Source organism: Pseudomonas sp. FW305-25, from assembly GCF_017351415.1.
Lineage (GTDB): Bacteria > Pseudomonadota > Gammaproteobacteria > Pseudomonadales > Pseudomonadaceae > Aquipseudomonas > Aquipseudomonas chlororaphis.
Window position 1 is genome coordinate 57,672 of record NZ_JACNDE010000021.1, and the last position, 52,485, is coordinate 110,156.

At 55.7% G+C, this 52,485-nt stretch carries 59 protein-coding genes and 4 pseudogenes (1 of these 63 cut by a window edge); 45 read left to right on the forward strand and 18 right to left on the reverse strand.

The annotated features are described in order from the left end of the window. Nucleotides 1-365, reverse strand: partial view of a transporter substrate-binding domain-containing protein gene (locus J4E58_RS19580; protein WP_087092640.1) — the 5' end (the start) only. It extends 3,298 nt beyond the left edge of the window; only the first 365 of its 3,663 coding nucleotides appear in the window; it begins with the start codon at nucleotides 363-365; the stop codon falls past the left edge of the window. Beyond that, entirely contained in the window at nucleotides 362-979 is a 618-nt protein-coding gene (locus tag J4E58_RS19585) for a response regulator transcription factor (RefSeq protein WP_087092721.1), read from the reverse strand. Before J4E58_RS19585 ends, J4E58_RS19580 begins: the two co-directional genes overlap by 4 nt. A 627-nt stretch (nucleotides 980-1,606) precedes the next feature. On the opposite strand from J4E58_RS19585, the gene J4E58_RS19590 reads away from it, so the two are divergent. The 5 genes from J4E58_RS19590 (at nucleotide 1,607) to J4E58_RS19610 (ending at nucleotide 7,636) form a co-directional block, all read left to right on the forward strand. Next, on the forward strand, nucleotides 1,607-2,155 hold the full coding sequence (locus tag J4E58_RS19590) for a fimbrial protein (protein ID WP_087092639.1): 549 nt from the start codon (nucleotides 1,607-1,609) through the stop codon (nucleotides 2,153-2,155). An 84-nt stretch (nucleotides 2,156-2,239) separates the two neighbouring features. Continuing rightward, nucleotides 2,240-2,980 (forward strand): molecular chaperone, encoded by a 741-nt coding sequence (locus tag J4E58_RS19595; RefSeq protein ID WP_087092638.1) that lies wholly within the window; start codon nucleotides 2,240-2,242, stop codon nucleotides 2,978-2,980. A 33-nt stretch (nucleotides 2,981-3,013) separates the two neighbouring features. Next, nucleotides 3,014-5,569: a fimbria/pilus outer membrane usher protein gene (locus J4E58_RS19600; protein WP_256583191.1), complete on the forward strand. Its 2,556-nt coding sequence runs from the start codon at nucleotides 3,014-3,016 to the stop codon at nucleotides 5,567-5,569. 151 nt (nucleotides 5,570-5,720) lie between these two features. Beyond that, nucleotides 5,721-6,794: a fimbrial protein gene (locus tag J4E58_RS19605; RefSeq protein WP_087092636.1), complete on the forward strand. Its 1,074-nt coding sequence runs from the start codon at nucleotides 5,721-5,723 to the stop codon at nucleotides 6,792-6,794. A gap of 11 nt (nucleotides 6,795-6,805) precedes the next feature. Next, nucleotides 6,806-7,636 carry a putative adhesin gene (locus J4E58_RS19610; RefSeq protein ID WP_143481923.1) on the forward strand — a complete coding sequence of 277 codons (831 nt, stop codon included), beginning with the start codon at nucleotides 6,806-6,808 and terminating at the stop codon, nucleotides 7,634-7,636. A gap of 259 nt (nucleotides 7,637-7,895) precedes the next feature. On the opposite strand, the gene J4E58_RS19615 is transcribed toward J4E58_RS19610, so the two are convergent. The 7 genes from J4E58_RS19615 to J4E58_RS32325 form a co-directional block, all read right to left on the reverse strand. Next, a complete protein-coding gene (locus J4E58_RS19615; protein WP_087092635.1) occupies nucleotides 7,896-8,495 on the reverse strand; it encodes a disulfide bond formation protein B in 600 nt (199 codons plus the stop codon). A gap of 11 nt (nucleotides 8,496-8,506) precedes the next feature. Next, complete coding sequence (locus tag J4E58_RS32320) at nucleotides 8,507-8,665, reverse strand: DUF5993 family protein (RefSeq protein ID WP_219735174.1); 159 nt, start codon at nucleotides 8,663-8,665, stop codon at nucleotides 8,507-8,509. Between the two features lie 477 nt (nucleotides 8,666-9,142). Continuing rightward, entirely contained in the window at nucleotides 9,143-9,304 is a 162-nt protein-coding gene (locus J4E58_RS19620) for a DUF2474 domain-containing protein (RefSeq protein WP_087092634.1), read from the reverse strand. A gap of 15 nt (nucleotides 9,305-9,319) precedes the next feature. After that, a complete protein-coding gene (gene cydB, locus J4E58_RS19625; protein WP_087092633.1) occupies nucleotides 9,320-10,327 on the reverse strand; it encodes a cytochrome d ubiquinol oxidase subunit II in 1,008 nt (335 codons plus the stop codon). A 3-nt stretch (nucleotides 10,328-10,330) separates the two neighbouring features. Beyond that, nucleotides 10,331-11,770, reverse strand: coding sequence for a cytochrome ubiquinol oxidase subunit I (locus J4E58_RS19630; RefSeq protein WP_087092632.1), 1,440 nt, complete (start codon nucleotides 11,768-11,770; stop codon nucleotides 10,331-10,333). A 267-nt stretch (nucleotides 11,771-12,037) separates the two neighbouring features. Beyond that, entirely contained in the window at nucleotides 12,038-12,634 is a 597-nt protein-coding gene (locus tag J4E58_RS19635) for a disulfide bond formation protein B (RefSeq protein WP_207255324.1), read from the reverse strand. 13 nt (nucleotides 12,635-12,647) lie between these two features. Continuing rightward, a complete protein-coding gene (locus J4E58_RS32325) occupies nucleotides 12,648-12,806 on the reverse strand; it encodes a DUF5993 family protein (protein WP_219735175.1) in 159 nt (52 codons plus the stop codon). A 1,055-nt stretch (nucleotides 12,807-13,861) separates the two neighbouring features. Between J4E58_RS32325 and J4E58_RS19640 the strand changes: the two genes are divergently transcribed. The 11 genes and pseudogenes from J4E58_RS19640 to J4E58_RS19685 all read left to right on the forward strand — a co-directional run. Next, entirely contained in the window at nucleotides 13,862-14,617 is a 756-nt protein-coding gene (locus tag J4E58_RS19640; protein WP_087092629.1) for a hypothetical protein, read from the forward strand. Between the two features lie 108 nt (nucleotides 14,618-14,725). After that, complete coding sequence (locus tag J4E58_RS19645) at nucleotides 14,726-14,956, forward strand: AlpA family transcriptional regulator (protein ID WP_087092628.1); 231 nt, start codon at nucleotides 14,726-14,728, stop codon at nucleotides 14,954-14,956. A gap of 4 nt (nucleotides 14,957-14,960) precedes the next feature. Then, complete coding sequence (locus J4E58_RS19650) at nucleotides 14,961-15,803, forward strand: ParA family protein (RefSeq protein ID WP_087092627.1); 843 nt, start codon at nucleotides 14,961-14,963, stop codon at nucleotides 15,801-15,803. A gap of 308 nt (nucleotides 15,804-16,111) precedes the next feature. Then, a complete protein-coding gene (locus J4E58_RS19655) occupies nucleotides 16,112-17,677 on the forward strand; it encodes a ParB family protein (RefSeq protein WP_087092625.1) in 1,566 nt (521 codons plus the stop codon). Then, a complete protein-coding gene (locus J4E58_RS19660; RefSeq protein ID WP_087092624.1) occupies nucleotides 17,674-18,222 on the forward strand; it encodes a DUF2857 domain-containing protein in 549 nt (182 codons plus the stop codon). The genes J4E58_RS19655 and J4E58_RS19660 overlap by 4 nt, the downstream gene beginning before the upstream one ends. Then, on the forward strand, nucleotides 18,219-19,409 hold the full coding sequence (locus tag J4E58_RS19665; protein WP_087092623.1) for an STY4528 family pathogenicity island replication protein: 1,191 nt from the start codon (nucleotides 18,219-18,221) through the stop codon (nucleotides 19,407-19,409). The genes J4E58_RS19660 and J4E58_RS19665 overlap by 4 nt, the downstream gene beginning before the upstream one ends. Nucleotides 19,410-19,641: 232 nt before the next feature. Further along, nucleotides 19,642-20,397 (forward strand): PFL_4669 family integrating conjugative element protein, encoded by a 756-nt coding sequence (locus J4E58_RS19670; protein ID WP_087092622.1) that lies wholly within the window; start codon nucleotides 19,642-19,644, stop codon nucleotides 20,395-20,397. Continuing rightward, a complete protein-coding gene (locus J4E58_RS19675; protein WP_087092621.1) occupies nucleotides 20,394-20,912 on the forward strand; it encodes a DUF3158 family protein in 519 nt (172 codons plus the stop codon). The genes J4E58_RS19670 and J4E58_RS19675 overlap by 4 nt, the downstream gene beginning before the upstream one ends. After that, complete coding sequence (locus J4E58_RS19680) at nucleotides 20,909-21,358, forward strand: single-stranded DNA-binding protein (RefSeq protein WP_087092620.1); 450 nt, start codon at nucleotides 20,909-20,911, stop codon at nucleotides 21,356-21,358. The genes J4E58_RS19675 and J4E58_RS19680 overlap by 4 nt, the downstream gene beginning before the upstream one ends. A gap of 164 nt (nucleotides 21,359-21,522) precedes the next feature. Next, a pseudogene (locus J4E58_RS32330) lies at nucleotides 21,523-21,684 on the forward strand (DNA topoisomerase); the annotation flags it as partial. Nucleotides 21,685-21,687: 3 nt separating this feature from the next. After that, nucleotides 21,688-21,918: pseudogene (locus J4E58_RS19685) on the forward strand (topoisomerase DNA-binding C4 zinc finger domain-containing protein); the annotation flags it as partial. 44 nt (nucleotides 21,919-21,962) lie between these two features. Here the strand turns inward: J4E58_RS19685 and J4E58_RS19690 are convergent. After that, entirely contained in the window at nucleotides 21,963-22,220 is a 258-nt protein-coding gene (locus tag J4E58_RS19690) for a hypothetical protein (protein ID WP_087092619.1), read from the reverse strand. 209 nt (nucleotides 22,221-22,429) lie between these two features. Between J4E58_RS19690 and J4E58_RS19695 the strand changes: the two genes are divergently transcribed. The 12 genes from J4E58_RS19695 (at nucleotide 22,430) to J4E58_RS19750 (ending at nucleotide 31,992) form a co-directional block, all read left to right on the forward strand. Next, nucleotides 22,430-22,771, forward strand: a complete 342-nt coding sequence (locus J4E58_RS19695) for a helix-turn-helix domain-containing protein (protein WP_087092618.1) — start codon at nucleotides 22,430-22,432, stop codon at nucleotides 22,769-22,771. A gap of 898 nt (nucleotides 22,772-23,669) precedes the next feature. Continuing rightward, nucleotides 23,670-24,251 (forward strand): STY4534 family ICE replication protein, encoded by a 582-nt coding sequence (locus J4E58_RS19700; RefSeq protein WP_087092617.1) that lies wholly within the window; start codon nucleotides 23,670-23,672, stop codon nucleotides 24,249-24,251. Nucleotides 24,252-24,321: 70 nt separating this feature from the next. Further along, a complete protein-coding gene (locus tag J4E58_RS19705) occupies nucleotides 24,322-24,579 on the forward strand; it encodes a hypothetical protein (protein ID WP_087092718.1) in 258 nt (85 codons plus the stop codon). 100 nt (nucleotides 24,580-24,679) lie between these two features. Then, on the forward strand, nucleotides 24,680-25,174 hold the full coding sequence (gene radC, locus J4E58_RS19710) for a DNA repair protein RadC (RefSeq protein ID WP_087092616.1): 495 nt from the start codon (nucleotides 24,680-24,682) through the stop codon (nucleotides 25,172-25,174). 52 nt (nucleotides 25,175-25,226) lie between these two features. Continuing rightward, nucleotides 25,227-25,973 carry an ABC transporter substrate-binding protein gene (locus J4E58_RS19715; protein ID WP_087092615.1) on the forward strand — a complete coding sequence of 249 codons (747 nt, stop codon included), beginning with the start codon at nucleotides 25,227-25,229 and terminating at the stop codon, nucleotides 25,971-25,973. A 106-nt stretch (nucleotides 25,974-26,079) separates the two neighbouring features. Further along, nucleotides 26,080-26,622: a PilL N-terminal domain-containing protein gene (locus tag J4E58_RS19720; protein ID WP_087092614.1), complete on the forward strand. Its 543-nt coding sequence runs from the start codon at nucleotides 26,080-26,082 to the stop codon at nucleotides 26,620-26,622. Continuing rightward, nucleotides 26,619-27,290, forward strand: a complete 672-nt coding sequence (locus J4E58_RS19725) for a chemotaxis protein (RefSeq protein WP_087092613.1) — start codon at nucleotides 26,619-26,621, stop codon at nucleotides 27,288-27,290. Before J4E58_RS19720 ends, J4E58_RS19725 begins: the two co-directional genes overlap by 4 nt. 9 nt (nucleotides 27,291-27,299) lie before the next feature. Next, nucleotides 27,300-28,019: a TIGR03759 family integrating conjugative element protein gene (locus J4E58_RS19730; protein WP_087092612.1), complete on the forward strand. Its 720-nt coding sequence runs from the start codon at nucleotides 27,300-27,302 to the stop codon at nucleotides 28,017-28,019. Then, nucleotides 28,001-28,546 carry a lytic transglycosylase gene (locus J4E58_RS19735; RefSeq protein ID WP_087092611.1) on the forward strand — a complete coding sequence of 182 codons (546 nt, stop codon included), beginning with the start codon at nucleotides 28,001-28,003 and terminating at the stop codon, nucleotides 28,544-28,546. Before J4E58_RS19730 ends, J4E58_RS19735 begins: the two co-directional genes overlap by 19 nt. Beyond that, the gene (locus tag J4E58_RS19740) at nucleotides 28,543-29,058 is read left to right on the forward strand and encodes an integrating conjugative element protein (protein WP_087092610.1); all 516 of its coding nucleotides are present in this window, start codon (nucleotides 28,543-28,545) and stop codon (nucleotides 29,056-29,058) included. The genes J4E58_RS19735 and J4E58_RS19740 overlap by 4 nt, the downstream gene beginning before the upstream one ends. 9 nt (nucleotides 29,059-29,067) lie before the next feature. Next, nucleotides 29,068-31,173 (forward strand): type IV conjugative transfer system coupling protein TraD, encoded by a 2,106-nt coding sequence (traD, locus tag J4E58_RS19745; RefSeq protein ID WP_087092609.1) that lies wholly within the window; start codon nucleotides 29,068-29,070, stop codon nucleotides 31,171-31,173. An 87-nt stretch (nucleotides 31,174-31,260) separates the two neighbouring features. After that, on the forward strand, nucleotides 31,261-31,992 hold the full coding sequence (locus J4E58_RS19750; protein ID WP_087092608.1) for a TIGR03747 family integrating conjugative element membrane protein: 732 nt from the start codon (nucleotides 31,261-31,263) through the stop codon (nucleotides 31,990-31,992). A 268-nt stretch (nucleotides 31,993-32,260) separates the two neighbouring features. On the opposite strand, the gene J4E58_RS19755 is transcribed toward J4E58_RS19750, so the two are convergent. Beyond that, on the reverse strand, nucleotides 32,261-32,629 hold the full coding sequence (locus J4E58_RS19755) for a histone-like nucleoid-structuring protein, MvaT/MvaU family (RefSeq protein ID WP_087092607.1): 369 nt from the start codon (nucleotides 32,627-32,629) through the stop codon (nucleotides 32,261-32,263). Nucleotides 32,630-32,885: 256 nt separating this feature from the next. Between J4E58_RS19755 and J4E58_RS19760 the strand changes: the two genes are divergently transcribed. The 9 genes from J4E58_RS19760 to J4E58_RS19800 are packed head-to-tail and all read left to right on the forward strand — an operon-like array spanning nucleotide 32,886 to nucleotide 40,338. After that, the gene (locus J4E58_RS19760; RefSeq protein WP_087092606.1) at nucleotides 32,886-33,221 is read left to right on the forward strand and encodes an RAQPRD family integrative conjugative element protein; all 336 of its coding nucleotides are present in this window, start codon (nucleotides 32,886-32,888) and stop codon (nucleotides 33,219-33,221) included. Continuing rightward, complete coding sequence (locus J4E58_RS19765; protein ID WP_087092605.1) at nucleotides 33,218-33,457, forward strand: TIGR03758 family integrating conjugative element protein; 240 nt, start codon at nucleotides 33,218-33,220, stop codon at nucleotides 33,455-33,457. Before J4E58_RS19760 ends, J4E58_RS19765 begins: the two co-directional genes overlap by 4 nt. Before the next feature lie 17 nt (nucleotides 33,458-33,474). Then, the gene (locus J4E58_RS19770) at nucleotides 33,475-33,846 is read left to right on the forward strand and encodes a TIGR03745 family integrating conjugative element membrane protein (protein WP_087092604.1); all 372 of its coding nucleotides are present in this window, start codon (nucleotides 33,475-33,477) and stop codon (nucleotides 33,844-33,846) included. 7 nt (nucleotides 33,847-33,853) lie between these two features. After that, nucleotides 33,854-34,267, forward strand: coding sequence for a TIGR03750 family conjugal transfer protein (locus J4E58_RS19775; protein ID WP_087092603.1), 414 nt, complete (start codon nucleotides 33,854-33,856; stop codon nucleotides 34,265-34,267). Next, a complete protein-coding gene (locus tag J4E58_RS19780; protein ID WP_016978885.1) occupies nucleotides 34,264-34,905 on the forward strand; it encodes a PFL_4703 family integrating conjugative element protein in 642 nt (213 codons plus the stop codon). The genes J4E58_RS19775 and J4E58_RS19780 overlap by 4 nt, the downstream gene beginning before the upstream one ends. Then, nucleotides 34,902-35,714, forward strand: a complete 813-nt coding sequence (locus tag J4E58_RS19785; protein ID WP_087092602.1) for a TIGR03749 family integrating conjugative element protein — start codon at nucleotides 34,902-34,904, stop codon at nucleotides 35,712-35,714. The genes J4E58_RS19780 and J4E58_RS19785 overlap by 4 nt, the downstream gene beginning before the upstream one ends. Next, nucleotides 35,704-37,221: a TIGR03752 family integrating conjugative element protein gene (locus tag J4E58_RS19790; protein WP_087092601.1), complete on the forward strand. Its 1,518-nt coding sequence runs from the start codon at nucleotides 35,704-35,706 to the stop codon at nucleotides 37,219-37,221. Before J4E58_RS19785 ends, J4E58_RS19790 begins: the two co-directional genes overlap by 11 nt. Continuing rightward, nucleotides 37,184-37,600: a TIGR03751 family conjugal transfer lipoprotein gene (locus J4E58_RS19795; RefSeq protein WP_087092600.1), complete on the forward strand. Its 417-nt coding sequence runs from the start codon at nucleotides 37,184-37,186 to the stop codon at nucleotides 37,598-37,600. The genes J4E58_RS19790 and J4E58_RS19795 overlap by 38 nt, the downstream gene beginning before the upstream one ends. Then, a complete protein-coding gene (locus J4E58_RS19800; protein ID WP_087092599.1) occupies nucleotides 37,600-40,338 on the forward strand; it encodes a conjugative transfer ATPase in 2,739 nt (912 codons plus the stop codon). The genes J4E58_RS19795 and J4E58_RS19800 overlap by 1 nt, the downstream gene beginning before the upstream one ends. Nucleotides 40,339-40,379: 41 nt before the next feature. On the opposite strand, the gene J4E58_RS19805 is transcribed toward J4E58_RS19800, so the two are convergent. Further along, nucleotides 40,380-40,637: a LasR-specific antiactivator QslA gene (locus J4E58_RS19805; protein ID WP_087092598.1), complete on the reverse strand. Its 258-nt coding sequence runs from the start codon at nucleotides 40,635-40,637 to the stop codon at nucleotides 40,380-40,382. A 169-nt stretch (nucleotides 40,638-40,806) separates the two neighbouring features. Between J4E58_RS19805 and J4E58_RS19810 the strand changes: the two genes are divergently transcribed. The 5 genes from J4E58_RS19810 (at nucleotide 40,807) to J4E58_RS19830 (ending at nucleotide 45,375) form a co-directional block, all read left to right on the forward strand. Continuing rightward, complete coding sequence (locus J4E58_RS19810; RefSeq protein WP_087092597.1) at nucleotides 40,807-41,061, forward strand: helix-turn-helix domain-containing protein; 255 nt, start codon at nucleotides 40,807-40,809, stop codon at nucleotides 41,059-41,061. Between the two features lie 117 nt (nucleotides 41,062-41,178). Further along, nucleotides 41,179-42,135 carry a TIGR03756 family integrating conjugative element protein gene (locus J4E58_RS19815; protein WP_087092596.1) on the forward strand — a complete coding sequence of 319 codons (957 nt, stop codon included), beginning with the start codon at nucleotides 41,179-41,181 and terminating at the stop codon, nucleotides 42,133-42,135. Then, nucleotides 42,132-43,514, forward strand: a complete 1,383-nt coding sequence (locus J4E58_RS19820) for an integrating conjugative element protein (RefSeq protein WP_087092595.1) — start codon at nucleotides 42,132-42,134, stop codon at nucleotides 43,512-43,514. Before J4E58_RS19815 ends, J4E58_RS19820 begins: the two co-directional genes overlap by 4 nt. Before the next feature lie 3 nt (nucleotides 43,515-43,517). Then, on the forward strand, nucleotides 43,518-43,826 hold the full coding sequence (locus J4E58_RS19825; protein WP_087092594.1) for a hypothetical protein: 309 nt from the start codon (nucleotides 43,518-43,520) through the stop codon (nucleotides 43,824-43,826). A 10-nt stretch (nucleotides 43,827-43,836) separates the two neighbouring features. Further along, nucleotides 43,837-45,375 carry a conjugal transfer protein TraG N-terminal domain-containing protein gene (locus J4E58_RS19830; protein WP_087092593.1) on the forward strand — a complete coding sequence of 513 codons (1,539 nt, stop codon included), beginning with the start codon at nucleotides 43,837-43,839 and terminating at the stop codon, nucleotides 45,373-45,375. Here the strand turns inward: J4E58_RS19830 and J4E58_RS19835 are convergent. Further along, a complete protein-coding gene (locus J4E58_RS19835) occupies nucleotides 45,368-45,775 on the reverse strand; it encodes a DUF3742 family protein (protein WP_087092592.1) in 408 nt (135 codons plus the stop codon). The two genes, J4E58_RS19830 and J4E58_RS19835, sit on opposite strands and share 8 nt — an antisense overlap. A gap of 451 nt (nucleotides 45,776-46,226) precedes the next feature. Here J4E58_RS19835 and J4E58_RS19840 point away from each other — a divergent pair, with 451 nt between their 5' ends. Both J4E58_RS19840 and J4E58_RS19845 read left to right on the forward strand, forming a co-directional pair. Next, nucleotides 46,227-46,556 carry a hypothetical protein gene (locus tag J4E58_RS19840; RefSeq protein ID WP_087092591.1) on the forward strand — a complete coding sequence of 110 codons (330 nt, stop codon included), beginning with the start codon at nucleotides 46,227-46,229 and terminating at the stop codon, nucleotides 46,554-46,556. Nucleotides 46,557-46,686: 130 nt separating this feature from the next. Further along, nucleotides 46,687-47,592 carry an ArdC family protein gene (locus J4E58_RS19845; RefSeq protein WP_087092590.1) on the forward strand — a complete coding sequence of 302 codons (906 nt, stop codon included), beginning with the start codon at nucleotides 46,687-46,689 and terminating at the stop codon, nucleotides 47,590-47,592. A 189-nt stretch (nucleotides 47,593-47,781) separates the two neighbouring features. Here J4E58_RS19845 and J4E58_RS19850 read toward each other — a convergent pair whose 3' ends face one another. Beyond that, the gene (locus J4E58_RS19850; RefSeq protein WP_007901093.1) at nucleotides 47,782-47,979 is read right to left on the reverse strand and encodes a hypothetical protein; all 198 of its coding nucleotides are present in this window, start codon (nucleotides 47,977-47,979) and stop codon (nucleotides 47,782-47,784) included. A 222-nt stretch (nucleotides 47,980-48,201) separates the two neighbouring features. On the opposite strand from J4E58_RS19850, the gene mobH reads away from it, so the two are divergent. Then, on the forward strand, nucleotides 48,202-49,926 hold the full coding sequence (gene mobH, locus J4E58_RS19855; protein ID WP_087092589.1) for a MobH family relaxase: 1,725 nt from the start codon (nucleotides 48,202-48,204) through the stop codon (nucleotides 49,924-49,926). 153 nt (nucleotides 49,927-50,079) lie between these two features. Here mobH and J4E58_RS19860 read toward each other — a convergent pair whose 3' ends face one another. From J4E58_RS19860 to J4E58_RS32000, 4 genes and pseudogenes are all read right to left on the reverse strand, one after another. Then, entirely contained in the window at nucleotides 50,080-51,063 is a 984-nt protein-coding gene (locus J4E58_RS19860) for an IS5 family transposase (RefSeq protein ID WP_087092588.1), read from the reverse strand. 100 nt (nucleotides 51,064-51,163) lie between these two features. Next, nucleotides 51,164-51,868, reverse strand: a complete 705-nt coding sequence (locus J4E58_RS19865) for a response regulator (RefSeq protein ID WP_087092587.1) — start codon at nucleotides 51,866-51,868, stop codon at nucleotides 51,164-51,166. Between the two features lie 175 nt (nucleotides 51,869-52,043). Then, nucleotides 52,044-52,331: pseudogene (locus J4E58_RS19870) on the reverse strand (histidine kinase); the annotation flags it as partial. Between the two features lie 52 nt (nucleotides 52,332-52,383). Beyond that, a pseudogene (locus J4E58_RS32000) lies at nucleotides 52,384-52,485 on the reverse strand (potassium-transporting ATPase subunit C); the annotation flags it as partial.

Below are 52,485 nucleotides of genomic sequence, written 5' to 3' on the forward strand. Positions count from 1 at the left end.
ACCTCACCCAACTTGAGAGCTTGTATTGCTGCATCACGAGACCGATACTGTCGAACGACAATATCCACATTTAACATCTTTGCTATGAGCACTGCATAATCAGCGGTGATCCCCTCGTATAAAACCCCATTAACGCTCATATTCAACGGAGGATAGTCCGGGTATGAAGTACCCAAAACAATTCTCTTCTTACGGCTTAGCCAGAGCCTATCACTAGCTGACAAATCAACTTCAATCTTCGCTGAAGATCTTCCCGATACCTGCAACTCCTTATAACTTAATCCCTCAGCCTTTGAATGACTCACAACACACGACAACGACAACGACAACGACAAGATGCTATTCCGTAAGCGCTTGTTGTTCATATTATACCATCTCGCTTTGCGACCTCGACCAAGTCAATCAGGTTATTCACTTTTAGTTTATCCATAATCCGAAACTTATAGCTACTGATAGTTTTATTGCTCAAACTCATGGCTTCGGCTATTTCCTTGTTCGAGGTTCCAGAAGCCAACTGCCGGAGAACTTCAATTTCTCGATCAGTGAGCCTATTGCAGGCGCCACTATTAGCACTATTATCAAGTACATTTTCAAATGGCAGATCTGGAAAGCAAGTATACCCTGCTTTCATCGCAGCCAATGCGCCGACCAACTCATGCATACCCCCGGTTTTACAAACAAACCCTGCAGCACCGACCCGGATACAACGTGGTAGAAAAATAGCTGCGGGCTGAGCGGTCAATACCAAAATTTTGACGTTTGCGCCTTGAGCTTTCACCCTTTCAATAACAGCCAGGCCATCCAGATTTGGAATGCCTATATCTAGAATCATCAGCTGAGGAACTAGCTCGCGATTCATTCTGAGGGCATCAACACCATTATCTGTTTCGCCAACAACCAAATACCCATTCTGCTCCAATACCATCCTAACCGCCATTCGTATGGCTGGATGATCATCAACAATCAATACATCTCTCATTTTGCGCTCCCATACAACTGACACGCACAGCTCTGGCGCCCAATTGAAAGTGTTACTGATTTTCCTAAGGGGGGGGCAGATCGACATCTTCCAGCCTTTCTTTGAACTGACAAGCCCTAAAATTAAAACCTTACTTCATTGACTAATAAAAATCTCTTTCTCTCCATCTTAATTCATGCACGGCTCCGCTCACGCTTAATAATACTCCACCGTATAGTCAGTTAACACCTTCATATACCGCAAGAACATTCACTCTGCTTCTTGTAGCGTACCTCGCCATCTCGACACTCACTAGGAGGCGATTCTTTTTCAATATACACCCCCTGACTCGGCCCGACAAAAACTTATAACTTATCAGCACATAAACTCCAAACCAGAGACTTTCTTACCTACTAAAACTCTGCCCCCTAAGCAAGAAGTATTTTTCCAGGCCATTTTTTGTTGAGGAAATTTCTGCAACTATCTATAGAGCATTCCTCAGCTAGACAGAGAAAAGCCCCACTGAATCTATTCGAGCTCCTTACGACAATTACCCCTCCTTGAAACATGCGGTCCTATGCGGAATGCAATTTATCAAGCGATTAAAGCCCAACAGATTTCAGAACATTTCACAATTTGGATAACGTTATGAGAAAAAACTCTCTCAAGCCCCTATGTACCGCACTTATTCTTGCCGCGAGCTCCGAAGCGGCCATAGCCGCTGATGGCCAAATCAATTTCATCGGGAGTGTTTCCGACAACACTTGCCCAGTGGTTGTCAAAGACCTGAACGGTAGTGTGGCTGGTGATGTAGGCCTTGGCACTGTGCCCGCCACCTCCTTGGCCAATTCTGGCGATATTGCAGGCGGTGGTGCATTCACGATGACCATCGACACAACAGCACCAGGGTGCAGCGTGACCGGTAAGAAGGCAGTGGTTAGATTCCAGAGCCTAAGCGGTAGCGCCGGCTCCAGCGGTCAATGGATCGGCATCACTAAGGATGGTGGCAAAGAAGCCAACAACGTTGCCTTGCAGATTAAAGACGCTACCGGTAAGGACGTTCAACTGGGCCTGGCCTCCGAGCCATATTTGGATCTGACCCAACCTCTGCGCTTCACCACCAACTACATTGCCACCGGCACAGCTACAGCAGGGTCTGCCAACGCCAAAGCTTCGTTCACCGTCGACTACCAGTAACCCTTTAAGTCTTGTTGATGGCAGCACTCAGACTGCCATCACATTACCTTCGGCGTTACGCCGAGAGCGACAGAGAATAGTCAAATGAAACTTACCACCCTATTTTCCTTAGGCAGGCCAGCGTTGGTATTGCTGCTAAGTACGTCGTTGTTCAGCAGTCTCAGTCAAGCCGGCGTCATGCTCGGTGGTACACGAATAGTGTATGACGGTAGTAAGCGTGATGCGTCTATCACTGTCAGTAATACCACTGGACAGCCTTATGCGGTGCAGGCCTGGGTTAACACCGAAACCGATGACAACAGTACTCCGACACCGTTCATGGCCACACCACCACTGTTCCGCCTAGACCCACGCAAAGAGCAAATCGTACGCATCCGTAAAGTACCAGGTGCCTTACCAGAAGATCGAGAGTCAGTATTTTATTTCAATGCCCAGGAAATTCCCGTTGCCGGTACAGAACACGGGAACACCTTGAAAGTCGCTTTGCGTACGCGAATCAAACTCTTCTATCGCCCCCCAAAGCTCCAGGGCTCGTCCATGGATGCGCTTCCAGAGTTGCGCTGGAGCCTGGTTTATAAGCAAGGCAAAACCTTCCTTCAGGTGAATAATCCTTCACCGTTCCATGTGTCATTCATAGGCGTGCAAGTCGTTGCCGGCCAGCAGAAGATCGAAGTGCTCGAACCCAAGATGGTCGCCCCGATGAAAAGCCAAAGCTACCCATTGCCTGGCTTCAAGAACAATAAGGGTGAAGTGATCTTTTCCGCGATCAACGACTACGGCGGTTATAGCAAACCACTGCATGTACCGCTTACTTCCGCTCCGTAAAGCACCTTCTACTACGCCATTTCGACCTTCTCAGTGAATCAGCTCACCGCGTTCAAGGTGGGCTTCGTTTTGAGTATTGTTATGCGAGTCGTTGTTTCGGTAATCAGGCTCACGACACCCTCTTTTACCCCGACCCACCTGTGTGCCAGCGTCATAACGGCACTACTTGCTACGGGAGCATATGCGAGAGAACCAGCCAAGTTCGATTCGGACTTCATGCAATCACTTGGCGCAACTTCCACTAGTCCCAAGCTGGACCTGGATGCCATCGCCAACAGCAGCATTGCTCCCGGCACCTACTCTGTCACGATTCGCTTGAACCAGAGTTTTTTCGACCGTCGAGACATGACGCTAGCCAAAGACCCGAAAAGCGGCGATGTGCGGCCATGTTTGTCGCCAGCACTCCTCAAAGAACTCGGGGTCAAGCTAGAGGCCTTCATCAAGCCAGGTGAATTTCTGCCTGAATGCGTCGACCTCGAAGCCCTGATCAAAGACGCCTCAGTGAGTTTTGACCCTCACCGCCTGGCGCTGGATATCAGCGTGCCGCAAATCGCTTTGCGTCGGGACGCCGCCGGTTATGTCTCGCCTGAAGAATGGGATCGCGGTATCAATGCGGGGATACTCAATTACCAGTTCTCTACAGCCCAAACCAGAAGCAACACGCGAGGTAGCAGCAGCCAAACCAGCCTATATGCCAACGGCGGTTTCAATCTTGGGGACTGGCGCTTTCGTTCCAGTTCCTCATTCCGTCAGGACAGCCAAGGTTCAAGCCTCTGGCAACGCAGCAATACTTACGCACAACGGGACCTCACCAGCATCAAGGGTACATTGTCGCTAGGTGAAAGCTTCACTCCCGGCGATATGTTCGACAGCGTGCCGTTTCGCGGGATGCAATTGGCATCGGATATGGCCATGTTGCCGGACTCGATGCAGGGGTATGCGCCAATTATTCGGGGTATCGCTGAGACCCAGGCAAAAGTCGAAGTCAGGCAAAATGGCTATTCGCTATACACCACTTATGTTGCGCCAGGGGCATTCGAAATCAATGACTTAAACACCGCCAGTGGTAGCGGTGATTTGGAGGTGGTGATCACCGAGGCTGATGGTCGTGAGCGGCGTTTCACCCAACCTTACGCCACCCTTGGCAACATGCTGCGGGAAAAGACCTGGCGCTACAGCTTGACCCTTGCTCAATACAACTCGGCCAGTGCCGGCTATCGACCAATGTTCGGTGAGGCTTCGCTGGCCTATGGCCTGCCATACGACCTAACCCTCTACGGCGGCCTGCAGGGCAGTGATTTCTATCGCGCCGGTGTACTCGGTGTTGGTAAAAGCCTCGGTAACCTCGGAGCAATTTCCCTGGACGTTACTCAGGCACAAACCGAGCTCCCAAAAGACGTGGCTACCAGGAACACTACGAAAAACGGGCAGAGTTATACCCTGCGCTACGGCAAGGCATTCGATAGCGGAACCTTTGTGCGTTTCGCCGGATATCGCTACTCCACCGAAGGCTATCGCGACTTCGGCGAAGCGGTGGAGCAACAGCAAATCAATGCTTACACGAATATATCCAAACGCAGCAGGATCGAAGCCAGCATCAACCAAACGCTGGGCAACATTGGCTCCCTGTATCTAAACGTCAGCCAACAGGATTACTGGGGCACCTCCCATGAACAGAAACAGATGCAACTAGGCTTCAACACCCAATACAAAGGCATAACCTTGGGCGCGTATGCCAGCAAAACACTGGTGGACAGTTTTGGTGAGACCAACCAGGTAGTGCTCACCCTGTCGATGCCTTTGGGTCAACGCAATACCGGCACCTTCAGCCTTACCCGCAATACCGATGGTACGCTCGATCAGCGAGCGGGCTTGAGTGGCAACAATGGCAACCTGAGCTACAGCATCGATACCAACCGCGCACGCAGTCGCGGCAACACTGGCTCAGCACAAATCGCCTATCTCGCTCCATTCGCTCAACTGGGTGCCGGGGTCAGTACCGGTCCAGGCTATAAACAAAGCTCGATCAGCACCTCCGGCTCTGTATTGGCCCACAGTGACGGCATTGAGTTTGGCCAAAACCTGGGGGAAACCGTCGCCCTGGTGAATGTCAAGGACACCCCAAATGTCGGCCTGCTCAATGCTCCTGGTACTTTGACCAACAAAAAAGGCTACGCAGTAGTGCCGTACTTGACGCCTTATCGCAGAAACCGGGTAGCGGTGGACACCAGTGAACTGGAAAGCAGTGTCGATATCCTCGAAGGCGTGACGAATGTGGTGCCGCGTCGCGGTGCGGTGGTCAAGGTATCTTTTACGGCCAGCCGATCGGAGAAAGCTCTGCTCAATATACGTTTGCTAGATGGTTCGCTGCTGCCATTCGGCACGACTGTGTATAACGAGAAAGGCATAGATGCAGGGGTTGTCGGGCAGGCCGGACGAGTTCTGCTTTCGGTGGGCAGCGGCAAGACTTTCACCATGAAGTGGGGCAAAGGCCAGAGGCAGCAGTGTGAAGTCCAAGTGGATATCGACAAGACGCCAAGCAAAGACGGCTATCGAGTGATGGATGCTATATGCCGGATAGACCACTGACCTTTTACCCTAATTGCAATTACCGGATGATCGACATTTAACATGAAAGGCTCAACCGAAGCCCATTCAAAATCTTTCAAGCTTATGAAAAGCATATTTCCCCACTTAAAATAATTATATCTACACAGTTTTTATTTGGAGACGACTTCACATGCTGCCATTTAGAATAAAACTCACTCTTATAACCCTACTAAGCAGTAGTTTTTTAGCATTTAATGCTTATGCCAAATGCATCTTGGATGCTGGCTTCACTAGAGGCACAACGACAATAAACTTTGGCAATATATATATTCCACGTGACGCACCGATCGGCTCAGTAATCGGCACTAGAGAATATTATGTTTCACGCGACTGGAAAAATACCTTTGTCTGCAGAGCACCTGGAGATAACATTCAATTCTCAACTGCAAATAAAATAATCAGCGACATCCCTGTTGCCGGCACAACTCTTGCATCAGGCTCGTTAATGGGAACCAACATCTCGGGAATTGGCGTCATTGTTAGAACTGAGGAACCTTCCTATAACTGGGAAATCACCGGAAGCTACCCGTATGTACCTTACACTATAACCCTCGGTCCGACCTCACAAAGAGGCAGGTTCTTCAGATCAGCTTATTGGGTCACGTTAGTAAAGATTGGAGAAATCACCACTGGCAGTCAGGACTTCAGTCATCAACTACTTAGCTCTCTGTACGCCAGCGACATCTCTGGACCAATAGATCAGCTCTTTCTCGACGGCAGCATCACTCGCTCTGAATGCACACTACCTAAGGGTGTCGGCACACAGATCAAAGTATCAATGGGCACTATAGAAAAACGTCATTTTAACGGTAAAGGGAGCACCTCGGACGCTGCAGGATTTAACATTCAATTGACCGACTGCGTGTCAGGGTCTTATCCAACCGACCAGCCATGGAACTTCTTCCAGACCAGCAACGCCAATATTCGATTCGAAGGCGCGAAGGGCTCGACTGTACTGGACGCCGACAAAGGCATACTCAGCCTGAATAGCGACTCAACGGCGACCGGCTTGGCTGTGCAAATTCTACAAGCCGATGGTAAGACTCCAGTAACATTAGGAGTAGACACCCCTATTGTGCGCTTGCAGGACGGCATAACCGATGTACCGCTTAAAGCCCGTTATATCCAAACAAGCAGTTCCGCGGCCGGACCACAGCCAGGCAGTGCAAATGCAACAGCGAACTTTACGTTAACATATAAATAAGGAAACCCAATATGAAACCACTCCCACTTGATATAATTCCACTCGGAGAGCACTTCTATCTCTTTCAAAAAACTCTTGGAAACCCTAGCAAAAAGCTTATCATAACAAGCCACGGGGCCTATGTGCCCGGCATGAATACTCGTGTCCCAGCCAATACCTCACTGTTTTTTTATGGTCCGGACGGCAAGACCCTGCAAGATCCGGGTTTGAGTAGTGTCATGCGCAACGAAGTTACACCCTTTGAGCGGCGAGAACCCGAAAACCCAATACGTAATTACTTATTGTCCAAATACAGTAAAGATTCATATTTTGCAATTAGCTATGGCGTCAAACTAGAGGGCGTAGACGTACTGGCCGTACGCAATCGCAAGGCACCGGGGCTACTGCTGAAAAATAGCTTTCTTTCATTAGAAACCGCGCTTGCCGAATTGGCGAAAGAAGGTATCTACTACGAAGAGGTCCACTGCGTTTTCTGTCGCAATTTCCTGCTCGATTCAAAGCCAGAAACCCATATCGCTCCAGTGGCTTCATCACCACTTCCTATACAGAGGACGCACACGTCGCGACAGCAACTAATGAGTATTTGCACCGTAGCCAAAAGCCCAGCGGCGCTCCATAGGCCCCATTTTCCACGCAGCCTTTCAGCAATCCGCTTTGCCTTTCCTACTAACGAGTGCACCGAAAGCTCGCGCATTACTCTTGAAAGTAAAGCCCAGGGCGAGATTCTTACAAAACTTGATCACTATGATTATTCAGATCGCTTCATCGAGAGCGGTGAATATCTGCCCAAACAAATGCCGAAGCTCCAGCCCCCCCCCCAATTGGGCCGAATTCATAAATGACTACCTGCCGTTAATCAATGGCCAGATCAATACCCAACTATGGAATCAAAGCAGTCAGCACCGACAAGTCGGCATCCGGAATATTTTTAGGGAATGGGATAGTATCGTACCCGGCAGGCTAATTAGAGTCTGTTTTCTATTAGCAGCAAGCCGTTGAGCGCACTCCAGCCATAGTGGCTGGAGTGCAAAGGGGTATTGAAATACATCAATCTCTAAGGCAACGCCCCAAAACTTCGAAAAAATAGTGTCTTTAACAACACTATAAATTCAGTAGCTGATAATAGGTAGGATTAGCCTCGCACTCACCCAAACCACATTCCAACAATGTAGAGACCAGATTTGCAGCGATTAGAAGTATGAATATAACAATCGACAACTTTCCAAGAAAAAGTGTTTGCTGCTTGACAGATGATGGTTGTTCCCAGCTCTTAAGCAGCAAAAGCCCCGAGATGAATACCATGGATGCAAGGGCAGACACCACAGCCCATGTATAGAAATGCAGGCCCATAAGCGTCACCCCATAACCTGGATCCCCCGGGAGGATATGCAGAAATACCTGACGCGAGGCGATAGCTCCAGTCAGCAAGCTGCCTAATAGCGCAATACCGTAGTGAGCACTGCGTATACCAAAACGCACATTCATTAAAAAGCCAAAACCTATGGTAATCATGCCTACGCGTTGCAGGAGACATAAAGGACACGGTAATTCATGCTGAAACAGCTGATAATAGAATGCAATTACCAGCGACACACTTATACCTAAAAGACCAAGAATATTGAGCGTATCGCCAATATTGAGCTTGGAGGATTGGGGAGGATTGTCCCCGCTCAAGGGTTGCGAACGGTTGTTACTTAACATGGCAATGCCTTTCAAAAGGATAAGGTAAGGGGATCAGTTGAGTGGTAGTTAAACCACACCAGACTGACAATTACTAACAGCCCCCACAGACAGAATCCTGCTCGCCTTTTTCCGAAAAAAATAGCAATCGCACTCAGCAAGGCAATTAAGAAGGGTAAAAACATATACATTATGTAGCTTTCCTTTATGAAGACCGATGCAAACTATGTTGATTTAAGCCTGGTCGCAGCACCTGCACTGACTTATGCATGCCAGTTTTTTCATGCACGATCAGTCTTGACGCTCATATCAACTTTTTGATCATATCTGGTCCAACAAGAAAAACGTACAACTTTCATTTGCAAAGCGTAAAGAAACGTGATCGCCGTCACCAAAAACACGATCCAACAAACGTGTACTGAACGTTAAAGCTCAAGATGGAACACGGTTAACCCCCTGCCGCCCTTCATCTGATTCGCATCGATTGGCGTAGGCCTTTTGTGTATATGCGAAAACGAGGACGAAGCTGTGTGAGCCCCAAACACAACTCCCAAAGGAAGGAACGCCGAGCGTGAAGCAGGTGCAATCGTTTTGTATTGATCCCATAGCAAAAACAGCCCCTCGGACATCCATATCCTGAAGAGGCTGTTCCAGCATCGAAAAACCTGTCAGTGCGACTTCATCCCCGCCGCCTGCATGAATAGCCGGATCAGCATGGCAAACACACCTAACGCCGCCACGCTGCCTGCATAAATCACCAGCATCCAGCCCAGTCGCTGCCGTAGTAGTGGCTTATGTTCGGTCGGTTCAACAATTCTCTTGCTGTCCATTGGGGCGCTCCTCTGCTAGTGGTAGCCGTCTTCGTGGGTCACCTTGCCGCGGAACACGTAGTAGCTCCAGAAGGTGTAACCCAGGATGAATGGGATGATGAACAAGGTACCGACCAGGAGGAAACCCTGGCTTTGAGGTGGTGAAGCGGCGTCCCAAATTGAAATGGATGGTGGCACGATGTTCGGCCATAGGCTGATACCCAAGCCGCTGTAGCCGAGGAAGATCAACACCAGGGTCAGCAGGAACGGTGTGTAGTGCGCATTACGCGCCACAGCCTTGAATATGCCCCAGGTTGTTACCAATACCAGGATCGGCACCGGCAGGAACCAGAACACATTCGGCTGGGTGAACCAGCGTGCGGCGATCTCGGGATGGGTTATTGGGGTCCAGATACTGACGATAGCGATTGCCGCCAGCAGCACGAGAGCCAGCGGCCGCGCCAGGTCGTGCATCTGCTCCTGTAACTTGCCTTCGGTTTTCATGATCAACCAGGTGCAACCCAGCAAGGCATACGCGACGATCAGCGCCACGCCACAGAACAGGCTGAAGGGTGTCAACCAGTCCAGCCCGCCGCCAGCGTACTGATGGTTGACCACTGGTATGCCATCAATGAATGCGCCCAGTGCTACACCCTGGAAGAACGTGGCGACCAGTGAACCACCGATGAAGGCCTTGTCCCAGATATGACGCTTGTCTTCCTTGGCCTTGAAGCGAAACTCGAACGCCACGCCACGAAAGATCAGCCCGAATAGCATGAAAATCAGTGGCAGATACAACGCCGACAACACCACCGAGTAAGCCAGCGGGAAAGCACCGAGCAGCGCTGCACCACCCAGCACCAGCCAGGTCTCGTTACCGTCCCAGACGGGGGCGACGGTGTTCATCATGACATCGCGGTCACTCTTGTCCTTGATAAAAGGGAAAAGAATGCCAATCCCCAGGTCGAAGCCGTCCATGACCACGTACATCATGATGCCGAAGATGATGACCACGGCCCAAATTAATGGAAGATCAATACCCATGACTCAATTCCCCTTGCTCAGGCTGTGGCTGTGATCGCCTTCACCGTTATTGTCGGCGGCCGATAGCGGACGGGCCGGCGTACGTTGCTGACCAGGGCCTCCGTGGCTGATCTCTGCGCCTTCATTGGTCTTAGGACCTTTGCGCACCAGACGCATCATGTAGCCGAAACCGGTCCCGAACAGCGCGAAATACACCACGACAAACAGACCCAGGGTAAGGCTCATCTGCGCCACACTGTGGTTCGACGAGGCATCGGTAGTACGCAGCAGGCCATACACCACCCACGGCTGACGGCCGATTTCAGTGGTGAACCAGCCGGCGAGAATCGCGATCAGGCCGGACGGTCCCATGAACATCGCCAAGTACAGAAACGGACGGCACTGGTACAACGTTCCGCGCTTGCGCAACCACAAGCTCCACAGTCCTGTGAAGACCATCAACATGCCGAGGCCGGCCATGACCCGGAACGACCAGAACACAACGGTCGAGTTGGGGCGGTCTTCAGGGGCAAACGACTTCAGCGCGGGTACCTGTTTGTCCAGGCTATGGGTCAGGATCAGGCTGCCCAGGTAGGGAATTTCGACGGCGAACCTGGTCTTCTCGGCTTTCATGTCCGGCCAGCCGAACAAGATCAACGGAGTCGGTTCATTGCCATGATTTTCCCAGTGACCTTCAATCGCGGCGATTTTTGCCGGTTGATGTTCCAGGGTATTCAGGCCGTGCATATCACCGACCATGGCCTGAATAGGCGTGACGATCAGGGCCATCCACATGGCCATCGACAGCATGGTGCGGATCGCCGGGTTATCACGGCCGCGCAACAGGTGCCAGGCAGCCGACGAACCGACGAAGAAGGCGGTGGCGACAAACGCCGCAATCGACATGTGTGCGAGGCGATACGGGAACGAAGGGTTGAAAATCACCGCCAGCCAGTCCGTCGGAATCACCTGGCCGTTAACGATTTCGAAACCCTGAGGGGTCTGCATCCAGCTATTGGACGCCAAGATCCAGAAGGTCGATATCAGCGTTCCCAGAGACACCATGACGGTAGAAAAGAAATGCAGTCCGCGCCCGACCCGGTTCCAGCCGAACAGCATCACTCCCAGAAAGCCCGCCTCAAGGAAGAAGGCTGTGAGTACCTCATAGGTAAGCAGAGTACCGGTGATGGGGCCGGCGAAGTCCGAAAAACGGCTCCAGTTGGTACCGAACTGATAGGCCATAACAAGACCGGACACCACGCCCATGCCGAAGTTGACGGCAAAGATCTTCGACCAGAAGTGGTACAGATCACGGTAGGTATCGTTGCGGGTCTTCAGCCACAACCCCTCAAGAACCGCCAGGTAACCGGCCAAACCGACCGTGATCGCCGGAAACAGAATATGGAACGAGACCGTAAATGCGAACTGCATTCGCGCCAAGTCTAATGCCTGTAGATTAAACATAACTACCCTCTTATATGCAGATAAAGCATGACTGCAACAGTGCGCTCAAGTTAGTTGCTGAGTTCTACATGACCGACATACTTTCTCCGCCGGGATGACATGCAGGATCACGAACGGTAAGCCGGCTCAAGTTTTCTTTCGATCAGCAAAAGACCATGAAGCCAACTTCAACCACCAGAATTGAAATACAAGAAGCGAGTCATTGGATTACGGCGAGCTGTGAGCTCATTACCTCACAGCCCGAAGAAAAGTCATGTCTGAGCAGAACTAGTTTGTCAGTAGCTGATAAACCACGGGGTTAGCCTCACACTCTCCGGTACCACACTCCAGAACTGTAGATGCCAGGTTTGCAGCTATCAGGAAAATAAATACGGCCATGGCCAACTTCCCAAGAGCGTGCGCCTGTTGCCTGATAGGTGTTGGCTGCTCCCAGCTTTTAAGCAGCAGAAGCCCCGAGATGAACACCATGGATGCAAGGGCAGACACCACGGCCCATGTGTAGAAATGCACGCCCAAAAGCGTCACCCCATAGCCCGGATCCCCTGGAAGAATATGCAGAAACATCTGGCGTGAGGCGATAGCTCCGGTTAGCAGACTCCCTAATAGCGCAACACCGTAGTGAGCGCTACGGACACCAAAACGTACATTCATTAAAAAGCCAAAACCTATGGTAATCATACCCACTCGTTGTAGCAGACATAGCGGACATGGCAGTTCATGCTGAAACAGCTGATAATAAAACGCAATTACCAGCGACAAACTGATGCCCAAAAGACCAAGAATATTGAGTGTATCGCCAATACTGAGCTTGGAGAGCTGAGAAGCGCTCTCCCCCATCGAGGGCCGCGAGCTATGGTTACTCATTCTCTAATACCTTTCAAAAGGATAGGTTAAGGAGATCAGTTGAGTGGTAGTTAAACCACACCAGACTGACAATCAGTAACAGCCCCCACAGCCAAAACCCTGTTCGCTTTTTCCCGAAAAATATAGAGATGGCGCTCAGCAGAGCAATTAAGAACGGCAAGAACATATACATTGTGGACCTTCCTTTATAAGAAGTGATACAGCGCTACTTTCATTTAGGATCAGCCAAAGCCCTAAATTAATCAGCCTCGCTAGAGCGCATCCGAAAATCTGCTTGTTCCCATCAAAAACATGACCCACCGAGCTGTGTACAAACACTGCAAGGTGCAAAACAGAACGCTGTTCAACATCCAATACCCTTTAGAAATGGAGCGCAGCCTGGGGAGTCCATGAAAGTCAAGTCAAGATCAGTGAAAAGCTGCTAGCCCATGGTCGCCAGCATAAATTGACGCACCACCCCAATGGTCCGCTCAAATGCCCAAGAGGTTTGAGCGGCAAAATACCTACGCGTCATAGCAATCCTCCTGATGTGTGTGTGGATGACCATGTGTGCAGTCTAGGTTATTTCCTTATCGGTTTTTCACCGTATTATCGGCATGCGTTATCGATTTTACCGATAATGATTTGCCGTGGTGCCAATGTGGAACACATTAGAGGTGCACGGTGGAGCCTATCGCCATCGCTTGTTCCGTTTGCGATGGTGCCCCCCTCCCCAAGGACAGGACAAACGGCCCGCTTTGCCGGAAACGCCAGTGCCCGGTTCTCAACGAGTCCAGGCTCTGGCAGAACATCCAATCTGTCCGGGTGCCGCCGACGAAAAAGATGCCCAATGGGATCGACAGGCCTTGGCCAGCTATCACCTCACACCAGAGCCCCACATCGGGCGGTCAAAAGCCCAAGCATTTCGTGTTCTATCGGGTAACGAGCGACGAGAAGAATCGCGACTATCGGTATGAACGCATCACAAAACAGGTGGTCTTCACCATGGATCCACTGTCATTATCAGCCAAGAAATCACCGTAGATCCCTACGATGAGATTCGCCCACCTACCTTCGGGCGAACGCCTTAACAAAAATAATGGCATTACCTTAGGAAATGGATAGATGGAATGATCTCATCGACCTAAAGATCCATATAACAGCCACTGCCAACAGTGCCAAATAGGTAGGCGATGTAGAGATGCTTCGCGAGAGGCCCATCCATCAGGAATGGAGGCCCGTTCGCGCATGTCTTCAAAGAATTTTAATCCGCAGGCTAAAACCTTCTATCGCCCCATCGACGCAGCGTTGCGCTGGTGCAATCTCATTCGTTTCGAGGCACAAATCTTACAGGCTACCTGGTCTTCCCCAGAGGAACTCAAGCTCCTATTTCCTCAGTGGCCATGCCTACAGTCCAACACCGAACTAATTTATGACGCTATTCGCAATGGCGAATTACCCTATGGCTGTTTCGGCATTTCGGTACCCCTAGGCACTATCGTGGAACCCAATTTATTGACGATTCGGCATTCAAGTCTACGTCAATGGATGCAGGTCTATTATCCTGATCAACGACCCACCTTTCTATTCGAGTCTGGCGACAACGCTCAAGAAAAAATCAGCCTGGGTGTTTACTTTAGCCTCCAGGCCGAGCGTGATGCCTTACTGCGAGAACGGGATACTCTGCAGCACCAGCTCCAAAGTGTCGAAGCAGACCTTCGGACTCTAGGACTTGAACAGGAAAGCCTTAAATCACTGGCGAATGTCCAGGGGCAGCTCAGCGAGCGGAGCGAGAACACCTATCTGAAGATCATCGGTGCCTTGCTCAACACCTTTTTGGACTCATCACCTGCTGGTAAGCCTCTTTCCGTATTCAAGAGTCAAGCTGCAATAGTTGACGCTGTGACTGCTCGCCACAAGGACATTCCCGGTCTCAGCAAACGAACATTGGATGAGAAGTTTGCTGCCGCCAACCGTAGCCTCAAAAAAACACCTGAACCATAGCATTGCACTGCAATCCTCCTGATTGCAGTGCAATGACTTCGCGCCTTTGCTGCCATTTAATTCAAGTCACTTCCCACCACGCGCCAATCGGCGCCAGGAGAGACCAGCATGTCCAGCCAATCCTCCCCCATCACTGAAACACCTCAGCCACAGGTCGGACGGCACATCATGCGCCGCGACGAAGTTGAAAGAAAAACCGGCTTCAAGCGTGCGCACATCTACAACCTGATGAAGGAAGGCAGATTCCCTCAAGCCAAGCGAATTGGCCTGCGCGCGGTTGGCTGGGACTCGCTGGAGATCGAGCAGTGGATCGTTGAACGCTTAGGTCAGCAGGCCTGATGCCATGCGTGTGGTGTCGGTGATTTCCACCAAAGGTGGGGTAGGAAAAACCACAGTAGCCGCCAACCTCGGTGGTCTGCTGGCGGATGCTGGCCTACGCGTTCTGCTGCTCGATCTGGATAGCCAACCCACCCTCTCCAGCTATTACGCATTGAACCGGAAGGCTGACGCAGGCGCGTACGAGTTCATCGCACTCAACCTAACAGCATCAGCACAGATTATTTCCAGGACAGTGATCACGGGACTCGACTTGATCCTCTCCAATGACGATCAAGGCCGATTGAGCACCTTGCTGCTGCATGCCCCCGATGGTCGATTGCGACTGCGCAATTTGCTCAACAATTTCCCCCCCAATTATGACCTGTTATTGATCGACACCCAGGGCGCACGAAGCGTGTTGCTGGAGATGGCTGTCCTGGCCTCCGATCTCGCCGTCTCTCCCATCACCCCAGAAATGCTCGCCGCCCGCGAACTGCAGCGCGGCACCTTGCAGCTGCTCAGCGAACTCGAACCGTTCCGCCACCTGGGCATTCCCCCACCACCCTTGAGATTACTGCTGAACCAGGTGAATACCATTCGGATAGACACCCGGATGATCATCCGCGGACTGCGCGATACCTATGCTGGGGCTACCAACATCTCAATCCTGGAAACCGTAGTTCCAGACCGAGTGGCGTACCTCAATGCCGCATCCCTCGGTCTACCGGTCCATCGAGTCGAGAAACGCCAGTCAGGTGATCGACGCTCTCCATCAGCCCTGGACACCATGCTAGCGCTGGCCATCGAGTTATTTCCAGAATGGCGCGAAGCGATCTCTGCAGTGAATAGATGTCCGGAAGCGCAATGAGGCGAATCGCCAAGCTGACCATTCTCAACAAATCGTTTTATTTACTCGACATTAGGCCAACTGTGTTTGGCGAGGAGTCTCTAGATGTTGGCTCAGCCTCCCATCATCATTCAACCATCCATTCGACCACAGCACCCACCTTGCGAAGAGTACTGCACCGTAGTCTTTCGCCTGCAGGGTGGTCGCTCGGCCATGGGCTGGTTCCTCGCAGAACTCTCTAAACATTTCGAAGGTTCGGGGACTGTCCAGATCGTCAAATTCGAGGTCGGTGACCATTTGCGAAACCGGCGCTAACTGAGGTTATTTAGATGAAGAAGCTCAGTCAGGAGGAGATCACCGACAAGCTGCATCAGGAGCGTTTCTCTCGAGGTCCAGAGCTGGAGCGACTGTCTGATCCAGTCATTGACACACCTATGCTAGTCACTCTGGAGCAGTTGCGGCCCTATGAACACAACCCACGCTTCATCCGTAATCCGCTTTACAACGATATCAAAGCCTCAATCCGTGAGCGCGGACTAGACCAACCACCACCGATTACCCGCCGCCCGGGAGAAACCTATTTCATCATCCGCAACGGTGGTAATACCCGCTTGGCGATTCTTGGCGAGCTGTGGCAGGAAACCCGTGACCAGCGCTTCTTTCGCATTCACTGTCTGTTCCGCCCCTGGAACAGTGAGATCACTGCCCTGCTCGGCCATCTGGCTGAAAGCGATCTGCATGGCCAACTCACCTTCATCGAACGTGCTCTGGCAGTAGCCAAGCTCAAAACCATGCTCGAAGCAGATGGAGTTGTGCTCTCACAACGTGAGCTGGCACGACGCCTTGCCACTGGGGGTTATCCCATTTCGCAGTCACACATCAGCCGGATGCTGGACACCCTCGAACACTTACTGCCCGCTATTCCACAAACCCTGTATGCCGGATTGGGGAAGCCCCAGGTCGAACGCCTGATCGCTCTGCGCAGCCAGGCTGAACGAACCTGGAACCGCTATCCAACCACCACTGTTGTGTTCACCGAGTTCTGGCTCGAAACCCTGAGCGACTTCGATGCCGCCCCAGAGTCCTTCGATCTTGAGCAGCTCCAGGATGAACTGCTCGAGCGCATGAGCCGCTTGCTCGGGCAGTCCTACCGCATGCTGGCCCTGGAGCTGAGCGATACCCAACGGGTGATCTCGACGCCTGACATTGTCGCCACCACGCCCTCGAAAAACAGCCCTCAGCCGGGTATTGATAAGGCCGCGGCAAAACCTCCCTCCTCCAAGCTCCGCCCAGAGGCTGAGACAGCGCAAGGGGAGTTGCTCACGCCGCCTGAAACAAATATCAAATCATCGGTCAGCCGCCCGTCACGTGTTCAACAGATTCGCGAACAGATCGATCGTGAGACCTCCATAGAAGCGTTGCCGACTGTCGAAGCCTGCGCGATGAGCGAGATCTGGGCCATCACCCCTGAATTGGATACCCCCGAACAACTGCGTTTGGCCATTGCCACACTGGCGCGGGAAATGGCGACCTACGCCGGACATCCCGAGAGCATCATCGATCAGCAGCTGGGTTTGGGCTTCGCCCTCAACATCGAGCGGCTTGATCTTGCAGCACCTCGCGCGACCGGCATTCACCTACTGCTCCTAGCCCTGCTGCGCGCTCAAGACGACGTGAACTGGGAGGATCGTCAGCAACTGCCCTCGGCCTTGTTCGGCCAACTGTTGTTGGGGGTCTATCAACTCCCGCTGACAGATCGTCCCGCCGTGGATGTGGGGCTGGAGCGACTGCCCGACAGCTTGCTAATCAAGCTGTATCGCCTGATCCGTCTGGCCCGTCGCTTGATCGATTTAACGCTTGCGCATGAAAATAACTCACCGAAGGAGCTGCCATGAGCCTGTCCTTTAATGTGCTCAACCAAGCCATGTTGACCCAGGTGTTACATGAGCTGCGCCTGGGTAACCCACAGCGCTGCAAAGCCCTCGGACTGAGTGAAGACGACATCTATCTGTTGCAATCCTTACCGCCCACCACACTCTCGCGCCTGGCTCATGCCACCGTCCCCTGGGTTGAGGTCAAGATTGACTCGCCAGTGCTGCACCGGTTGATCGAACAAGCCGAACGCGACGAGCAGAACGAGAGGTTGATCAATCGGGCGCTCAAGCTGGGCGCCAGCAGCACCATCATGTACCAGTGCTTCGGCTTGGCACATTCGGAAACCGCCCTGCGCCGCCGTCTACTCAAGATAGAAACCCGTAAGGGCCGCCCTCAGCATTTGAGCGAAGCGCAGGAACATGCGCTCTGGCAGCGCTGGTGCCAGCTACGCGCGCAGGACAGTACCGAAGATCAGCTCGACGCGATGATGATGCTGGCCGAAGAACAACAGATCAGCTTGACCATCGTTTGGCAGCAGATTGACCAGTACAGCAATGGAACATGAACACACCCCCCTGCAGTCGCTGGCAGCGTGTCCTGCAGCAATGTACCCAGCAACTGAGTGAATGCTGGCCCGCACGTCCGACTACTGAGCGACCCTCCAACCAGGCTCTGCAGGCTGGCTTTCTGTTCAGTGGCCAATCACACGAAATCGTGCCACGTCGATTGCTGCTGGATAATCGGCTAACGCCGTTGGAGCGTAATGCCTGGCAGGTGTTCCGGCTCATGCTGCAAGGCCAGGGTGTGGTCACGCCGCGCTATGAGGATTTGCAGCCTTACCTGTCCAGCGTGCCCTACGGTGCATCTGCCTCCCGTGAAACCATCGCGCGCGTCTTGACGATGCTCAGACTGACGCGCTGGCTCAGTTTGGTGAGTCGTGGACGCGATCAGGTCAGCGGACGCCTTCAAGGTTCTCTGTACGTCCTGCATGATGAACCGTTAACCCCCGCCGAAGCCATGGAGTTGGATCAGGATTACCTGGAGCTGGTCGGACATGCCCTAGGCCATGCGACGAAGGCAGTGCGTATTGTCGCCCAGCACGTCGTAGAGGAAGTCAGCCAGGACACGAATATTGATCGGGATCGGTTACCGACGCGGCTCGACAGCTGGGGCGATCACTGGATGTGGCAAGGGTTGGATCAGGCAAGCAATGCCGTATTGCACGAATCCGAATTGGGGGAAGATAACCCGGTTCGGAATCGTGCAAAGCCTCGTTCGGATTGCGAACCAGGCTTGAATGCCAGTGTTTCCAGCACCGTTCGGAGTCCGAACACCGCCTGTACTGTATTAGAAGAAAGTCTTTGTACTGTACCGCGCGCGACCCCAGCGGTAGATAACTTGCACTGGCCCAATCCACTGCATCTGATCCCAAGCGAACGTCAGGCTGTCACCGTGGCGCTGAACAAGCTCAAGCCAGCGGATCGGCAGGCGGTGCTCAACGAGGCGGGGGCACGCTGTGCGGCAGGAAGTGTCCGCAAGCCAGCAGCCTATCTGATGGGCCTGATCCAGCGTGCGCTGAAAGGCGATTTTCGTCCTTGGGCAGGTCAGGCAGAACCGCCGCCAATTGCAGAACCGTTCCTACCCGTCCCCTCGCGCCCGCCCCGAAAGCAACGCGAACCCGCTTCAGCGCTCGCCCAAGCATGTCTGAATGAGCTACGCCAACTGCGTGGCAAACGTCCTGGACCTCAGTAGATTTGATGCCACTGGCATCAAATCTACTGAGGTCCAATATGGGATCGCGATCTATGTAATGCGAACAACATGGCTATAGATATCCACAGAAATGATGCCACCGGCATCACTCGTAACGCCTCCGAAATTAGCCCTCTCAGACCAAACCGAACAGACCGCTTTCAACTTTTCGGCTGCCCTTACCTCTCATCTATCACAACGTTCTCGCCCAAGCCTATACGAGGACAACACCGTGGCCGATCACTACCAACTCAACCTGGGCTCATTGCGCAGCAGCATCACCCTGACCCTGCACACTCACCACGCAGCCCGTATCTGGCAAGGCCGGACTGCGCGTGAGGGTGTGCACTCGATCATGGGCATGGCCGGCTACATCAGCGTCACCAACCTGATCAAACAAACCGCAGCCCAGGATGATCCGTATGCCGACTGGGCCATCGTGCAACTCGAAGAAAAGCTGATGCAGGCCAAGGCAGGGATGCTGGAACTGACCCAACAGCTGGATCGGATTAGACAGGATTTGCCGACACAGATCGATATGAGCGACAACCTCAACATCCATCCCGTCACCTTGCCGTTGTACATCGGCAGCCAGCTGGGTTTCCTGGCGGTCTACCTGCTGACTGACTACGACACCCTGGTGCGTCATACCCTATTGGCCCATCACACCGCGTTGATCGGCCGTAACGATATGGAAGCCTGGATCGACGACGGTGCCCATCTGTTGCGCAGCCTGTTCGGTCAGGCGCAACGCTATCGGCATGCCGGCGTCACACGCGATGACATGGCAGCGAACAACGCCCGTGCCCTGGCGGCCATCGAAAAATGGGGTTTGCCTCCCACGGACATCCTTGAGGGTCATCGCCGCTCCCAGTTCGCACCACCGATCATTCGTCGTGGTGCTGGGACAGTGGATGACGCTGATGCGTTGGCAGAGGACCTGGGAGAGCCCTCTGCAACGGTGGATAAACCGGAGGACGAAGCATGAGTCCGATGATCCCGGTTCGACCAATACCCTTCGAAGCATTGACACCGAATGCTTATCGAACGTTCGAACACGCGGCCTTCCTAAAAGGCCTTTTAAAGCCTTTTAAGGGTAAGGGGGAGTTGGAACACCTGGCGCAAATAGCGAGGGAAATCGAGGCGCAATTATGTCTCCTGATGGAGGCTGTTGTGCAGCAGGCCGCACAGCCTCCTTACTCACTGCTGGATATTCGATTGGTGCTGCAGAACACCAGCGCGGGCAGCACTTTCTTGCGTTGGCGCACCCGTGACTTCGCCCGCATGGGGGTTTCAGTCTGGGAGTACCAGATCCGTAACCAGGTCCTGCCACAAGCCGTACGCGAGAGATTGCACCGTTTCGAATGCGATCGCATTGCCCTGAACCTACAGATGAGCGTGGTGCATTCGCTCTACCGCCAGGCCACGACCTGCGCGATCAAAATGGACAGCGCCGAACGGCTGCTGCGCCAGTTCACAACCGCAGTGGAGGTATCACGATGAGTACTTTTTTCCTCGGCGAAGGCAACATCGGCAGTGCGCCAGAGTTCCAGGAATTTCCATCAGGCAATGACGAGCCACGGCGCTTGCTACGGCTGAATGTGTACTTCGACAACCCCGTGCCACGCGAGGGTAGCTATGAAGATCGAGGCGGCTATTGGGCACCGGTTGAGCTCTGGCACCGCGAAGCTGAACATTGGAGCACGCTGTACCAGAAAGGCATGCGTGTACTGGTCGAAGGTCGCACCGTGCGCGATGAGTGGGAGGACAGCGAAGACAACGCGCGGGTGACCTTCAAGATAGAGGCCCGCCGAGTCGGCATCCTGCCTCACCGTATGCACAGCGTGGTCATGCGGGAGCGATCCAATAACCCGGCAGCGCCTGCGAAACACGTTGGGCAAAATACAGAGCAGGCCAGTTCACCTTCGTTGAAACCAAAAAAAGCGTAGAGGGGTCACCACCTACGGACTGATCGATTTCAGGCATAAAAAATGCGCCTTTGCGCGAAGTTGCTGGCCTGTTGTTACTTGCTGCTCGTGAAGATCCGTACTGTAGTCCAACTTCAACGGGGGCAGCAGCCTCCGCCCATTCAAGCCTGCCCTCACCGACTAAGCTGAAGTCCGGCCAGGAGACTTTCCTGCTCTACCACTCAGCTCTCGCCCGCAGCCACGCCGACTGGCTGATCGGCATGAAACCTCAGTCGTTTGTTTACCCTTCTTGGCGACGGGCGGGCTACGAAGGCGTCCTGTCAGTGCGACGCGTCCAGACACCCACTTGACGTCTGACCCTGGATGCATTCGTCGCCAGGCAGGCAAACTGGATAGCGCAACTGGTCGCACACTGCGGCTCACTGACTTTAGCTATGCCTGTCGAAGCCAGCCCAGCCTGTCCCACTTGCAACGCCTCAATGCTCAAGCGAAAGGGGAAATCAGGGCCGTTCTGGTCATGCTCCCACTACCCGGACTGCAAGGGCACTGCCCCAATCAGAAAAGATACGCGTCGCCCATGATGCGCCAATGGAGATCAACATGAGCATTGGGGTCAATGTAGTGGTCAGTGCATCATCAACGGCGACTGATCCCTCTCTAAGTCGATTAAGGGCTGTCCAATTTCACGGGCCAAAGCAATGCCTGCTGCCATCCATATCTGCCCCAATTCGTTGAAGGCCTGCAGGTGTGCAGAATCTTCGTTGAGCCAATGGACAAGGCTGTCGAAGTGTTCGGGGTTATCAGGGCAATCATGGATCCTGATGAACAACTCCAGTGTTCGATCCCAGATCAGATCCATGACGTTCTTGCTCACCTCTTCCATGCTCAACCTTTCCTCAGCTTGGCCCTATCAGACCGTTCACTCACACTGGCTACCCTGAACTCTGACTCCTGGAGGAACAGAACTCACGTCGCGCCATACAGCTATTTCAGTCAAAATAACGACTCAATAAGTCGATACTCAACCTTTAAGGATGTTCATGTCAATGGGTCTTTGCTCAACCATTCGGGTTGAACTGGAGAACTCATCACTTGGCACATAAACATCCAACCCAAGCCCAAATCGGGCGCATGATCGCGAAGCACCGCACCGAGCGTAATCTGACTCAGGAAGAGGTGGCTGAACGCTTAGGAATCGGCAGCGAAGCCATCTCGCGCTTGGAACGGGGTATGGTGGAGCTTTCCGTGGTCAAGCTGATGCAACTGGCGGATATCTTCGACTGCCGGATGGATGAACTGCTGACAGCGTCGAGCAATCGCCCCAATGACCAGGGCCAGATGATCGCGGGTCTGCTGAGTGGACTGAAAGAACGCGACCGTGCCTTTATCTTGGCAACCGTCGAACATTTAGCCGCTCATCTCGCCAACAAGTGAGTGCATTCACTCGCATCCGATGCCGGGGTCTTTGAGGAGGCGCACTCTGCCTTGACGTCGTCCCACCCTCTCTGCTGTAGTGCCTCAGGATAATCGCCAACGGCGACCCAAGACCGATTCGCTCCGGGTAGCTTGGTCGGACTCCTAGAGTTCGGAGCCTTCTCTTCTGTGGGATTTCAATCCCGATTTTTACTCGACCTGATCGTGGTGGCGGATGACCACTGTTGCCTCTGCTAGGCAATAACGGTCATCCGCCTCGGCGATCGTATTCAGTCCCGGGGCCCGCCGAGGAAACACTGGGCACCCTTTGTGCGCGGATGCGTGCCAGCATGTTCCGACCCAGGCCACGACAAGGGTCGGTTGACGAATCAAGGCGCAGTTAAACCAAGCTTTGCGAGGAGCTTTTCGACTGCGTATGTCCGTCAAAGGTGGCCTTTCTATTCCTCGCCTAGTGACCCACCAGGCCAGCTCTTCTTTTTCTCATTCCAATGACTGCCAGCGTATTCCGGCCATAAAAAATCGGGTTGCGGCGTCTTGACGCTCCCCTGTGACAGGCTTATACAAAGGGCGTGGTTCGCTGTCGTTGACAGCCCAGCCCAGGTAGCTTGAACCTTCAAGGCTACGCCACGTTCGTGGTGGTTTACCCAAGTGCGATCAGCGTTCGGAAGCTCGCGCGGTTACCGCTTCAGCGGTGATGAATGCCCACTACTCCATGCCTGCGGATCACCACCGCAGACGTTTCTCTGCTGCACCGCTATTCTCCCAGACGCATCGTTCTGATCGTCATAGGCTTGCCGGTGGCGAGTCGTGCATTGCTCATCTTACCCACCCTGACGGGGGCTCACTTCCCCGTCAGGGATTGTGCGCCGCCGTTTTCCCTTGAAACAGGAGAACCACCATGGCCCACGCCAACCATCCCCAAGAAGCAACCACTTACTTCAACCTGCACACCGTCGGTATCGGCTACCTCAACCGTGTTCGTGAAGTACAAGTCCGCCGCGGCCAACCCTTCATGGCGTGCGATATCGCCGCCCTGCACGGTGCCACCGATGCGGTGGAGTACACCCGCTTCGACTGCAAAGTCGCCGGGGGCGAAGCTGAACGCTTGGTTCGTCTCTATATGGACGCCGTCAAAGCCGAGAAAAAGGTCTTGCTGTCGTTCCGTATCGGCGACCTGTGGATCGATCCGTTTCTCTACGAGAAAGGCGCTAAACAAGGCCAGCCAGGCGCCAGCCTGAAAGGTCGTTTGCTGTTCATCGACTGGATCAAGGTCAACGGCACCTTCGAGTACAAAGCGTCCGCCAGGCAGGAAGCAACAGCACCTGCTGAGCAAGCGCCCAACATTGAGCCATCTTCACCATCGACTGATGCCGATGCTGAGGAAAACGGCAAACCAACAGAGGCTCAGGTCGAATCTGAATCTCCATCCACTCCCCCTACGGCCCGCCGTGTTGCCACCCGTACCGTTCAGTCCGCCTGAACAGTCCACGATGTTGCTCATCAAGGCGCTCCCTCGAGCGCCTTTCTTCAATCCGCACAGGGGAACCATCATGGAATCCTTTTGGCTTTGCGACGACTGCCTGTTCGCAGCTGCTTACGAGGACTACGGCATGTTATCGCTCTACTATACGACGGATGAAGTCGAGAAACGCATCGCCGGTATCCATCGTGGACTGACTCGATTAATGCCCATCAGTGCCGACTTCGATCCCGAAGCCGGCTGGGGAATAAAAGCCTTTTCCCCATTGCCCTGCGACTGTTGTGGTTCACACCTACACGGTCAACGCCACCGATTCACTCGGCTGTAAACAGCGCGCCATTTGCTAACACCCGCGACTCTATATCCACCTTGGGGACACCACTCCCCTCGGGCGTGTACCCCTGATTGTTCCCTTCGGAGGTACCACCATGAGCACCCAACTCACACTGATTGAAACCTCGGATTTCGAGGCTGATCGCATTGCCCAAGAAAACCAGCTGATCGACGAAGCGCTGCATATTCTGGATCGTCGGCTGTTCGCCCGTGGCCCTAACCTGACGTCGCCTGACACCGTAGCCTCGTACCTAAAACTGCATCTTGCGCAACAAGAGCATGAAGTCTTCGGTGTGATTTTTCTCGATGCCAAGCACCGCGTGTTGGCGTTCGAGGTGCTCTTTCACGGCAGCATTGATGGAGCCAGCGTTTACCCCCGTCAAGTCGTTAAGCGCTCCCTCGCGCATAACGCTGCAGCCGCCATTTTTGTTCACAACCACCCCTCAGGTTGTACGGAACCCAGCCAGGCGGATCGCCTCTTGACCGCACGGCTGAAGGAGGCCTTGGCATTGATCGAAGTGCGCGTACTGGATCACTTCATCGTGGGTGAAGGTCGCCCGCTCTCCCTTGCCGAATATGACTGGCTTTAACCCTCACAGGTGCCTTCGGACGCCTTGTTCATTTTCATCCTGGAGAATGCTCATGAACCTCGTATCCCAAGCCGCAGCCCTGCTACCAGCCTCAAACCCATTTGCTCGCGGCTACGACAACCTGCATATCGAACGGCTGCTACTGATCACCTACGAAGACGACTGCCCTCCCTGCTTTCGACCTCTGCATGACGTACAAGCCCATCTGCCCGACAATGAGCTGCAACTGTTCCCCTGCCTGTTCAATGACGATTTCGCCTTGATCAGCGAAGGCCAATCCATTCCGGATGATTTGGATGAATGCTGTCAGTCCATCGGACTGGTGCGCCAAGTAATCTATGCCGTGATGGGCGAAATACACAACGAGCGGCATCACCTCGGTGACCTGTACTCCCTGGAAGAGGCTCAAGCCATGGTCCATCGATTGAGCTTCAAAACAGGACACTACAGTCGAGCCTGGGAGATCAGTACCGCACACCTCACTGAAGAAGCATTGCGCTACTTGGAAAGCCGGGCTGGCAATTTCGACTCCAGACCAACAGGTCTGCTGTTCGAACCCTTTGCCTTGACGGACTGCAATGGCGTCGGGTGTAAGTTGATCGGCACGCCCTGGACCGACGATAACCTGTTGAAGATCGAGGGCAGTCCTTACTTATCGCTGAGGCAAGAGCAACTCGATACCGGTACGCCAGTAGCGTTGATCAAGGTGCTATACCTCGCGGCATTGGTGGATGTGCGATTGTTAATCTTCGACCCCGACGCTGCCGTCTTGGAGGGGCTCGCCATTTTTGATGAATAGCAACGTGTTCAGCGTTAACACGACCCATCTTGAATCAACTTTCTCACTGAATCGGCCCGTCACCTCATGCCAGGTTCTGCACTGAATCTGACATGAGGCTTTTTCCATGGAGCGTTTTTTCACGCCTGTCTGCCTGCTGGGTTTGTTGAGCGCCTGCACCGCGCAAATCCCCAACACATTGCCGACCACCTCGACGATCGACAGTGGCTCCAATCGGGCCCAGTTCTCGAGAGATTCAGCCGAAGAAAATCATCCGGCAGAACTTCGCTATGGCCGCTATACGCTGGTCAGCACCGAGCCCACCACGGAACAACGCGATCTTCTCGCTCAAGTCATTGACGTGAGTATCCCGTCCCGCCTGAGCCCTTCGGTGCAGGATGCGTTGCAGTACGTGCTGCTGCGCTCGGGCTATTCGCTCTGCCCCGTTACCGCGTCCGTGAGGGTGCTATTTTCCCGGTCTCTGCCCGCGGCCCATTACCGACTTGGTCCAATCCCTTTGCGCCGCGCGCTGCAGGTGTTGGCTGGCCCCGCCTGGCAGCTCACGACCGACGAAGTTAGCCGTTCGGTCTGCTTTGAACAGCAAAAAACGGAGGCCGGCGTCGCGCTGATCACACCCGTCTCGCCCCATCAGTCGGAGGCACGCCCATGAAGGCCTCGACGTTTCAAACCCTCATTGTTGGGTTGCTTTGCCTGGCGGTCGCCGGCCTCAGCGGTGGTTTGTACAACCAGTATCAACGCGTGGCCGAGCTACAGAGTACAAACACTCAGCACCTACACACTCTGGACACCCTGCAACGTGATGCAAACGCCCTCAAGGACGCACAGGAGAAGCTGCAGTACGCGCTGAAAGACCTGAAGCAGATGGTCGATAGCGGTGAGCAACAGGCCAATACCCTCGATCCGATGCTGGATCAATGGGCGCAAGAAATACAGGAACTGCGTGACGGTCTGGCAGCCCGCGCCACCGCAACGGACATAACAGCGCTACGCACACGCCTTGAGCACGTCGAACAGCAGATCCTTGAGCTCAAGACCCAGCCATCAACTCCACAATCGACGTCTTCCACGGCCAAGCCGAAACAGACCGCTCACCCCAAACCCATCTCGCTCTCGCCGCCGTTTTCAGTATTGAGTGTCGAGTCCCGCGGTGGTGAGCGCTTTCTGGCGGTCACACCTCATGACAGTCGCTCTCTAACGGATGTCCGGCTGCTACATAGCGGTGAGCAGTTCGGGGCCTGGCGCCTGAAAAAGCTAGAGCCGAACTCAGCCATCTTCGCGGTGGCCGCTCAGCCAGACCAGACCGTGCAATTTCCTTGAGAAGCGATCATGAACAGAGCGCTACTGCCCAACGTCGTCTGTCTGGTTTCGCTACTGGCCATGGGCGCTGCGATGGGCAATCCCGCCACGACACAGTCACGGAACCACGACACGCAGGTCGCTCCCCTGGGGCACTCTCACTCTGAACAGGCGGCGAACTGGGGGCTGACGGAGCAGGAGTGGACGCGCTTCAAACAGATCCAAGCCGGCCCACGCGGTTTCTGGAGCCCGAGCCTCGATCCGTTGACCGCACTCGGAGTCGAGGCCGAGACCGACCAACAGCGCCAGCGCTATGCCGAATTACAGGTAGCGCTGGAAGCCAAACGCGCTGAGCGCGAGTTGGCCTACCAAAACGCTTACACCGCGGCCTGGGCCAAGCTGTTTCCCGGGCTGCTGCCGATCCAGGGCATGGCATCCCCGTCCCCTGCCAGCTCAGCGGTCATGCCGCGTCAAGCCTTGTTTGTGGAGGACCACTGCCCAGCGTGCACCGCCGAAGTGCAGCGTCTGCAAAGCAGCGACACGGTGTTCGATATCTACTTGGTGGGCAGCCAAGGCGAGGATGAACGCGTCCGTAGCTGGGCTCGGCAAGCAAACATCGATCCGGCCAAGGTTCAACGCCGGCAGATCACCCTGAACCATGACCGTGGTCGCTGGTTCAACCTGGGTGCTCCGGGGCCATTGCCTGTCACATTTCAACAGGTGAGTGGACAATGGCAACGCCTCGACTGAGTGGTATTGCGCTCATGCTGACGATATTCGTCGTCCAGGCTGACGAACTTCCGCCTCCTGCCTACCAACTGGCAGCGCATGACGCCGACATCCCGTCTACGGTGCTGTTCGCGATTGCCCTGCAGGAGAGTGGTATCCGCGTCCGTGGTCGACTGCTGCCCTGGCCTTGGACCCTGAACATCGCCGGAACCCCCTACCGTTTCGCCACTCGCCAGGCCGCCTGTCACGCCTTGCTTCAGGCGCTCGCTCAACATGACGCCAGGCGGGTCGATGTCGGTCTCGGGCAAACCAACCTGGGTTACCACGGACAACGTTTTTCCAGTCCCTGCGATGCCCTCGACCCCTACCAAAATCTCGCCGTTACGGCCGCGCTGTTGCAGAAGCATCATGCCACCACCGGTGATTGGGTATCGGCGGCCGGACGCTATCACCGCCCGGCGGGAGGAGTGTCGGCCGCGCGTTACCGCGCAGGTTTTTCCCGGCAACTTGCACGGCTGCTGGTTTCCTTCGAACAGGGCACACCATGAAGCGAATCCCCATTGCATGTTATTTCACCCTGCTCTTGGCAGCTTTCGCCCAGTCGGAACTGACCGTTGCAGAGGATCAGCCTAGCGACTTCACCCGCCCCCATTTTCAAGTTTCCTGGCCGCCAATAAACAACAGGACCCAGCCTGATCGGGCCATGCATGCGGACCTGCCCATGTTTGCCGATGAAGCCTGGATACTGCCCGTCCGCAGCTCTCATTTGAGCCCCGGCCAAATCACGCCCCGCGCCCTGAACATGCCGGGCTTGCGGCCATTTTTTCTGGTCGGTGACGATCCCCAGTCGCTGACTTGGCTGCGTCAACGCGCAGCTGAACTGCAGGAAATGGGCGCGGCTGGCCTCGCCGTCGAAGTGGCCAATACTGAAGCCCTGACCCGGATTCGAGCAGCCGCTCCGGGCATCACCATCCTGCCGGTCAATGGCAACGACATCGCCACTCGCCTGCAGATTGAGCACTACCCCGTTTTGATCACTGCCACTTCACTGGAGCAGTGAGCCCAGGTTATGGCCGAGCATGCGATGGAATCCAAGCTCCGGCCAGCAGTGGAGTTATACACCGTAGCGATCTGCATCGCCGCTGCGGTGTTGTGCGTGTACTCGCCCTGGGCTGTGGCCCTGTCACCCGAGATCGGTCTGGTTGCAGCGCTGGCCTATACCCTATTCGGCCTGATCCGCCTGCGACAAGCCTGGGAGGTGCTGCGTTATCGGCGCAATATCCACCGGCTGCCCCGCTACGAGCTGACCAGTCGGCAGATTCCGGTCAGCCGCAAGTGGCTGTTCATGGGGCGAGGCTTTCGCTGGACCCGACTGCACACCCAGCGCTTGGTCGAGGCCCAGGATCCGGCTGTCGCTCACTATGTCGACCAACCGACCCGTTACCGCCTGGCACGTGGACTCGAATGGCGTCTGGAACATGCACCGTTTCCGTTCTCGACACTGGCCCGTGTCACTGCCTGGGACAGTGCCTTCAATCCATTGCGGCCTTTGCCCCCGGTCGGTGGCTCGCCTCTGTTGCATGGAGTCGAGCCCGACGAAACGGAGGTCAGTCTGCCGCTGGGCGAACGGGTCGGACACACCCTGGTGCTGGGCACGACCCGTGTCGGTAAGACGCGGCTCGCCGAGGTGTACATCACCCAGGACATTCATCGCGTCGAACATGAGGTGGTCATCGTCTTCGACCCGAAGGGCGATGCCGACCTGCTCAAGCGCATGTACGTCGAAGCCAAACGCGCCGGTAGGGAGAAAGAGTTTTATGTCTTCCATCTCGGCTGGCCGGAGATCTCCGCTCGCTACAACGCCGTGGGACGTTTCGGACGTATTTCGGAGGTGGCGTCACGCATCGCAGGGCAGCTCAGTGGTGAGGGCAACTCGGCGGCCTTCCGTGAGTTTGCCTGGCGCTTCGTCAACATCATCGCCCGCGCCTTGATCGAGTTAGGCCGGCGTCCGGACTATCTGCAGATCCAACGACATGTGGTCAACATCGACGCACTGTTCATCGAATACGCCCAGCAGTTTTTCGCCAAGACCGATCCGAAAGCCTGGGAAGTGATCGTCCAACTTGAAGGTAAGCTCACCGAGAAGAACATTCCCCGGCATATGGTGGGACGCGAAAAGCGCGTGGTGGCGATCGAGCAGTACCTGGCAGTGAAGCGGGTATTTGATCCGGTAATGGACGGACTGCGTTCAGCGGTGCGGTATGACCGTACTTACTTCGACAAAATCGTTGCCTCGCTACTGCCGCTGCTGGAGAAACTCACCACTGGCAAAACTGCCCAGTTACTGGCCCCCAACTACACCGATTTAGATGACCCGCGGCCAATCTTCGACTGGATGCAGATCATCCGTAAGCGCGGCATCGTCTACGTCGGTCTGGATGCGCTGACCGACGCTGAGGTGGCCGCCGCTGTAGGCAACTCCATGTTCGCCGACTTGGTCTCGGTCGCGGGCCACATCTATAAACATGGTATTGACCATGGCCTGCCCGCATCGGGCAGCCGCAGTGACAAGCTGCCGATCAACCTGCACGCCGATGAGTTCAATGAGTTGATGGGTGATGAGTTCATTCCACTGATCAACAAGGGCGGCGGCGCTGGTATCCAGGTAACCGCCTACACCCAGACCCTCAGCGATATCGAAGCACGTATCGGCAACCGCGCCAAGGCCGGTCAGGTGATCGGCAATTTCAACACCCTGCAAATGCTGCGGGTGCGCGAAACTGCCACCGCAGAGCTGCTTACTCAACAGTTGCCCAAGGTCAACGTGCTGACCAAGACCCTGGTGTCGGGTGCCACCGACACCTCCGATCCTGAGGCCAACACGGACTTCACCTCGTCCTCACAGGACCGTGTCAGCAGCACCAATGTGCCGCTGATCGAGCCTGCTCACATCGTCAGTTTGCCCAAGGGGCAAATGTTTTCCTTCCAGGCCGGTGGCCAGCTCTGGAAAGTCCGCATGCCCTTACCAAAACCCTCCAACGACGACGCCATGCCCAAGGACCTCCAGGAGCTCGCTCAGCGAATGCGGGCGACCTACAACGCACAGGCGGGGCAATGGTGGAGCGCCAGCGGTGGTGGTCCAACAATTAACTTCGATCTGGATCAGGTGGGGTAGCTCTACCCTGACCTAGGTTTCGACTCAGCAGAAAACGATCCAGAAGGCGTAGTCACATCAACTCTGCAGCACACAATGGAGTGAACGATGGTGACCTCCGCCCAGAACACGCCGCCACAACCGATCCAGCGTCCGGGATTGATCATCTCGGCGATCAGTCTGGTCCTGCGCATTATCGGTTTGCTGATCGCCTCGTTGCTGTTCTCGATCCTGATCGAGTTCGCGGGCCTGCTTCTGTTCTGGGGTGATCAGGGTTCGCAACATAGTCAGGCCATGCTAACCAGTGAGTTAGGCTGGCTCAGCGAGCACTTCAAATCTTCACTCATCCTCCAACAGCCTGGTCCAACGATTGTCCAGTGGCTGGATTTCCTCAATCAGTGGTTGCTGGTCAAGACTGGCTTTGCGGATTTTACCCAGCAGGCGCGAGTGTCGAGCCAGGGCAACAGCTTCTGGAGCTGGACCAATCAGCTCTACGTGAGCATTGAGAATTTCGTGCTGGCGGCAGTGTATGTGACCTTTACCTTCGTGGTGCGCCTGACCATTTTGGTTCTGGCCACACCACTATTTTTGTTGGCCATGTTCACTGGTTTTGTCGATGGACTGGTCCGCCGTGACCTACGTAAATTCGGAGCAGGACGAGAAAGTAGCTTCGTCTATCACCGCGCCAAACGAGCAGTGATTCCAATGCTGATCGTGCCTTGGGTCATTTACCTGTCCCTGCCCTTTTCGCTCAATCCAATGGCCGTATTTTTGCCTTGTGCTGTGATGCTCGGTATCACCACGAAAATCACGGCCACTACATTCAAGAAATATCTCTGACTCGGGAAAAGCATTTTTTCTTTTACATATCCCAATAGTTATCCAGAGACCTACAACTGACATACCACGCAAGTGAGGATTAAACCGCCAGAGGCCTTTCTCGGTTTCCACTATGAGTTAGGAAGTCATATGAAATGTAGGCTTCTCAGACTTAAGGGACTCAAGGACCTGACCACCAATTAAACAGGTACGTGAATGGATCAAGGTTTGTATTCAGGACTTTCACCAACAAAAAGGGCCCTTGCAGGCCCTTTCATCAAAACCGATCTTACTGAGCGCGCCACGACTCAACAACATCTGCACCAAACTCGGCTTTCCATTCTTTCAGTTGGCGATGGTTGCCGCCCTTGGTTTCGACCAGCTCACCAGTGTTTGGATTTTTGTAAATTTTCACTTCGCGAGCTTTACGGGCTACCTTTACAGGTGCAGCTATTGGTTTCGAGACACGATTAGCCTGTGGATCCAGGATGCTAATGATGTTCTTCAAACTGAAGCCGTACTCACTAAGCAACGCCCGTAGTTTGCTCTCAAATTCCATTTCTTTTTTCAAACCGGAGTCGCTTTTCATCGACTCGAGCTCTGCGAGCTGTTCAGCCAGTTGTTGCTCAAGCTTACGAAATTCAGCCAAACGAGACATGTGAAGCTTCCTTCAGGTTAAGGAGATGAGGAATGTACGTTTCTATATTAAGCGATGATTCGCTCTTCGTCATCCATACTCCCTTTAAACAGTGGGCAAATCGACTCATTGTCTGATGAGTAGCACATTGCATTATTAAAAGGACAGGAGGGCTGGTTCACGTGCCCCCAAAAACGATAGATCCCATCTCGCGTTTACTACTGAATAATTCAATCTCTCCCATGACTCTGGCTCCATCTCCTCATGGGCCAATAACATGTCGACTACTGCCTTTCGCTGTTTTTTACTTCTTTTACTAACCATCGTTCACGGCAGCACCTTTGCCTCATCGCTCTATGAGCAAGACCAACTTAGCCTGGTCATCCAACAGCTCGACACTATCGACCGTCTTACGGCGCGAGCTGAGACAGCCAGCACGGCTGAATCAGTCGAGCGCTATCGCTTCGACTATCCACGACTGACCCAGGACATTCAGCGCATCCGCCACGGAGTACAGGGTTACCTGTCCCCTTCCCGCGCTCAACCCCGCGATCCCAGTGAACTGGTCGGTGATTACCCCCTCGACACTTCGCCCGCGGAGCCTTCGCCATGAGCATGACTGACGCCCAAACCTCAGCGTTCCAAAACGCATCCGGTTTCTCACCGCAGAGCAGTTCGACACTCTGGCTATCCCTGGTTCTCGTTCTGGCTTTGCTTTGGTGCGCCTGGGTGATGTGGGCGGTTTACCGGGGTTGGGCCACCGGCAGTGTGCGCTTTGGAGCCTTTGGCGGCAGCGCCGCGCGCGTGCTGCTCACCTTGCTGGTTTTGCTGTTCTTCACCCTGTCTTAACACCGGAGATCACCGTCATGCTCAAGTGCCTTGCCCCCCTGAAAAATAACCTGCGTGATCGTGCAAGCCAGCGCCTGATCGGTCTGCTGTTGGTACTCGGTCCAAGCCTGGCTCTTGCCGAACTCCCGACCATGGAAGCTCCCTCACGTGGTGAAGGTTCTGGGTTGATCGAGACGATCAAAAACTACGCCTACGACGGCGGCATCCTGCTCGGCTTGCTGATCGCCCTGCTCGCTTTTTTAGGGGTGGCCTGGCATTCCCTGACCGTCTATGCCGATGTGCAGAACCAACGCAAGACCTGGAAAGACCTTGGCGCGGTGGTCGGAATCGGCGCCCTGCTGGTGGTGATCATTATCTGGTTCCTGACCAAGGCTGCCGCAATTCTGTGAGGTCGATATGAACGACGCTATCGAACGCCTTGCCGACGGCACCTTGGTCTTTCTGCCGGAGCGACTCAATCGTGATCCCGCCGTATTGCGCGGGTTGACCAATGATGAGATGTGGGTAGCGCTTGGCACTGGCGCAGTCATCGGCATGGTGCTAGGTGTTCCCCTGGCGATTGCCACCGCCTCCATTGCGGTGGCGCCGACCGGCATGATCGCAGGCATGACGGTGGTGGTGTTGGTCGGTGGCTCTCTACTGCGCCGGGCCAAACGGGCCCGTCCCGAGACCTGGTTGTACCGCAGGCTCGAATGGATGCTCGCCATGCGTTGGCGCCTGGGTCGCGGCAGTTTGATCCTTCACTCTGGTGCCTGGACGGTTCGCCGTTCGCGTCGACTGCGCCCTGCCCTGTCCCGGTGGCAACCATGAGTCGTTTTCGGAACAAGGTGGACGCCCAACAGGCGCATATCTTCAGCCTGCGTCTGGCGGTAATGATCCTTGCCCTGGTCTGTGCCGGGCTCTGGTACGGTTGGCGCTCGGCACCGACCGATCTGACCGTGCATGTCCCACCGGATCTGCGCTCGGGCAGCACACGTAAATGGTGGGATATTCCCTCAGAAAATGTGTATGCCTTTGCCCTGTACATCTTTGGTCAGCTCAACCGCTGGCCATCGGATGGCGAGCAGGATTATCGCCGCGCTATTTATGGCTTGCAGTCCTACCTAACACCCGCCTGCAAGGCCTTCCTCGACGGCGACTACGAGTACCGCAAGGCTGCCGGCGAACTGCGCCAGCGGGTGCGTGGCGTCTACGAAATTCTGGGTCGAGGTTACAGCGAAGATCCGGAACTCAGAGTGAAGCAACTCGATCGCGACAGCTGGCTGGTCAAGCTCGACCTCAATGCCGATGAATATTACGCCGCCGAACCGGTGAAACGGGTGGTGGTGCGTTATCCATTGCGCGTTGTGCGTTTTGACCTGGATCCCGAGCGCAATAAGTGGGGGCTGGCGCTGGATTGTTATCAGGGCACACCGCAAAAAATCTCCCTGCCTGGAGGTGAGCCATGAAGCGGATTTCTACCCTGGGACTCACCGTCGCACTGATGCTATGGGGAGCTGCAGCGCAGGCCGTCGAGCTTATGCACTGGGAACGCCTACCCCTCGCGGTTCCGCTGGTAATCAATCAGGAACGAGTGGTCTTTGTCGATGAAAATGTTCGAGTCGGCATGCCCTCAACCCTGACAGGTAAGCTGCGCGTACAATCAACTGGCGGCACGCTGTACCTGCGCGCGTCGGAAGCCATTGCCCCGACCCGACTGCAACTGCAATCGGTCGCGACGGGCGAGATCATCCTGCTTGATATTGCTTCCACGCCTGGTGATCAAACGCTGGAGCCCGTGCGTATTGTTAAAAATGTTCAGGTTCAGTCTGCCGAGAAGGAATCTAGCACCGTCCCGGCTCCAGATCGTACGCCAATCCCAGTCGCATTGACCCGCTACGCCGCGCAAAGTCTGTACGCGCCGCTGCGCACCATGGAGTCCCTGCCCGGTGTACGCCGCGTCCCGCTCAAGCCGCGCACCGAACTGCCAACCCTGCTGCCCACCGAAAACGTGTCCAGCACACCCATCGCCGCCTGGCGACTCGGTGATTACTGGGTGACGGCGGTGAAGTTGCGCAATCGTGGTTTAGAGACGGTGCAACTCGATCCGCGCCGGCTTCAGGCCAAGCTGTTCGCCGCGGCCTTCCAGCATGCTTTCCTCGGGCCTATCGGCAGCGCTGAAGACACCACAATTGCCTACCTCGTCACCCGCGGTGCCGGCCTCGAACACGCCATGCTGCTCCCGCCCATTACGCGAGGTGCTGACGATGAAGGCTAACGCCTTGCTCAAATGGCTGGTACCGGCTGCGCTGCTGGCCGTGGTGGTGATCATCCTGAAAAGCTGGGTCGCGGGTGGTAGCGCTCCTTCTCCAGCGAACCCGGTTGATCAGGACAACCTTCAGTTATCCGCCGAGCAAGCCAAGTCGCTTGGCATTGCTGGCGATACCCCGCGCGACACGGTCGCCACCCTGGTCGGCCAGGTGAAGGCCATGCGCAGCGACATGCTCGGGTTGAAGAAACACAACGATTCACTGCAGGCGGAGAACAACCGCCTGCACGAACGGGAAAACAGCGTCGATTCGCGTATCCAGACGGCGCTTGGCAGCGTGACCCAGCAGGTTGACGAAGGCCGCCGACAAGCCAACGAGGCCCGGCTCAAAGCAGAACAAGACAGTCGCCAGGCTCACGGTCTACTGACGCAGTTACAGGAGCAGTTGTCGGGGCTAACCAGCAAAGGCAAGGATATGCCGATCGGATTGGGGCTTGAGCCGGGCGACAGTACCCAGTTCGAAGGGCGGCACTCTGCCAATGATGCGCTGCAGTGGATTGAACCCTCGGATGCTCCATCCACCGACTCCCGAGGCAAACCAAAGACCTCCTCCGTACTGAGTCTGCCGACCGCCTTCAACTCACTGGAAGGCGCAAAAAATAACGCCATTGATCGCAGCCAGAAACAGCTGCGTACCGTCACCCAGGGTGAGCGTGACCTGACACGATCCGCTGATCGTACCGAAGGTGCGAAGCCGATCTACACCATCCCTGAAAACGCCACGCTGATGGGCTCAGTCGCCATGACTGCGCTGATCGGCCGAGTCCCGGTGGACGGCACAGTGAATGATCCCTATCCCTTCAAGGTGCTGGTCGGTCCGGAGAACCTGACCGCCAACGGCATCGACCTGCCAGACGTAGCCGGGGCCGTAATGAGCGGCACAGCGTCCGGTGACTGGACCCTGTCCTGCGTGCGCGGGCAAGTCGAGTCGATCACCTTTGTGTTTACCGATGGCACCATCCGCACGGTACCTCAGCCGAAGGCGATAGCCAGCCGCAATGCCTCCACCACCCAGAGCTCAAACACCGACAAGATCCGCGGTGGACTCGGCTACTTGTCCGATCCGTATGGCATTCCTTGCATTGCCGGCGAGCGCCGCTCGAATGCCCAGCAGTACCTCGGCAGCCAGAGCCTGATCACCGCGGCGGGTGCGGGCGTCGCCGCTCTGCTCGGCGATGAGCAGAACAACAGCAGCGTGATCAGTTCGGGCGGCAGTACACTCGGGGTCACCAGTAGCACGGGCAACAGCGCACTGAACTCAATCCTCAGTGGTGGGGTCAGCGACATCCGCGAGTGGGTCAACAAACTGTATGGCGAGGCCTTTGCTGCCGTGTACGTGCCACCTGCCGCCCAAGTCGCACTGCACCTCGACCATGAGATCACCATCGACTACGAGCCCAAGGGCCGGAGCGTTCGCCATGAAAAAGACCATGCTTCTCTGCCTGACCTGGATTAGCTTGCTCTGCTGGGTCCTGATGGGGTGTTCCACCGACAAGGAGACGCTTTTGCCCCATGGCGAGCAAACCATGCTGGACATCTGGAACGGTACCGGTTCGCAAGGCACTCAGCAGCAACTGCTGGATGCTCGGCAGCAGTTACGCCGTCCGCTGGCCCAGGCAGATTTCTCCGCCTCTCTCCAAGAACCGTACACGCGCACAACGACGAACGAGATCCACAATTTGTTCCCGCGCCTGCCCAATCCCGATCTGGTGCTGTACGTGTATCCGCATTTGAGTGGCACCGAACAGGCACCGATCCCGGGTTACTCGACCGTCTTTCCGTTCTATCAACGTGTGCAGTACGCATTTCCGGGTGAACGGCAGGAAGACTTGTGATGCGAACCGGCGCTCCTGCGTGGAAAGCCTGGCGCAACCCGTTACGCCCTCGCGCCACCTTGGCCGATGAAGCCGCACTGTACGCGCACAACCCCAGCTTCACCGATCACCTACCGTGGGTCGAGTACCTCGACACCGAGCAGTGTTTTCTGCTCGACGACAATCGCTCGGTGGGTGCGGTATTCGAGTTGCTGCCCATCGGCACTGAAGGGCGCGAACCCGATTGGTTGATGGCGGCCCGCGATGCCCTTGAGGATGCCCTGCAGGATAGCTTTGACGAGCTGGATCAAGCGCCTTGGGTGGCGCAGTTTTTCTGCCAGGACGACAACAATTTCTACCCCTACCTGGACCGGCTCACTGGCTATATTCGAGACAGCGCACGAGGCACGGCTTTCACCCAAGCGTACCTGGAGCTTACTCGCCGCCATCTAAAGGCTATCGCCAAGCCCGGCGGTCTGTTTGAGGATAAGGTGGTTACCCGCCTTCCCTGGCGTGGCAATAACCGACGGGTGCGCCTGGTGGTCTATCGCTGGCTTGAGTCTGACGCTGATGAGACAGGGCTCACACCGGTGCAATCCTTGCATCAGGCTTGCGAGCGGGTCGCGGCTTCGTTGCAAGCTTGCGGGGTGCAATCGGCACGAGTCGATGGCCGAGGTCTGTATGCCTGGTTATTGCCCTGGTTCAATCCGGCACCCAGGCTCACCGATGAAGCGCCCGAGGAGTTCTACCGCCACGTGGCCTATCCGGAGTCGGGCGATAATGAGTCGCTGGAACTGCCCTTCGATCATGACTTTGCCGAGCGGTTGTTCTTCAACGAACCGCGTTCGGATGTGCAGCGCGGACTCTGGTTTTTTGACGATCAACCCCACCGGGTGATGGTGGTGGACAAACTGCGCCGGGCGCCCTTGATTGGCCAACTCACCGGAGAAACCCGCAAGGGCGACGCGGTGAATGCCCTGTTCGACCAGTTACCCGAAAGTACGGTGATGAGTCTGACCTTGGTGGTCAAACCGCAGGATGTACTTGAGGATCAATTGAACCGCCTGGCGCGCAAAGCCATCGGTGAAAACCTGGCCTCGACCCAGACCCGTCAGGATGTCGAAGAGGCTCGCGCGATCATCGGCCGCCAGCACAAGCTGTACCGCGGCACCCTGGCGTTTTACATGCGCGGTCACGATGAACAGCAACTGCACCAGCGATCGGTCAGCCTGGCCAACGCGCTGTTGGGCGCGGGGCTGCAACCGGTACGCGAAGGCGATGAAGTCGCTGCCTGCAACAGTTACCTGCGTTGGTTGCCGATGGCTTACGACCCGGCCCGCGACACGCGCAACTGGTACACGCGACTGATGTTCGCCCAGCATCTGGCGAATCTGGTTCCGGTCTGGGGCCGCAGTACCGGCACGGGACATCCGGGCATAACCTTGTTCAATCGTGGCGGCTCGCCATTGAGCTTCGACCCATTGTCACGCCTGGACCGGGCCATGAACGGTCATCTGCTGTTGTTCGGCCCGACCGGTGCCGGCAAGTCGGCGACCCTGGTCACCCTGCTGATGCAGGTCATGGCCGTGTACCGCCCTCGCCTGTTTATCGTCGAAGCCGGTAACTCATTCGGCTTGCAAGGCGACTACTTCGCGACACAGGGCCTGTCGGTCAAAAAGGTCCAATTGAAACCTGGCGCCTCGGTCAGTCTCGCCCCGTTCGCCGATGCCTGGCGCCTGGTCGAGCAACCGGATCAAGTGGCGAGTCTGTCGATTGATGAGCTGGACGATGAGGCTGTAGCCAATCGCGGAGACCAGCGCGATGTTCTCGGTGAACTAGAAATCACTGCCCGACTGATGATCACCGGCGGCGAGGCCAAGGAAGAAGCCCGCCTGAGTCGAGCCGATCGCAGCTTGATCCGCGAGTGCATCCTGGATGCGGCGCAGACCTGCGTCACGGCGGGCCGTCAGGTGCTGACCCGCGACGTGCGCGACGCCTTGCTGCGCGTCGCCGCCGACCCGCACTTGCCAGAGAAGCGTCGTGAGCGTGCCCAGGAAATGGGCGAGTCCATCGACTTGTTTAGCCAGGGTTTCGAGGGCGAACTGTTCGATCGCGAGGGTACGCCTTGGCCCGAGAGCGATGTGACCATTGTCGATCTCGCCACTTACGCTCGCGAAGGCTACGAGGCACAGATGTCTATCAGCTACATCAGCCTGATAAACACCGTGAACAACCTCGCCGAACGCGACCAGTACCTGGGGAGGCCAATCATCATGGTCACCGACGAAGGCCATATCATCACCAAAAACCCGCTGCTGGCGCCATTCGTGGTCAAGGGCACAAAGATGTGGCGCAAGCTCGGCGCCTGGTTCTGGCTGGCGACGCAAAACCTTGCCGACTTCCCCACGGCTGCGCAGACCATGCTCAACATGATCGAATGGTGGATTTGTTTGAACATGCCGCCTGCGGAAATTGAAGAAATCGCTCGCTTCAAGAAACTTTCACCGGCGCAGAAAGCCCTGTTGCTGTCCGCCAGCAAGGAACCCGGTAAATACACCGAAGGGGTCGTGCTATCGAAGAAGCTCGAGACGCTGTTTAGGGCCGTGCCGCCCAGTCTCTATCTCGCCCTAGCCATGACGGAACCCGAGGAAAAAGCCGAGCGCTGGACACTGATGCAGGAGAACGGTTGCTCAGAGTTGGAAGCGGCTTACCGGGTAGCTGAACGGATCGATAGAGTGCGAGGAATAGAACCTGCATAGGGAAATCTATTCAGGTCTCGCGCTCTAAAGCGAGCGACAGGTTATCGCGCTGCACCTCGAAGCCGCTGCTGAATCCTCAACAGGAATCCGGCTTCAAAAGCATCTTGGCAGTCACCAACAGGAAAAGTCTTGCGGGTTTGCGCCAGCTCCCACCACAGAGGAATCTCGCCGGGCGTATCAAGCCAAGCCTGGGCGCATTGCACGCCACGTTCGATCATCGGGGCAAATTCGTTGCCCCAAGGTGTCAGAAGACTTGGGCAACCATCCGCCGCAGGAATTGAAATGTAGTTTTCGTCCATACATACCCTAGATTTCTGATTTATTGTTAGACGCAGAGTCCAGCCTCGAAAATCTTAACGACACCAAATGAATGCTCGATAACAGGCATGAACATCAAATGGCCTAGATCACTACCAATGTAGACTATATCCCGTGGATTGAGAGTCCCTCAAAGCGCAATTTGCGCGCATGACTCAAGACTACGAACAGCTTCGCCTGCAATTGGCGGAGAACATCCGCTTGATACGGCGCGTGAAGAACCTTACCCAAGAGCAGTTGGCGCTCATGGCCGAGGTGGATCGTACCTACGTCAGTCAAATCGAACGAGGGGTAGGCAACCCGTCGCTATTGGTCCTGTGCAAACTCGCCAATATTTTCGAGATCACCGCGGATCAGCTACTCATCGAGCCTGACGCCCTTCGCCGTGTGCTGGACATCGAGTAGCCATTTCATCGTCCTGTAAACCCTTGTAAACCGACAACACCACGTTCGGCTTTATCACTGCCACCCCCTCTTACGTCATTGATCCTGTCCAGGCCATCAGTTCAAAGAGCCTGGATCATGCCTGTCGTATGCCCGTCAATTGCCCCCCAGAAGCTACGACCTTTGACGCTGAGCATCCTGCTGGCGTGCGGACCAAGCTTGGCGCTGGATACCGGCAGCATCACGTCTTCTGTGATTTCTCCAAATTGTCTCGCATACAGGATCGTCGGTATTTGTTTCTGGCTCCTCTGCACGCCCTTCGGCTGCACAGTCAAAACCTCGACCAAAGTTCGTCATTTCATTCCCGAACTCGTGGTCTCGAGCTACGCTACCACCGGCAATAACCCATGGACCGAGATGGCCACCCTCTCTTCCCCCATCAGCGGTGCAGAAGGTGGCGGCAACCTGATCACCCTGAACACCCGCCGCGACAACCTACCCCGTTTCAAGAACGTCGACGGTATCGGCCACCCCGGTGGTTGGGCCGCAACGCAACTGGCTTCGAAATCCGGCTATGCCTGCGCCAGCGGTGCAACTGCGTTCATGCCCTACTACCTGAGTACCCTGGACTCACTAGCCTGGCGCCATGGCATTCCGGAAAGTCTTTACCCCGAATCGCTCATGCCGGGGATCCGTGAAATCGGACGTCAGGCTTCTGGAAACATATGGGGCAACGTTTATCCCCGGCAGGGCTTTCTGGTACAGCCCGACGATTTCAAAGCGGCTGCAGTCATGGCGCAACGGGCCGGCGATGTGATTACCCGAAACTGGCAGCCGCATGTGTACTTACCACTCACGCCCGCCAAACGCGACGGCTACTGGCCGCCTGGCCCGATCGTTGAAAACGATGCCTCAACCCACAAATGGCAGTTGCTCTACCCCCAGGTGCAGCCCACGTGCGCCCTCTTCCCCAGCGATCCGGTACAGAGCGCGGATGGCGGCTACGCCTGGTCGCTGTGGCGTCCCTATAGCTGCTGCAAACGTAAGGGACAGACCTTCCTGTTCAGCATCGACTTCGAAGGCGGTGCGTCATGAGTCGGCTTCGTGCGCAATCATGGTTTGGTCTGGTAAGTCTATTGCTCTACGGGCTGCTCGCCATGGCCACGCATGCCCACGCTGCCGAAGGCGATTACCACCTCGGCACTCAAGGTGAAGTGCTCGACGACCGAGTGATGTACACCATCGGTGGCGGTTCCGCGGTGGGCTCACCGAGTTCGCTCTACCGCCCCAGCGGCCTCGGTGTCGGCGGCTCCTGGCGAGCAAACATGATGTGCGGAAACATGAGCCTCACCAATACCCTGCAAAACCAACTGAACGGCGTCACCGAAGGTTTCCAGCAGATCATGGGCAGCATTGTGCAAAACGCGACCCAAGCGGTGATGTCACTGCCAGCGTTGATCATCCAGCGCGCCAATCCCGGCCTTTATGAGTTGCTCAGTAATGGAGTGATGCAGGGCCGCATTGACTTCGACCGCTCCAAGCTGACCTGCCAAGCCATGGCCGAAAAAATGGCCGACAAGGTCGGTCAAGCCGGCTGGGGCGCGCTGGCCAAGAACCAAGAAATGCAGGGCAATCTGGAGCAAACTGGCGGTGATGCGGTAGCGGCGGTGAAAAATACCGAGATCCATAACGGCAACAATGGGGTGTCCTGGGTCGGCGGCCAGAAGGCTGGAGGTAGTGGGCAGACACCCATTCGAGTGACCGCCGACGTGGTGCGCGCGGGCTATAACCTGCTGCATAACCGGTCAGTGGATGACATTACATCAGTCAGTAGTAGCGACTGCTTGGGTGGGGCCATTTGCCAAACCTGGACCTCGCCCCATGAGGAATCCGAATGGGCCGTTCGCGTGTTAGGCGAGAGCGAAGTCGCGATCTGCGACACCTGCGAAACCCTGCGTGCGACAGCTGGCAGCGGACTGACGCCACTGATCCAGGAGGCCTACAGCGAACATCTCAAAGCACTGCAAGAGTTGTTGTCCGGCTCGCTGCGGCCTACTTCTGACAATCTGGCTAAAACCTCCAGCCCAATGTTGCCGGTGACCCGTGGTGTGATCGAAGCCCTGCGTGACGACCCCGACCAGGATCTGTTGGCACGGCGCTTGGCCAGTGAGACGGCCTTGTCCAGTGTGCTGGACAAAGCGTTGCTGCTACTGCGCACTCTGCTGGCGGGCAGTCACGAACCCAACATCGCCTCCGCCGAACCGGCACAGACGGCCTTGACGAAAAACATCGACGCTCTGGAGCGCGAAATACGCCTGCTGCAGACCGAACTGCAGGCCCGGCAGATGCTGGCCACCAATACCGCCAGCCTGGTGCTCGACCGGCATGCCGGTGGTGCCGATGCTTCGCGCACCGTCGAGCAAGGCGACCCCGAGCCCGGTCGACTCAATGATGCTGACGCCAGACGTAAGTGAGCCATGAAACGCTCACCGCTATTCACTTTGCTTGCGAGTCTGGGGATTGCCGCAGTGATGACCCTCACCGCCGCACTGGTCGCCTGGCTCGGCAGCACTGTGCTGGGCAGCCTCGATGCCTGGCAGCAGTCGTTCGAATCCGCACGGCCCTATCTGCGGTGGTGGCGCGTCCTGCTCTACGGCGCTCTCTTTGCGCTCTGGAGGGATCTGCTTCGGTGCTACCAACATCGACCACAGGATCGACTGCGCGTGAAACGCATCGGGACATTAGGGCTCGTGCTCTTTACCTACGTCGAACTCACCCGACTGTGAGGTCACCACCATGCTCCTGAGCACCAACAGCTACCTGGAATTTTACCTCTCCCTGCTGGCCTGGATCATTAACAACGGACTCTGGAGCGTCCTGTCCGACACCGGGCTGTTTGCCGCGCCCTTCGGCGCGATTATCCTCCAGGAATGGCTGTCGGCCCGTCAGCAAGGCGCGGATGAGGGAAACAAGGGATTGTTCTCGGTGCCACGGATCGAGAACCGGTTGTGGCTGGCCTACATCGTCGTATTGTTCGGCTGCGCACCGGTCTTTCCGTTGAGCCTCTCGTCAATGGCGTTCGATGATGCGGCGAGTCAGCGCTGCGGCGTGAGTGTGGCCAAGCCAGCGGAAACCGCCTGGGGGACGACCTTCAATACCATCGGCGAACGCTCCGCCAACGTACCGATCTGGTGGTTTCTGGTGCATGCCTTGAGCAAAGGGGTAACCGCGGCGGCCACCGCCTCCATCCCTTGCGCACCGGATATCCGACAAATGCGCATGGAGATCGACAGTTCGCGTATCGACAGCCAGGTACTACTGCAGGAAGTTGCCGACTTCACTCGCGACTGCTACGGCCATTCCCGCTCTCGGCTATTCACCAACCGTCCGCAGTTGGACAAGGTACAAAGTCACGACGCCTCCTGGATCGGCTCAAGCTATTTTCTCGACACACCGGGCTACTACGATACGGATCGCACACACACACCGAGAGTCAGCTGGCCGTATGATGACAACCGCGATGTTTCCTTGCCGCGGCTGGAGAATGGCGCGGGCTACCCCACCTGCAAGCAGTGGTGGAGCGACAGTGGAGTCGGGCTACGCGAGCGCTTGATCGAGCAGGTCGATCCTTCGCTGCTGACTCAGCTGAAAGGTTGGTTGACTGGGCGTTCGAGCAACGAGATCGAGGATGCCACCTTGCGCGAACTGGTCAGCCCACGCCAGCAATCGATGTCCATGTCGCCCGGACAGGTGTATCAGGACTACGGCTCCAGCGCTCGTGGCGGTTCGATCAATCAGGGGCTCAATAACCTGGCCACCAATACCGGGTTGGCCCTCGGTTCCTTCAGCAACTTCCTGGCAATAAATGCACTACGCGCCGCTCTGCCAATGGTGCAGGCCTTCCTGATCATGGGCGTCATCATCAGCTTGCCGCTGATCCTGTTGGTCAGTACCTACCAGTTGAAGACCGTCATGACGGTGACGTTCACGCTGTTCACCTTACATATGCTGAGCTTCTGGTGGGAACTGGCTCGCTGGGTCGACTCCAGCATGCTCGACACCTTGTACAACCAGGTTTCGGCGTCCAATCAGGTGCTGTTGTCGCTGCCCACATCCGGGCTTATGGATGGGACGGTCACCGCGCAGGTGATCGAGTATGTGATGGGGGCGATGTTCTTGGTGCTGCCTGGACTGTTTTTGGTCGCCATGAGCTGGGCTGGCTACTCGATCGGCAACAGCCTTGAGGGGATGCTAGGTGGTGCAAGCAAAGCCGCGCATGGTGCAGCGGGCAAAGGAACGGATCAGTTGATGGGTGCTACGAAGAAGCTTATCTGACGTCATCAGATGATTTGAAATGACCTATGTAATGGCCATTGTCATCGTAGTTGCCAAGATAGGAGTTAGCCCCAAGGTAGTCAGGACCTGGATTGCCCTCTTCAAAATCCGTGTCGATGACAGCCTTGGACTGCAGAAGGGCAATCACAGCGATCACCACCACAACAGAAGCGACGAGCCAGAAACCGATAAAGAGCAGCCCTCCGATCATTGCCAGTTTGGCAATCAGAAAACTCCCGCGAACGAGTAATTTACCTGCGGGCATACCTGTCATCTCCGCACGCTCAACCACGTGGGATTCAAACGTTTTCAAACTACGGTAACCACGCTTCACCGACATACCGCAGGCGTACGCCCAACGGTAGGCACATGAACTCTGAACAGGTTGCTGAGTCGGCACGGTCTCGCCCTCTTCTGAGCGTTTTCATGGTTGAGCCAAGAGTAATAGCCTACTACTGAAAACGGCCCATGCCTGACCGCTTATCAGTTTCCCCGGTCGAAAATTCCTCATTGGAAGCCAGAAGAAAAGCCCCGTGAAACAGCGTATCTACAGTGATTGACCCAGATAAATCGTCCGGCTAAATACAAGGTACGGATCGCTGTTATCGACAGCACATTCCCAGGTAGCCAGAGCCTTCAAGGCTACATCACTGCGGTGATGGCTATGCCCAAGTGCGATTAGCGTTCGGTGGCTCGCACGGTGACCGTATCTACGGTGATGAACGCCTACTGCTCTCCTGAGCGTCTTTCGAGCTCTGCTCGTGAGGTAAGCCCTTTTGACTTCAACCCACTGCGGGGAAATCTTCCCCCGCACGGGACAGGTTTCTTCGCGTTTTCAACGGAGACATACCATGCCCGACTCACTGACACTGGAAGCACTGAACACCCTTCGGTTACCCATCGTGTTCACCCCTGGCGCGTGGCAACGCGCAGTACTGCTCGAGCAATCCGATCACGCTGAGAAGCTGCAGGTCGATCGGTTGAGCCACGTATTGCGCGCAGCCTTCGAAGCCCACTTGGCCTATCCACACAAGCCCTACGTGCTGTTCGAGGTAATCCACATTGAACCAACCGATCACTTAGACCACGCCCCGTTGCTGCAATTGAGTCTGAGCCTACTCCAAGAACCGGGTCAGCCTGGCGCCTTGCTGATAGCGCTAGCAGGAGAACACCAGCGCTAAGCGCCATCAGCGGCGCCCACCTCCACATTCGGACGGCATGCAAGACCTGCATCAATCCAGCCCATCACCCAACCGGGGAACCCTCCCCGACGGGCAAGGCGTTCCTCCGTTTTCTCTCGAGGAAAATGCCATGCGCGATATCTACCAAGACGTGACTGACAAGATCGTTACCGCGTTAGACCAAGGCGTTGCTCCCTGGATCAAACCCTGGTCCTCAAGTGGCTCCGCTGACATCGGCCATCAACCCTACCCCATCAACGCCATCACGCGACGTCCGTATTCAGGCATCAATTTACCGCTGCTCTGGGCCGAGGCCAGGTTGCAGGGGTTCACACAAGATCGTTGGCTGACCTTCAACCAAGCCAAAAAAGCTGGCGGGCACATCCATAAGGGTGAGCACAGCACCCTGGCGGTGCTCTACAAGCCGATGGAGCGCGAGGAGCAGACCGAGTCAGGCCAACCCGTACTCGATGAAAACGGCCAGCCCAAGGTCGCTCACTTCGGTATTCTCAAGACGCATTTTCTGTTCAACATCGAGCAAACAGAGGGACTCGAAATGCTCGATGAAACCCTGCTCGAGACGGAACCGAGTGATCCCTTCCAGGCCAACAGCGCTGCGGAAAATCTGCTGTTAAGCTCGGGTGCACACATCGTTCATCGATCTGCAGACGAAGCCTTTTACCATCCGACCAGGGATCTCATCCAATTGCCGACAAAAGCGCAATTTCACGATGAAAGTGGGTACTACGCCACCGCACTGCACGAGCTGACGCACTGGACCGGGCATCACACTCGGTTGCAGCGCGAAGGCGTGACGTCCTCGTGTCCGTTCGGCTCGCCAGGCTATGCGTTCGAGGAGTTGATTGCCGAAATGGGCGCTGCGTTTTTATGTGCTTACGCCGGCATTCAGGGAGAGTTGCGCCACGAGGGCTACATCGACTCCTGGCTCGGCCTGCTCAAGGCAGACAAACGCGCGATCTTCCGTGCCAGTGGTCACGCCCGAAACGCCTCGGAGTATGTGCTCAACCTGGAGTAGCAACTGAAGCAGATGATAATGGATGACTCACGATGCATGAGCGATGGAGTTTGATCGCTACCTCACCGCTGCAATCGCATCACTGGGGCCCAACGCGAGTTGGGCCCATTTTTCTACACCCAGAAAAATCCCCATACCGCGGAGCTCTGATGCAAAGAATCAGAGAGAGGGGCGCACACCCGTAGCCTGTCATTCCGCATCCAGGTTCTGCGCCAGAAAATCCACCAGCTCGAGTGGACTTCGGCTATCGATCACCTTGTAGATCAGATCGCGCTTACTGCGCGGCAACTTCTTGACCACGCTCTTCGCCGAGGCTCTGACAGCTTCGTCGGTCCCATGGATACGTGCCGCGAGTAGTAGCACGAGCGTGGCGTCAGTGAGGTTCATGGCAAGACCCAAAAAATAGGCACCGCAGTGTAGCGACACTTTTCTTTTTCGTACCAGCCCTCAACAAAACGATGCCTAGCAAAATCCATATTCCGATTGCCGCACAAAGGGACAGGTGCCAAAAGGACGGGTAAAGGTTAGAAGGGAATGGGGAGTCAAGGGTAAGAGCCCTATCCGAAAAGGCTAAAAGGCCACTGACCCAGCCACTTCCCGGAGGTCACGATGCTCAGCCTGTTTCGTCGCAAAAGGCAGAAGCCCCCTCCACCACCGATCGTGAACGGCGCCGAAGGTTACCTGCCCATCGAGTCGGCCCACAGCTTGTTAGCCGCGGAGCACCGCCGTCAGTTGCTCGATCGCATCTGGCAATACACCGCCCTCTCCCACGCGCAGTTCATCCAACTCTATTTAAATCCGATCCATCGCTACGCCGAACAGGTCCAGCAACTCCCGGCCAGCGAGACACACCACCATGCGTATCTCGGTGGCATGCTCGACCATGGTCTTGAGCTGGTCGCCTGTAGTCTGAAGCTGCGCCAGTCGTATCTGCTCCCCACCGGTGCCGCCCCAGAAGATCAGGCCGCCCAGACCGACGCCTGGTCCGCCGGTATCGCCTATGGCGCCCTGCTCCATGACATCGGCAAGATCGCCGTGGACCTGCAGGTCGAACGCCAAGATGGTTGTCTTTGGCATCCATGGCAGGGCCCGCTGGATCAGCCATACCGTTTTCGTTACATCAAGGGTCGGGACTACCACCTGCACGGCGCCGCTGCCGGTTTGCTCTACACCCAGATTATCGACCGCCCGATACTCGATTGGCTCAGTGGTTTTCCGTTGCTCTGGGCCAACTTGCTGTATGTCCTGGCCGGTCAGTACGAACGTGCCGGCGTGCTGGGCGAGTTGGTAATTCAAGCCGACCGTGTATCCACCGCGCAGAACATTGGTGGCAACCCGAACAAGGCGCTACAAGCACCGATTCATTCGCTGCAACACCACTTGATCAGCGGACTGCGTCATTTGGTTCAGCACGAACTGAAACTCAACCAGCCAGGTGCCGCGGGATGGTTGACTCAAGATGCTCTCTGGCTCGTCAGCAAAACATTCACGGACAAGCTGCGAGCCTATCTGCTGTCGCAATCGATTGATGGCATCCCCTCCTCCAACATTGCCGTGTTCGACGAACTGCAATCGCATGGATTAGTCGAGTCAACCCCGGAAGGCAAAGCCATCTGGACGGCGCTCGTGACGCAGGGAAACTGGCAGCAGAGCTTTACTTTTTTGCGCCTTCAACCAGCGTTGATTTGGGGGAGCGAAAACCGCCCAGAAGCTTTTAGTGGAACAGTAAATGTGGTGCTTGATGACCACCAAACCGACGCGTCGGCATCACCATCCAAGACTGTCTTTGCAGAATCGCGCCAAAGTCAATCGCAGCCAGACCCCATGGTGATGGAGGATGCTGATTACCTTAGCGCGCTGCTAGATATGTTCGAGCTAGAGAGGCCTGAGGCCAGTCCTGCATCGTTCGCAAGTGCCCTCGAAATATCAAATCCCTCGTTAAATACTTCTGGTCAAGTATTCCTGAACTGGATCAAGGAAGGTATCCAGAGTCACAAGCTGATCATCAATGACAGCAAGGCCAAGGTACACATTGTCGGCGGCACTGTCTTTTTGGTCACACCTGGTATTTTTCAACGTTTTGCTCAGGAGTTTCCTGGTATTTTTCAGGAGTCAGACCAAGATATTGAAGAATGGCGTTGGGTGCAGAGGCAATTTGAGAAACTGAAGATCCATAGAAAACGGAGTGATGGTTTGAACATCTGGATCTGTCAGGTCGAAGGTCCTCGAAAGAAAGCAAAACTCAAAGGTTATCTATTAGAAAAACCAACACTATTGTTCGACACTATATCTGTACCTCCCGACAATCCTTTCCTTAAAGTCGAAAAAGCTTAAGTTCCCGGTGCACTCCATTAATCGAGGCTAGGGACCCTCCGATCAAGTTAGCTTCTGACGTGTAGATGCTAACCACCAAGGGTGTTTTCCGGTCATATCGGCCTGATAAGCATTGCTCAAGCAGCCGTCGGCAGGCTTTTCAGCCCACCTCGTTCATCCAAGACGCAATTCACTCATACCCATCAATTTTTTGCGCACCATCCACAGGTTCGACAGGGCAAACAGCGTGGTGAGATGGGCGGTGTTTTTCACCAAACCACGGAACCGGTTCTTCACGTGGCCGAACTGGCGCTTGATCACCCGAAACGGGTGTTCGACCTTGGCTCGGGTCTGTGCCTTCACCCGTTCAATTTCACGTTTGGCCTTGTAGATCAGGCTGCGCTTGCTCAGCTTCGTGTACGTGCTGCGACGTGCAGCAATCTGCCAGATCACCTTGCGGCCTTCATGTTCCTCGCGCTTTTCCACCCCGGTGTAACCCGCGTCGGCGTAGACCGCGTTCTCATCACCGTGTAGCAGTTCGGCCACCTGCGTCACGTCTGCAACATGGGCCGCGGTGCCATGGATGTGATGTACCAGGCCCGACTCCACGTCGGCACCGATGTGGGCTTTCATGCCAAAAAAGTACTGATTCCCTTTCTTGGTCTGGTGCATTTCAGGGTCACGCTTGCCTTCCTTGTTCTTGGTCGAACTGGGAGCATGAATGATCGTGGCATCAACGATGGTGCCTTGGCGAAGCGACAGACCTTTGTCCTTCAAGTAGCGATTGATGACGTCCAGGATGCCCGCTGCCAGTTGGTGCTTCTCCAGCAGGTGCCGGAAATTCATAATCGTCGTGTCTTCGGGGATCGGAGCGCTGAGCGTCAGCCGGGCGAACTGGCGCATCGAGGTGATTTCGTAGAGCGCCTCTTCCATGGCCGGATCACTCAGCGAAAACCAGTTCTGCAGCAGATGAATGCGCAGCATGGTCTCCAATGGATACGGCTTGCGGCCACCGCCAGCCTTTGGGTAATGAGGTTCGATCAGTGCCACCAGCCCGCTCCAGGGAACGACTTGCTCCATCTCGGCCAGAAAGCGCTCGCGGCGGGTCTGCTTGCGTTTGCCGGCATACTCGAAATCGGAAAAGCTCATCTGACTCATGGGACTGGCTGCTGCTCATGACCGAAAGGGTGGGCTATTTCAGCACAGCAGACGGGCCCTGTGCTGAACTTGATCGGAGAATCCCTAGGCCAGTTTTCGGTCAGCGGCAACAGTTGCCCTCACTCAACAACCGGTACCCCACTCCTGCCTCGGTGACGATGAATCGTGGCTGAGTTGGATCATCCACCAGTTTCTGCCGCAAGTGCGACACCACTATCCGCAGATAGTGGCTGTCCTCGGTGTGCGTCGGCCCCCAGATATCATTGAGCAATTGCTGCTGGGTGATCACCCGCCCCGGATGCCGCGCCAGTTGCGCCAACACCGCATACTCCTTGCGTGTCAGCGCCACCTCTATACCGTCCAGTAGCACCCGGCGATAAGCCAGGTTCACAATGAGCGGGCCGAAACTGAGTACCGCTTCCTGAGCCTCACCCACCGGCATCTGACGCAACAAGGCGCGCACTCGGGCCAGAAACTCCTGGATACCAAACGGCTTGGTCATATAGTCGTTGGCGCCGCCATCCAGGGCTTGGACCTTCTGTCCTTCGCTCGCGCGCACTGAGAGCACCAGCACCGACACTGTCGACCACTTGCAAAATTCGCGCAGCACTTGCTGGCCGTCCATGTCCGGCAGGCCAAGATCGAGCACCAGCAGGTCGGGCTTGTTCAGCGCCGCCTGGACCAGGCCCTCGTTGCCGGTGCCGGCTTCAAGCACCTTGTAGCCCTGGGAGGTGAGGCTGATGCGCAGGAATTTGCGGATCTGCGGTTCGTCATCGATGATCAAAATGGTCGCGGTCTGGTTCATGAGTTCACATCAACACAAAGAGATAGCACGAGAGTAATGCAGGCGAGTTCAGGCTTAACTCTCCAATTCCGGTTGAGTCTGCAACGGCAGGCACAAGGTGATACAGGTGCCACATCCCTCAATTACCTCGCCCACCGCGATGGGCTCACCATGAGCACCGACCATGCCTGGCCTTGAGCAGGCCGTCGAGGTCCATCTCTTCGAGCATGACCCCGCGGTATTCGGAACGCACCAGCGGCTGTTGCGGCAAGCCACCGAGCAAGGCTTCGGTTTCCGCCCGGCCATGGGTTTCCACCACCCCGGCCAGGACCGTCACCCCCTGACGCAATTGCGTGTGCGCCGCCTGCAACATGGCGTAGGTCTTGCCGACGCCCGGGGCGGCGCCAAGGAAGACCTTGAGCCGGCCGCGGCCGTCATGGGACAGATCGGCTAACAGTGCATCGGCGCGGCCGGAATCACTCATGCATTGTTCTCTCTGGACTCAAATCATCGACATACAAACTTGTAGCAGTTGGCTACAGGGCGAGCTTTTCCAGCGCCATGTTCAGGGCCAGCACATTCACCACCGGCGGGCCGACCAGAGGCTGCTCGACATGGGCATCCACCAGTTGCTGCAG

Coding starts and splice junctions, on each gene's coding strand:
- radC (WP_087092616.1), top strand. CDS start 24,680: ATGAGCACCCAACTCACACTGATTGAAACCTCGGATTTCGAGGCTGAT.
- J4E58_RS19660 (WP_087092624.1), top strand. CDS start 17,674: ATGAGCCTGTCCTTTAATGTGCTCAACCAAGCCATGTTGACCCAGGTG.
- J4E58_RS19690 (WP_087092619.1), bottom strand. CDS start 22,220: ATGGAAGAGGTGAGCAAGAACGTCATGGATCTGATCTGGGATCGAACA.
- J4E58_RS19595 (WP_087092638.1), top strand. CDS start 2,240: ATGAAACTTACCACCCTATTTTCCTTAGGCAGGCCAGCGTTGGTATTG.
- J4E58_RS32325 (WP_219735175.1), bottom strand. CDS start 12,806: ATGTATATGTTCTTGCCGTTCTTAATTGCTCTGCTGAGCGCCATCTCT.
- J4E58_RS19785 (WP_087092602.1), top strand. CDS start 34,902: ATGAAGCGGATTTCTACCCTGGGACTCACCGTCGCACTGATGCTATGG.
- J4E58_RS19675 (WP_087092621.1), top strand. CDS start 20,394: ATGAGTCCGATGATCCCGGTTCGACCAATACCCTTCGAAGCATTGACA.
- J4E58_RS19585 (WP_087092721.1), bottom strand. CDS start 979: ATGAGAGATGTATTGATTGTTGATGATCATCCAGCCATACGAATGGCG.
- J4E58_RS19815 (WP_087092596.1), top strand. CDS start 41,179: ATGCCTGTCGTATGCCCGTCAATTGCCCCCCAGAAGCTACGACCTTTG.
- J4E58_RS19615 (WP_087092635.1), bottom strand. CDS start 8,495: ATGTTAAGTAACAACCGTTCGCAACCCTTGAGCGGGGACAATCCTCCC.
- J4E58_RS19740 (WP_087092610.1), top strand. CDS start 28,543: ATGAAGCGAATCCCCATTGCATGTTATTTCACCCTGCTCTTGGCAGCT.
- J4E58_RS19765 (WP_087092605.1), top strand. CDS start 33,218: ATGAGCATGACTGACGCCCAAACCTCAGCGTTCCAAAACGCATCCGGT.
- J4E58_RS19780 (WP_016978885.1), top strand. CDS start 34,264: ATGAGTCGTTTTCGGAACAAGGTGGACGCCCAACAGGCGCATATCTTC.
- J4E58_RS19770 (WP_087092604.1), top strand. CDS start 33,475: ATGCTCAAGTGCCTTGCCCCCCTGAAAAATAACCTGCGTGATCGTGCA.
- J4E58_RS19715 (WP_087092615.1), top strand. CDS start 25,227: ATGAACCTCGTATCCCAAGCCGCAGCCCTGCTACCAGCCTCAAACCCA.
- J4E58_RS19865 (WP_087092587.1), bottom strand. CDS start 51,868: ATGAACCAGACCGCGACCATTTTGATCATCGATGACGAACCGCAGATC.
- J4E58_RS19720 (WP_087092614.1), top strand. CDS start 26,080: ATGGAGCGTTTTTTCACGCCTGTCTGCCTGCTGGGTTTGTTGAGCGCC.
- J4E58_RS19775 (WP_087092603.1), top strand. CDS start 33,854: ATGAACGACGCTATCGAACGCCTTGCCGACGGCACCTTGGTCTTTCTG.
- J4E58_RS19700 (WP_087092617.1), top strand. CDS start 23,670: ATGGCCCACGCCAACCATCCCCAAGAAGCAACCACTTACTTCAACCTG.
- J4E58_RS19810 (WP_087092597.1), top strand. CDS start 40,807: ATGACTCAAGACTACGAACAGCTTCGCCTGCAATTGGCGGAGAACATC.
- J4E58_RS19640 (WP_087092629.1), top strand. CDS start 13,862: ATGTCTTCAAAGAATTTTAATCCGCAGGCTAAAACCTTCTATCGCCCC.
- J4E58_RS19825 (WP_087092594.1), top strand. CDS start 43,518: ATGAAACGCTCACCGCTATTCACTTTGCTTGCGAGTCTGGGGATTGCC.
- J4E58_RS19730 (WP_087092612.1), top strand. CDS start 27,300: ATGAACAGAGCGCTACTGCCCAACGTCGTCTGTCTGGTTTCGCTACTG.
- J4E58_RS19735 (WP_087092611.1), top strand. CDS start 28,001: ATGGCAACGCCTCGACTGAGTGGTATTGCGCTCATGCTGACGATATTC.
- J4E58_RS19645 (WP_087092628.1), top strand. CDS start 14,726: ATGTCCAGCCAATCCTCCCCCATCACTGAAACACCTCAGCCACAGGTC.
- J4E58_RS19705 (WP_087092718.1), top strand. CDS start 24,322: ATGGAATCCTTTTGGCTTTGCGACGACTGCCTGTTCGCAGCTGCTTAC.
- J4E58_RS19605 (WP_087092636.1), top strand. CDS start 5,721: ATGCTGCCATTTAGAATAAAACTCACTCTTATAACCCTACTAAGCAGT.
- J4E58_RS19630 (WP_087092632.1), bottom strand. CDS start 11,770: ATGTTTAATCTACAGGCATTAGACTTGGCGCGAATGCAGTTCGCATTT.
- J4E58_RS19750 (WP_087092608.1), top strand. CDS start 31,261: ATGGTGACCTCCGCCCAGAACACGCCGCCACAACCGATCCAGCGTCCG.
- J4E58_RS19590 (WP_087092639.1), top strand. CDS start 1,607: ATGAGAAAAAACTCTCTCAAGCCCCTATGTACCGCACTTATTCTTGCC.
- J4E58_RS19820 (WP_087092595.1), top strand. CDS start 42,132: ATGAGTCGGCTTCGTGCGCAATCATGGTTTGGTCTGGTAAGTCTATTG.
- J4E58_RS19760 (WP_087092606.1), top strand. CDS start 32,886: ATGTCGACTACTGCCTTTCGCTGTTTTTTACTTCTTTTACTAACCATC.
- J4E58_RS19620 (WP_087092634.1), bottom strand. CDS start 9,304: ATGGACAGCAAGAGAATTGTTGAACCGACCGAACATAAGCCACTACTA.
- J4E58_RS19755 (WP_087092607.1), bottom strand. CDS start 32,629: ATGTCTCGTTTGGCTGAATTTCGTAAGCTTGAGCAACAACTGGCTGAA.
- J4E58_RS19665 (WP_087092623.1), top strand. CDS start 18,219: ATGAACACACCCCCCTGCAGTCGCTGGCAGCGTGTCCTGCAGCAATGT.
- J4E58_RS19680 (WP_087092620.1), top strand. CDS start 20,909: ATGAGTACTTTTTTCCTCGGCGAAGGCAACATCGGCAGTGCGCCAGAG.
- cydB (WP_087092633.1), bottom strand. CDS start 10,327: ATGGGTATTGATCTTCCATTAATTTGGGCCGTGGTCATCATCTTCGGC.
- J4E58_RS19860 (WP_087092588.1), bottom strand. CDS start 51,063: ATGAGTCAGATGAGCTTTTCCGATTTCGAGTATGCCGGCAAACGCAAG.
- J4E58_RS19795 (WP_087092600.1), top strand. CDS start 37,184: ATGAAAAAGACCATGCTTCTCTGCCTGACCTGGATTAGCTTGCTCTGC.
- J4E58_RS19610 (WP_143481923.1), top strand. CDS start 6,806: ATGAAACCACTCCCACTTGATATAATTCCACTCGGAGAGCACTTCTAT.
- J4E58_RS19800 (WP_087092599.1), top strand. CDS start 37,600: ATGCGAACCGGCGCTCCTGCGTGGAAAGCCTGGCGCAACCCGTTACGC.
- J4E58_RS19850 (WP_007901093.1), bottom strand. CDS start 47,979: ATGAACCTCACTGACGCCACGCTCGTGCTACTACTCGCGGCACGTATC.
- J4E58_RS19650 (WP_087092627.1), top strand. CDS start 14,961: ATGCGTGTGGTGTCGGTGATTTCCACCAAAGGTGGGGTAGGAAAAACC.
- J4E58_RS19845 (WP_087092590.1), top strand. CDS start 46,687: ATGCGCGATATCTACCAAGACGTGACTGACAAGATCGTTACCGCGTTA.
- J4E58_RS19830 (WP_087092593.1), top strand. CDS start 43,837: ATGCTCCTGAGCACCAACAGCTACCTGGAATTTTACCTCTCCCTGCTG.
- J4E58_RS19655 (WP_087092625.1), top strand. CDS start 16,112: ATGAAGAAGCTCAGTCAGGAGGAGATCACCGACAAGCTGCATCAGGAG.
- J4E58_RS19805 (WP_087092598.1), bottom strand. CDS start 40,637: ATGGACGAAAACTACATTTCAATTCCTGCGGCGGATGGTTGCCCAAGT.
- traD (WP_087092609.1), top strand. CDS start 29,068: ATGGCCGAGCATGCGATGGAATCCAAGCTCCGGCCAGCAGTGGAGTTA.
- J4E58_RS19840 (WP_087092591.1), top strand. CDS start 46,227: ATGCCCGACTCACTGACACTGGAAGCACTGAACACCCTTCGGTTACCC.
- J4E58_RS19635 (WP_207255324.1), bottom strand. CDS start 12,634: ATGAGTAACCATAGCTCGCGGCCCTCGATGGGGGAGAGCGCTTCTCAG.
- J4E58_RS19725 (WP_087092613.1), top strand. CDS start 26,619: ATGAAGGCCTCGACGTTTCAAACCCTCATTGTTGGGTTGCTTTGCCTG.
- J4E58_RS32320 (WP_219735174.1), bottom strand. CDS start 8,665: ATGTATATGTTTTTACCCTTCTTAATTGCCTTGCTGAGTGCGATTGCT.
- J4E58_RS19790 (WP_087092601.1), top strand. CDS start 35,704: ATGAAGGCTAACGCCTTGCTCAAATGGCTGGTACCGGCTGCGCTGCTG.
- mobH (WP_087092589.1), top strand. CDS start 48,202: ATGCTCAGCCTGTTTCGTCGCAAAAGGCAGAAGCCCCCTCCACCACCG.